57 protein-coding genes, 3 tRNA genes, 1 pseudogene and 1 riboswitch are annotated in these 56,872 nt (G+C 26.9%); of the genes and pseudogenes, 31 read left to right on the top strand and 30 right to left on the bottom strand.

Translation table 11 applies throughout. The features are described 5' to 3' along the window. Positions 1–194: 194 nt before the first annotated feature. Entirely contained in the window at positions 195–419 is a 225-nt protein-coding gene (locus EPJ72_RS02405) for a hypothetical protein (protein WP_147730666.1), read from the bottom strand. A 116-nt stretch (positions 420–535) separates the two neighbouring features. On the opposite strand from EPJ72_RS02405, the gene EPJ72_RS02400 reads away from it, so the two are divergent. From EPJ72_RS02400 to EPJ72_RS02365, 8 genes are all read left to right on the top strand, one after another. Further along, positions 536–1,357, top strand: a complete 822-nt coding sequence (locus tag EPJ72_RS02400) for a SanA/YdcF family protein (protein WP_147730665.1) — start codon at positions 536–538, stop codon at positions 1,355–1,357. Next, the gene (locus tag EPJ72_RS02395; RefSeq protein ID WP_147730664.1) at positions 1,354–2,760 is read left to right on the top strand and encodes a sodium/glutamate symporter; all 1,407 of its coding nucleotides are present in this window, start codon (positions 1,354–1,356) and stop codon (positions 2,758–2,760) included. Before EPJ72_RS02400 ends, EPJ72_RS02395 begins: the two co-directional genes overlap by 4 nt. 105 nt (positions 2,761–2,865) lie before the next feature. Beyond that, complete coding sequence (gene rfaE2, locus EPJ72_RS02390; RefSeq protein WP_147730663.1) at positions 2,866–3,321, top strand: D-glycero-beta-D-manno-heptose 1-phosphate adenylyltransferase; 456 nt, start codon at positions 2,866–2,868, stop codon at positions 3,319–3,321. A gap of 78 nt (positions 3,322–3,399) precedes the next feature. After that, complete coding sequence (murC, locus tag EPJ72_RS02385) at positions 3,400–4,782, top strand: UDP-N-acetylmuramate--L-alanine ligase (protein ID WP_147730662.1); 1,383 nt, start codon at positions 3,400–3,402, stop codon at positions 4,780–4,782. Continuing rightward, the gene (locus tag EPJ72_RS02380) at positions 4,757–5,686 is read left to right on the top strand and encodes a UDP-N-acetylmuramate dehydrogenase (RefSeq protein ID WP_147730661.1); all 930 of its coding nucleotides are present in this window, start codon (positions 4,757–4,759) and stop codon (positions 5,684–5,686) included. The genes murC and EPJ72_RS02380 overlap by 26 nt, the downstream gene beginning before the upstream one ends. Positions 5,687–5,741: 55 nt before the next feature. After that, positions 5,742–6,110: a DMT family protein gene (locus tag EPJ72_RS02375; RefSeq protein ID WP_147730660.1), complete on the top strand. Its 369-nt coding sequence runs from the start codon at positions 5,742–5,744 to the stop codon at positions 6,108–6,110. A gap of 61 nt (positions 6,111–6,171) precedes the next feature. Beyond that, complete coding sequence (locus EPJ72_RS02370; RefSeq protein WP_147730659.1) at positions 6,172–6,915, top strand: basic amino acid ABC transporter substrate-binding protein; 744 nt, start codon at positions 6,172–6,174, stop codon at positions 6,913–6,915. 87 nt (positions 6,916–7,002) lie between these two features. Next, positions 7,003–8,091, top strand: a complete 1,089-nt coding sequence (locus EPJ72_RS02365) for a PP2C family protein-serine/threonine phosphatase (protein WP_242004883.1) — start codon at positions 7,003–7,005, stop codon at positions 8,089–8,091. A gap of 64 nt (positions 8,092–8,155) precedes the next feature. Here the strand turns inward: EPJ72_RS02365 and EPJ72_RS02360 are convergent. Further along, positions 8,156–8,228 (bottom strand) — tRNA-Asn (locus EPJ72_RS02360). Positions 8,229–8,479: 251 nt separating this feature from the next. On the opposite strand from EPJ72_RS02360, the gene EPJ72_RS02355 reads away from it, so the two are divergent. The 3 genes from EPJ72_RS02355 to EPJ72_RS02345 all read left to right on the top strand — a co-directional run bounded on the left by EPJ72_RS02355 (position 8,480) and on the right by EPJ72_RS02345 (position 11,400). Continuing rightward, positions 8,480–8,551, top strand: a tRNA-Cys gene (locus EPJ72_RS02355). 74 nt (positions 8,552–8,625) lie between these two features. Beyond that, positions 8,626–10,461 (top strand): penicillin-binding protein, encoded by a 1,836-nt coding sequence (locus EPJ72_RS02350; RefSeq protein WP_147730667.1) that lies wholly within the window; start codon positions 8,626–8,628, stop codon positions 10,459–10,461. A gap of 36 nt (positions 10,462–10,497) precedes the next feature. Beyond that, positions 10,498–11,400, top strand: coding sequence for a carbohydrate kinase family protein (locus tag EPJ72_RS02345; protein ID WP_147730657.1), 903 nt, complete (start codon positions 10,498–10,500; stop codon positions 11,398–11,400). On the opposite strand, the gene EPJ72_RS02340 is transcribed toward EPJ72_RS02345, so the two are convergent. The 6 genes from EPJ72_RS02340 to EPJ72_RS02315 form a co-directional block, all read right to left on the bottom strand. Next, complete coding sequence (locus EPJ72_RS02340; RefSeq protein ID WP_147730656.1) at positions 11,397–11,900, bottom strand: hypothetical protein; 504 nt, start codon at positions 11,898–11,900, stop codon at positions 11,397–11,399. The two genes, EPJ72_RS02345 and EPJ72_RS02340, sit on opposite strands and share 4 nt — an antisense overlap. Before the next feature lie 5 nt (positions 11,901–11,905). Continuing rightward, entirely contained in the window at positions 11,906–13,069 is a 1,164-nt protein-coding gene (locus tag EPJ72_RS02335; protein ID WP_147730655.1) for a tetratricopeptide repeat protein, read from the bottom strand. A 30-nt stretch (positions 13,070–13,099) separates the two neighbouring features. Beyond that, complete coding sequence (locus tag EPJ72_RS02330) at positions 13,100–13,711, bottom strand: bifunctional nuclease family protein (RefSeq protein ID WP_147730654.1); 612 nt, start codon at positions 13,709–13,711, stop codon at positions 13,100–13,102. A gap of 71 nt (positions 13,712–13,782) precedes the next feature. Next, the gene (locus EPJ72_RS02325) at positions 13,783–14,016 is read right to left on the bottom strand and encodes a hypothetical protein (RefSeq protein ID WP_147730653.1); all 234 of its coding nucleotides are present in this window, start codon (positions 14,014–14,016) and stop codon (positions 13,783–13,785) included. An 18-nt stretch (positions 14,017–14,034) separates the two neighbouring features. Then, a complete protein-coding gene (locus EPJ72_RS02320) occupies positions 14,035–14,802 on the bottom strand; it encodes a biotin--[acetyl-CoA-carboxylase] ligase (RefSeq protein WP_242004881.1) in 768 nt (255 codons plus the stop codon). A gap of 94 nt (positions 14,803–14,896) precedes the next feature. Next, a complete protein-coding gene (locus EPJ72_RS02315; protein ID WP_158636874.1) occupies positions 14,897–15,832 on the bottom strand; it encodes a DDE-type integrase/transposase/recombinase in 936 nt (311 codons plus the stop codon). Positions 15,833–16,003: 171 nt separating this feature from the next. Here EPJ72_RS02315 and EPJ72_RS02310 point away from each other — a divergent pair, with 171 nt between their 5' ends. The 7 genes from EPJ72_RS02310 to EPJ72_RS02280 all read left to right on the top strand — a co-directional run bounded on the left by EPJ72_RS02310 (position 16,004) and on the right by EPJ72_RS02280 (position 21,320). Beyond that, a complete protein-coding gene (locus tag EPJ72_RS02310) occupies positions 16,004–16,483 on the top strand; it encodes a chemotaxis protein CheW (protein WP_147730651.1) in 480 nt (159 codons plus the stop codon). Positions 16,484–16,488: 5 nt separating this feature from the next. Continuing rightward, positions 16,489–16,857 (top strand): 30S ribosome-binding factor RbfA, encoded by a 369-nt coding sequence (rbfA, locus tag EPJ72_RS02305; RefSeq protein WP_147730650.1) that lies wholly within the window; start codon positions 16,489–16,491, stop codon positions 16,855–16,857. Positions 16,858–16,874: 17 nt separating this feature from the next. Beyond that, positions 16,875–17,891, top strand: a complete 1,017-nt coding sequence (locus EPJ72_RS02300; protein WP_147730649.1) for a DHH family phosphoesterase — start codon at positions 16,875–16,877, stop codon at positions 17,889–17,891. Between the two features lie 4 nt (positions 17,892–17,895). After that, positions 17,896–18,387 carry a ribonuclease HI gene (gene rnhA, locus EPJ72_RS02295; protein ID WP_147730648.1) on the top strand — a complete coding sequence of 164 codons (492 nt, stop codon included), beginning with the start codon at positions 17,896–17,898 and terminating at the stop codon, positions 18,385–18,387. Between the two features lie 241 nt (positions 18,388–18,628). Beyond that, entirely contained in the window at positions 18,629–19,636 is a 1,008-nt protein-coding gene (locus EPJ72_RS02290) for a tetratricopeptide repeat protein (protein ID WP_147730647.1), read from the top strand. Positions 19,637–19,645: 9 nt separating this feature from the next. Further along, entirely contained in the window at positions 19,646–20,275 is a 630-nt protein-coding gene (locus tag EPJ72_RS02285; protein ID WP_147730646.1) for a Crp/Fnr family transcriptional regulator, read from the top strand. A gap of 94 nt (positions 20,276–20,369) precedes the next feature. Next, a complete protein-coding gene (locus tag EPJ72_RS02280) occupies positions 20,370–21,320 on the top strand; it encodes a DUF2156 domain-containing protein (protein ID WP_147730645.1) in 951 nt (316 codons plus the stop codon). A gap of 53 nt (positions 21,321–21,373) precedes the next feature. On the opposite strand, the gene EPJ72_RS02275 is transcribed toward EPJ72_RS02280, so the two are convergent. The 6 genes from EPJ72_RS02275 to EPJ72_RS02250 form a co-directional block, all read right to left on the bottom strand. Then, positions 21,374–22,234: a tetratricopeptide repeat protein gene (locus EPJ72_RS02275; protein ID WP_147730644.1), complete on the bottom strand. Its 861-nt coding sequence runs from the start codon at positions 22,232–22,234 to the stop codon at positions 21,374–21,376. A gap of 23 nt (positions 22,235–22,257) precedes the next feature. Then, positions 22,258–23,685: a fibronectin type III domain-containing protein gene (locus EPJ72_RS02270; protein WP_147730643.1), complete on the bottom strand. Its 1,428-nt coding sequence runs from the start codon at positions 23,683–23,685 to the stop codon at positions 22,258–22,260. A 101-nt stretch (positions 23,686–23,786) separates the two neighbouring features. Continuing rightward, a complete protein-coding gene (locus EPJ72_RS02265; RefSeq protein ID WP_147730642.1) occupies positions 23,787–24,470 on the bottom strand; it encodes a metallophosphoesterase in 684 nt (227 codons plus the stop codon). Between the two features lie 418 nt (positions 24,471–24,888). Then, complete coding sequence (locus EPJ72_RS02260) at positions 24,889–25,110, bottom strand: hypothetical protein (protein ID WP_147730641.1); 222 nt, start codon at positions 25,108–25,110, stop codon at positions 24,889–24,891. 12 nt (positions 25,111–25,122) lie between these two features. After that, positions 25,123–25,371 (bottom strand): hypothetical protein, encoded by a 249-nt coding sequence (locus EPJ72_RS02255; RefSeq protein WP_147730640.1) that lies wholly within the window; start codon positions 25,369–25,371, stop codon positions 25,123–25,125. Positions 25,372–25,401: 30 nt separating this feature from the next. Then, the gene (locus EPJ72_RS02250) at positions 25,402–26,307 is read right to left on the bottom strand and encodes an integrase core domain-containing protein (protein ID WP_147730639.1); all 906 of its coding nucleotides are present in this window, start codon (positions 26,305–26,307) and stop codon (positions 25,402–25,404) included. 602 nt (positions 26,308–26,909) lie between these two features. Here EPJ72_RS02250 and EPJ72_RS02245 point away from each other — a divergent pair. The 5 genes from EPJ72_RS02245 to rlmN all read left to right on the top strand — a co-directional run bounded on the left by EPJ72_RS02245 (position 26,910) and on the right by rlmN (position 31,088). Continuing rightward, on the top strand, positions 26,910–28,019 hold the full coding sequence (locus tag EPJ72_RS02245; RefSeq protein ID WP_147730638.1) for a hypothetical protein: 1,110 nt from the start codon (positions 26,910–26,912) through the stop codon (positions 28,017–28,019). A gap of 43 nt (positions 28,020–28,062) precedes the next feature. Then, positions 28,063–28,752, top strand: coding sequence for a hypothetical protein (locus EPJ72_RS02240; protein ID WP_147730637.1), 690 nt, complete (start codon positions 28,063–28,065; stop codon positions 28,750–28,752). Between the two features lie 9 nt (positions 28,753–28,761). Then, complete coding sequence (locus tag EPJ72_RS02235) at positions 28,762–29,685, top strand: pseudouridine-5'-phosphate glycosidase (protein ID WP_147730636.1); 924 nt, start codon at positions 28,762–28,764, stop codon at positions 29,683–29,685. Positions 29,686–29,749: 64 nt separating this feature from the next. After that, positions 29,750–29,995: an FmdB family zinc ribbon protein gene (locus tag EPJ72_RS02230; RefSeq protein WP_147730635.1), complete on the top strand. Its 246-nt coding sequence runs from the start codon at positions 29,750–29,752 to the stop codon at positions 29,993–29,995. Between the two features lie 64 nt (positions 29,996–30,059). After that, positions 30,060–31,088, top strand: a complete 1,029-nt coding sequence (gene rlmN / locus EPJ72_RS02225; protein ID WP_147730634.1) for a 23S rRNA (adenine(2503)-C(2))-methyltransferase RlmN — start codon at positions 30,060–30,062, stop codon at positions 31,086–31,088. A 10-nt stretch (positions 31,089–31,098) separates the two neighbouring features. On the opposite strand, the gene EPJ72_RS02220 is transcribed toward rlmN, so the two are convergent. From EPJ72_RS02220 to EPJ72_RS02195, 6 genes are all read right to left on the bottom strand, one after another. Next, a complete protein-coding gene (locus tag EPJ72_RS02220; RefSeq protein WP_147730633.1) occupies positions 31,099–31,812 on the bottom strand; it encodes a phosphatase in 714 nt (237 codons plus the stop codon). A 13-nt stretch (positions 31,813–31,825) separates the two neighbouring features. Beyond that, the gene (locus EPJ72_RS02215; RefSeq protein WP_147730632.1) at positions 31,826–32,440 is read right to left on the bottom strand and encodes an AAA family ATPase; all 615 of its coding nucleotides are present in this window, start codon (positions 32,438–32,440) and stop codon (positions 31,826–31,828) included. Between the two features lie 453 nt (positions 32,441–32,893). Continuing rightward, a complete protein-coding gene (locus EPJ72_RS02205) occupies positions 32,894–33,178 on the bottom strand; it encodes a hypothetical protein (RefSeq protein ID WP_147730631.1) in 285 nt (94 codons plus the stop codon). Between the two features lie 94 nt (positions 33,179–33,272). Next, positions 33,273–33,413: a hypothetical protein gene (locus EPJ72_RS13295; RefSeq protein WP_242004879.1), complete on the bottom strand. Its 141-nt coding sequence runs from the start codon at positions 33,411–33,413 to the stop codon at positions 33,273–33,275. A 171-nt stretch (positions 33,414–33,584) separates the two neighbouring features. Continuing rightward, the gene (locus EPJ72_RS13290; protein WP_242004878.1) at positions 33,585–33,890 is read right to left on the bottom strand and encodes a hypothetical protein; all 306 of its coding nucleotides are present in this window, start codon (positions 33,888–33,890) and stop codon (positions 33,585–33,587) included. A gap of 253 nt (positions 33,891–34,143) precedes the next feature. After that, a complete protein-coding gene (locus EPJ72_RS02195) occupies positions 34,144–36,204 on the bottom strand; it encodes a tetratricopeptide repeat protein (protein WP_147730630.1) in 2,061 nt (686 codons plus the stop codon). Between the two features lie 121 nt (positions 36,205–36,325). On the opposite strand from EPJ72_RS02195, the gene EPJ72_RS02190 reads away from it, so the two are divergent. Continuing rightward, positions 36,326–36,407 (top strand) — tRNA-Leu (locus tag EPJ72_RS02190). 5 nt (positions 36,408–36,412) lie between these two features. Here the strand turns inward: EPJ72_RS02190 and EPJ72_RS02185 are convergent. The 6 genes from EPJ72_RS02185 to EPJ72_RS02160 form a co-directional block, all read right to left on the bottom strand. Continuing rightward, on the bottom strand, positions 36,413–37,066 hold the full coding sequence (locus EPJ72_RS02185; RefSeq protein ID WP_147730629.1) for a DNA alkylation repair protein: 654 nt from the start codon (positions 37,064–37,066) through the stop codon (positions 36,413–36,415). 12 nt (positions 37,067–37,078) lie between these two features. After that, positions 37,079–38,536: a B12-binding domain-containing radical SAM protein gene (locus EPJ72_RS02180; RefSeq protein WP_147730628.1), complete on the bottom strand. Its 1,458-nt coding sequence runs from the start codon at positions 38,534–38,536 to the stop codon at positions 37,079–37,081. A 294-nt stretch (positions 38,537–38,830) separates the two neighbouring features. Continuing rightward, complete coding sequence (locus EPJ72_RS02175) at positions 38,831–40,534, bottom strand: hypothetical protein (RefSeq protein ID WP_147730627.1); 1,704 nt, start codon at positions 40,532–40,534, stop codon at positions 38,831–38,833. A gap of 301 nt (positions 40,535–40,835) precedes the next feature. After that, on the bottom strand, positions 40,836–41,159 hold the full coding sequence (locus EPJ72_RS02170; RefSeq protein ID WP_147730626.1) for a cupin domain-containing protein: 324 nt from the start codon (positions 41,157–41,159) through the stop codon (positions 40,836–40,838). Between the two features lie 97 nt (positions 41,160–41,256). Then, entirely contained in the window at positions 41,257–42,144 is an 888-nt protein-coding gene (locus EPJ72_RS02165) for a metallophosphoesterase (RefSeq protein ID WP_147730625.1), read from the bottom strand. After that, entirely contained in the window at positions 42,141–43,904 is a 1,764-nt protein-coding gene (locus EPJ72_RS02160) for a lipoprotein ABC transporter permease (protein WP_242004877.1), read from the bottom strand. Before EPJ72_RS02160 ends, EPJ72_RS02165 begins: the two co-directional genes overlap by 4 nt. 259 nt (positions 43,905–44,163) lie before the next feature. Between EPJ72_RS02160 and metK the strand changes: the two genes are divergently transcribed. The 6 genes and pseudogenes from metK (at position 44,164) to EPJ72_RS02130 (ending at position 50,821) form a co-directional block, all read left to right on the top strand. After that, complete coding sequence (gene metK / locus EPJ72_RS02155; protein WP_147730623.1) at positions 44,164–45,351, top strand: methionine adenosyltransferase; 1,188 nt, start codon at positions 44,164–44,166, stop codon at positions 45,349–45,351. 262 nt (positions 45,352–45,613) lie between these two features. After that, positions 45,614–46,153 (top strand): rubrerythrin family protein, encoded by a 540-nt coding sequence (locus tag EPJ72_RS02150; RefSeq protein ID WP_147730622.1) that lies wholly within the window; start codon positions 45,614–45,616, stop codon positions 46,151–46,153. Positions 46,154–46,159: 6 nt separating this feature from the next. Continuing rightward, positions 46,160–46,266, top strand: a riboswitch (TPP riboswitch). Between the two features lie 118 nt (positions 46,267–46,384). Then, on the top strand, positions 46,385–47,737 hold the full coding sequence (locus EPJ72_RS02145; RefSeq protein ID WP_147730621.1) for a YjiH family protein: 1,353 nt from the start codon (positions 46,385–46,387) through the stop codon (positions 47,735–47,737). 137 nt (positions 47,738–47,874) lie between these two features. Then, complete coding sequence (gene thiM, locus EPJ72_RS02140) at positions 47,875–48,669, top strand: hydroxyethylthiazole kinase (protein WP_147730620.1); 795 nt, start codon at positions 47,875–47,877, stop codon at positions 48,667–48,669. A 268-nt stretch (positions 48,670–48,937) separates the two neighbouring features. Beyond that, positions 48,938–50,200, top strand: a pseudogene (locus EPJ72_RS02135) (hypothetical protein). Between the two features lie 24 nt (positions 50,201–50,224). Next, positions 50,225–50,821: an OmpA family protein gene (locus EPJ72_RS02130; RefSeq protein WP_147730619.1), complete on the top strand. Its 597-nt coding sequence runs from the start codon at positions 50,225–50,227 to the stop codon at positions 50,819–50,821. A gap of 56 nt (positions 50,822–50,877) precedes the next feature. Here the strand turns inward: EPJ72_RS02130 and clpB are convergent, their stop codons facing one another. Beyond that, positions 50,878–53,457, bottom strand: coding sequence for an ATP-dependent chaperone ClpB (clpB, locus tag EPJ72_RS02125; protein WP_147730618.1), 2,580 nt, complete (start codon positions 53,455–53,457; stop codon positions 50,878–50,880). Positions 53,458–53,835: 378 nt separating this feature from the next. On the opposite strand from clpB, the gene EPJ72_RS02120 reads away from it, so the two are divergent. Continuing rightward, on the top strand, positions 53,836–54,693 hold the full coding sequence (locus EPJ72_RS02120) for an aldo/keto reductase (RefSeq protein WP_147730617.1): 858 nt from the start codon (positions 53,836–53,838) through the stop codon (positions 54,691–54,693). A 77-nt stretch (positions 54,694–54,770) separates the two neighbouring features. Here the strand turns inward: EPJ72_RS02120 and EPJ72_RS02115 are convergent, their stop codons facing one another. The 3 genes from EPJ72_RS02115 to EPJ72_RS02105 form a co-directional block, all read right to left on the bottom strand. Next, positions 54,771–55,586 (bottom strand): 5'-methylthioadenosine/S-adenosylhomocysteine nucleosidase, encoded by an 816-nt coding sequence (locus EPJ72_RS02115; protein WP_147730616.1) that lies wholly within the window; start codon positions 55,584–55,586, stop codon positions 54,771–54,773. A gap of 114 nt (positions 55,587–55,700) precedes the next feature. Beyond that, the gene (locus EPJ72_RS13285; RefSeq protein WP_242004884.1) at positions 55,701–55,910 is read right to left on the bottom strand and encodes an integrase core domain-containing protein; all 210 of its coding nucleotides are present in this window, start codon (positions 55,908–55,910) and stop codon (positions 55,701–55,703) included. A gap of 203 nt (positions 55,911–56,113) precedes the next feature. Then, the gene (locus EPJ72_RS02105) at positions 56,114–56,632 is read right to left on the bottom strand and encodes a transposase (RefSeq protein WP_147730615.1); all 519 of its coding nucleotides are present in this window, start codon (positions 56,630–56,632) and stop codon (positions 56,114–56,116) included. Positions 56,633–56,872 lie beyond the last annotated feature (240 nt).

Here is a 56,872-nt window from a genome sequence, read left to right as displayed (position 1 = left end):
ATTTGGGTATTTCTTCTATCTTTAGAAATCTTTTAATATTTTTAGTTTCTAATGCTTCATCCACTATAAATAATTTAAATTCTGTGCTATAATCTCTTTTCATAGTAGCATCCTTTTTATTTGTTTTCTGTTCAAAATATTATAACAAGGATACTGCTTTTTTTATACTAAAAAATGTCCAATATCTCATACTCCTAAACATTGTCGTATATATATTTTATTGCAAAAATTAAAACAACAATTATAAGAATTTTAATTATAATATTAAGTATTCCATGTATGCCAAAGAAATGGTCGAAGAATGCTGGACCTCCTGGCATAGGCGGCGGTGCATCAAATCCTCTTAAATGATGATATGGTACTCCTCTGCAAGAGAGAAAAAATAATGATATTATAGATAGATATATTGCTTTTAACATAAACAATCCTAATAAGTTTTATTATGTAATATTAGACGAATTATTTATAAGGAAAGTTCCCTATATTTTTTACGATAATATTAAAAAAATAATAATTTGGACTGTGTTGTTTTAATATGGTGTTTAGTAGATTAAAAAATAAATATTTAAAAAAAATAAAATTAATAGCCTATGAGTTTAATTATATTAGTAAAAATTATAATAATATATTTCTAAAAATAATTAATTATATTTTGCTTATTGTTTACTCTTTTTATCAATTTATTTTAGAGTTTGTTATTGCTGCTATTTTTATAGCTTTAATATCATATTTTAGCGTATCTAATTATTCAAAGAAATATATATATAATTCTATAGAGGATATTCCATATAATGATGTTGCTTTGGTGTTGGGAACGAGTAAATATTTGTCTGATGGCAGAATAAATATGTATTTTAAGTTTAGAATGGATGCAGCTTATGAGCTATACACTAACGGCAAAGTAAAGTATATACTTGTTAGCGGCGATAATAGACATAAATCTTACAATGAACCTAAACAGATGCGTTTAGATTTAATAAAGCTTGGAGTAGATAAAAGGCATATATTTTTGGATTTTGCTGGCTTTAGAACGAGGGATTCTATATTAAGAGCAAATAGGGTTTTTGATTTGAGTAATTTTACTATAGTGTCTCAGCCGTTTCACAATGAGAGGGCAGTGTTTATTGCTAGAGAAAAAAATATTAATGCAATAGCTTATAGTGCTGATAATGTAAGAAAGCTATATAGAATAAGGCAATTTCCAAGAGAGGTTGGTGCAAGATTACTAATGTTTGCCGATATTATTTTCAATAGACCTCCAAAGTTTTATGGCGACCACATAAAAATAGAAGAGAGAGAAATTATAAAAACTAAAAGCAATAAATTAAATAAAAAATCATATAAGGAAAAAAAATGACTTCTCAATTATTAACTCAATTACTTCAAGCATTAGGGCTTTTGTCTATATTATTATTAATAGGCACTTTTTTAAGGGCAAAGGTGAAACTGTTTCAAGATTTATATTTGCCTGCTTCTGTAATAGGTGGATTTATAGGGTTAATTATATCTCAGGAGATTTTAGGAAGATTTTCAAGTTATTCTATATCGGTTGAATATATTAAGTTTTATTCACTTTTACCCGGTATTTTATCTGTACCAATATTTGCAGCAATTCCTTTGGGTATGTTTTTAAATGAAAACAAAAGTATAAAATCACTTTATCCTGCTAAAGTTTTAATGTTATTTGCTATATTTCAATGTGCGAGTATGGCTCAATCTGCTATAGGTTATGCTACAAATATACTCTTTACAAAAATATCTCCAAATATGCCAATGTATAGAACATTTGGTTATGAACTTTCTGCAGGGTTTGCAGGAGGACATGGGCTTGCAGCTTCCACTGGCAAATTGCTTGAAGGCTTTGGGCTTCCTATAATAATACAAGAAACTGCTCAGGGGGTTGCTTTAACTACAGCTACTATTGGGCTTATTGGCGGCATACTTTTTGGTATAGTTTTTATTAATATTGCTATAAGAAAAAATAAAACCAATATAGTAAAAAAAATATCAAGCGAAGACCCTACAAAGGCGGGATATAATAATGATATATCTAAACAGTCTAGTTTAGGGAGAGAGACTTTTTTCAGCAGTTCTATAGAGACTATCACTTTTCACCTTGCTATTATATTTAGCGTATGTGCTGTTGCTTATATTGTATTAGGATTTATAAAAAAAGTAGGCATACAGGGGCTTAATGTTTTGCCTGTTTGGACTTATGCTATGATAATAATGTTTGCATTAAACTTCACTATAAAAAAACTAAAATTATCTTGGTGTGTAGATTCTAAAGTAAAGGCTAAAATAATGGGTACTTTAAGCGACTTTGCCATAATATCTGCTATAACAAGTTTGCCAATAGAGGCAGTTATAACTTATATGGCTCCTATAATTGTTATGTGCGTACTTGGTTTTGTGTTTACATATTTAATAGTATTTTATTTTACTAGTATATTATTTAAAGATGATTATACTTTTGAGAGGGCTATAATCTCTTGGGGTACTTTAACAGGTGTACTTATCACTGGCATGACGCTTCTTAAAATATGCGATCCTGATTATAAAAGTCCTGCTTTAAGTGAGTTCTCTTTAGGTTTTTCATTAATGTCTGTTACTGGGCTTTTAGTTGTGCCTATTTTAAATACAGTTTTAGCTATTGGCTCTACTATGGATAATTTAATCACTGCAATAATCACTTCTGCTTTATATTTGCTGTTCGGCTTTATAGTGTTTTTTGCCTCTAAAAAAAGAGCTAATAATTAAAAAAATATAATTAATTTAAATTATTATTAAATTATGATTGTCATTAATTGGTTTTATGTTATAATTAGTATCAAAATTTCAAAATAGTTTATACTTTATTGATATATGAAAAAAATACTTAATAATTTAGAAGAATTGAAAAATGTATTAGACAAAAGAGATACAAAAATAATAGTATTTACTAATGGTTGTTTTGATATTATTCATAGGGGACATGTAGAATATTTACAAAAAGCAAAAGAGCTTGGCAATATACTTATATTAGGCCTAAACAGTGATGACTCTGTGAGAAGGTTAAAAGGAAGCAAGAGACCAATAAATAATGAAACTGATAGGGCTATAGTATTATCTGCATTAGAATGTATTGATTATGTTTTTATTTTTGATGAAGACACCCCCTTAGAATTGATTAAATTTATAAAACCTGATATTTTAGTAAAAGGCGGAGATTATAAAATAGAAGAGGTTGTTGGCAGAGAATATGCTAAACAAACTGTATTAATAGATTTTGTAAATGGGTATTCTACCACAAATATTATAAAAAAAATTAATATTAATTAATTACAATTTTTATGTAATTTTAACTAAAAATTATTTGTTTTGTTATTTAAAAAATAAAAATTTTATAGGTATGTGCAAATGTTTACAAAAAAGAAAGAAAAGATACATTTTATAGGAATAGGCGGAATAGGAATGAGTGCTATAGCATTGGTTCTTAATTCTATAGATGAGTTTACTATTACAGGAAGCGATTTAGCTAAAACTCCAAAAACTCAATCCCTAGAAGATTGCGGTATAAAAGTTTATTATGGTCATAGAGAAAGCAATGTAGAAGATGATGTTACAGCAGTTGTTAGCTCTTCTGCAATAAGCCCTACTAATGAAGAGATAATATCCGCTAAAAAGAAAAATATTATTGTAATACCTAGAGGAGAAATGCTTGCTGAAATTATGCGTCTAAAGCAAGGTATAGCAATATCAGGCTCTCATGGTAAAACTACCACTACTTCTCTAATAAGTCAAATAATGATAGAAGCAAAATTAAACCCAATATGTATAATAGGCGGAAATCATTTTAATCTTAAAAGCAATGCTTATTGTAATTTAAATAGTGAATATATGGTTTGCGAGGCAGATGAGAGTGACGGAAGTTTTTTAAGACTTTCACCTGTATTTAGCATTGTTACAAATATTGATAATGACCATTTGGATTATTATGGCAATGTTGAAAAATTAAGACTTGCTTTTTTAGATTTTATTAATAAAGTTCCTTTTTATGGCTGTTCTTTTCTTTGTTTTGAAAATGATGTTGTAAGAGATTTGGCTAAAAGTGTAACTAAAAAATATTATTCTTACGGCTTTTCTAATGAATATGATTTTTATGTTGATAAAGATTCTATAAAAATGGAAATGCTTAAAACATATTTTAAAGCTTATTATAAAGATAAGTTTTTAGGAGAGTTTGAACTTCCTTTAATAGGTAAACATAATATACTTAATTCTTTAGCCTCAATTGCTGTGGCATATAATTTAAATATAGATACTGATACAATAAAAAAAGCTCTTAAAACCTTTGAAGGTGTAGGCAGAAGATTAAATAAGTTATATGATAAAGAGATAACATTATTTGATGATTATGCCCACCACCCTACTGAGATAAAAGCAACTCTATCTTCTCTTAGGAATGCTTATAAAGATAGACGAATTATAGCTATATTTCAGCCTCATAGATATAGCAGAACTCAGTTGCTTTTAAATGACTTTGAAAATGCTTTTTTAGATGCTGATAATTTAATAATTACCGATATATATGCTGCAGGAGAAAGTCCTATTGCTGGAATTAGCGGTGAAACTATATGCAAAACAGTAAAAAATAATAATATAAAATATATAAAAAATATAGAAGATATATTGCCAGAATTAGAAAAAATAAAACAAGACGGAGATATAATAATTACTTTGGGGGCTGGCAATATAGTAAAGGTTAGTAATGATTATGCAAAAAAATTATCAGAATCTTGAAAATTTTTTAGAAAAAAATAAGGTTACATACAAAAAAAACCGTCCGTTTAAAGAATGTACTAGTTTCAGTGTTGGGGGAATAGTAGATTTATATGTTACTGTAAAAAATATAGATGAGCTTTTATCTTTACTTGTGTTTTTAAATAAAAATAATATAAAATATTTTGTGATAAAAGATAAAAATAAATTCCTTGTATCTGATGATGGATATGATGGTGTTATTATATCTATGGAAGGAAGTTTTGAAGATTTTGAATTCTTAGATGATTGTGTATTAAAAGCTAATAGTTCTGCTATTTTAGAGCGACTTTCACATGAGGCTCGTATTAGAAATTTATCTGGATTAGAGTTTGTTGCTATGGTAAATAGTAGAATAGAGTCTGCTATTTATGGAGAGCTTGAATCTTTTGGTATATCATTTATGAATATTGTAGAAACTTTAACTGTGCTTTATCAAGATTTAATGATTATAAAAGATATATCTAAAAATGAATATTTATCTTCAAGCAGAGAGATTAAGGATAATATGATTATTTTATCTGCTACTTTAAAATTAGAAAAAGACTCTCCTGAAAGTATAGATAATAGAATAGATTGGTTTAGATATATAAGAGGTTCTGTTGCCCCAATGGAGGCTAATATTGGTCCTGTATTTGAAGATTTTGATAATATAAAAGCTTATGAGATGGTTGAGAGAGTTGGCGGGCTTGAAATGAAGGCTGGTACTATGAGATGGCATAAAAGATTTCCTAATTATATAGTTAATGAATGTGTTTACATAGATAATTGCTCTACCAATATGTCTAAAGTTTCTGATGTCTTATCATTAATAGATGATACAAAAAAGAAAATAGAGCAGCATTATGCTTTGAATCCTAAAATCAATATTAAACTTTTAAGTTAATAAATAAATATTTCTTTTTTAATAAATCATAATAAAAACAGGAGATTAAAAAATTATGAAAGGTGTAACTACTATAGCACTTCTTATTTTATCAAATACATTTATGACTATAGCTTGGTATGGACATTTAAAATTTAGCGAAATGAAGGGTTTTGCTAAATTATCTCTTCCTTTTGTTATATTAATTAGTTGGGGGATTGCTTTATTTGAATACTGCTTTCAAGTGCCTGCTAACAGAATTGGTTTTGAAGGAAATGGAGGGCCTTTCTCTCTTATGCAATTAAAAGTTATGCAGGAAGTTATTACTTTAACTATATTTACAATATTTACAGTTGTATTTTTTAAAACAGAAACTTTGAGAATTAATCATTTTATTGGTTTTTTATGTTTAATATTGGCTGTATTTTTTATATTTAAAAAATAGCACTTGACTTTTTTAACTATATATAGTATTATTGTTCAAAGTAATAATTGGAGTTCTTACAATGAAAAAAATATTCTTTTTGTTTTTATGTTTTACTTTATTAATTCTTTCTTGCAATAATAATACTGACAATAAAGAGGTATCAAACGAAGATGTTTTGATTGTTGGGATTGATGCTGATTTTCCTCCTTTTGGTTATTTTGAAGGAAATGAGATAAAGGGATTTGATTATGATATAATAAATGAAGTAGCTAAAGTTTCTGGGCTTAATATTGAGGTTACAGCTATGAAATTTGATGGGCTTTTACCTGCTTTACAAACTAAAAAAATAGATGCCATTATTGCTGGAATGACTGTTACAGAGGAGAGAAAAAAGTTTGTTAATTTTTCTACAACTTATTATGTATCTAGTCAGGTTATGTTAGTTAATGAGAAAAATGATAGTATTACTAATTTTGATAATTTAATTGGAAAGAATGTTGGTGTTGTTATTGGTACTACGGGTGATACTATTATGACAGAAACTGAGGGAGTTAATACTCAGAAATTTGATACTGGAGCTGGGGCTGTACTTGCTTTGGCAGAAAATAAGATTGACGCTATTGTGTTTGATAAAGAGACTTGCAAAAATTTTGCTAAGTATAATGATGGTATTAAATTAATAGAAAGTGATGCTGTTGAAGAAGATTATGCCATTGCTGTGAGAAAAGAAGATACTTTAATTTTGGATAAGATTAACGAAGGCTTATCTGTAATTATGACTAATGGAACATATGAAAAACTTATAGATAAGAATTTTAAATAAAAAAATTATTAATTTTATTAACTAATCTAATTTTGTATAATTTGCAAATAATTACTTTTTGTTTTATAATAATAAAAAGCTATTATTATGAAACAAAAAGTTTTAATTTTATTGAAAATAGCATTGGTAGCATTTTTTTTGCTGTTTCTTATATTAAATATTACCTCAATAGTCTATTATAACACAAAAATTGTATTTATTGTATTACTTGTACTATTCTTATTGTTTTCTATTTCTTTTTTTATAGTCTATTTTTTTGTACAAAACTCTACATCTAATTATAAAGAAATACTCGAAACTAATGATAACGGAATAACACATAGATTTTCTAATATAAATAGTGCTATATTAAATGATTATCAAAATGCTATAAAAAAACTAAAAGAAAAAAACATGTATGTATTAGGAAGATATGATGTATTAGATAATATAAGAAAAAAATATAAAAAAGATATGAAGAATGCCAAAAAAATACAGCGTTCCATGCTTCCTAAAAAAATGCCAAAAAATGAATACCTATCTTCTTATTCATTTTACAATCCTGTAGAAATAATAGGAGGAGATTTTTTTGATTATGTTTATTTAAATAATGATGCTAGTGAGATACTTTTTATTATATCTGATGTTAGCGGACATGGTATAGATGCTGCTATAATAACAGCTGTAATAAAAACTGCTTTTAGAGATTTATCTAAAAATTTCATAAGTGTTAAATCTTTGCTGCATGATATAAATGATACTTTAATTAATATGATGCCAAGCGGATATTATTCCACGATGATAGTTGCAAAAATAGATTTAAAAAATAGAGTTTTAACTTATTCCAATGCCTCTCATACTCCTTTACTTGCCGTACGCAATAATGGTATTAAAGAATATAGAAATGGTGGAACAATAATAGGTTTATTTCCTAGTGCATATTTCCATGAAGAGGATATTGAACTTAATAATGGGGATATATTTTTATTTTTTACAGATGGTATTATTGAGGCTTCTAAATCTAAAAATAAATATGATGTATATGGTATAGATAGATTAAAAGATATGTTTAGAGGTAATAGTAATTATAGTGCTGAAACAATAATAGAAAATATCAAGAGGGATTTTTATGAGTATTTAGATTATAGAAGTCCTGACGATGATTGTTCTATGGTTATTTTCAAAGTAAATTATTAAATTATATTTTATGTATTGATTTTTGCAATAAAAAAGCCCCATAAAAATATAGGGCTAAATAATGCTCCGAGAACAGGGTTCGAACCTGCGACCCGGTGATTAACAGTCACCTGCTCTACCGACTGAGCTATCTCGGAATATTTTTTATTCTTAATTGTTTGATTATAATAGCATATTTAATAAAAAATGTCAATAGCTAAAATAAAAAAATATATTACTATAAATTATATACTTAACTATTTAATAAGCTATTAAATAATTAAAATATATAAAAATAGAAAATATTATCTAAAAACTATACACATATATTTATTTATGAAAAAAGATTTTTATATCATCTATTGACTTTTTAATTTATTTATTATATACTATGCTCATCAAAATATATGGCGGTGTAGCCAAGTGGTAAGGCAGGAGTCTGCAAAACTCTTATTCATCGGTTCGAATCCGTTCGCCGCCTCATTTTTCTAATTTTTTGTTAACATAATGAAAAAGATACATGTTTTTGCAATATTCTTCTTAGTTATCGTAATTATGCTCACTCAAAAACTTTATGTGCTAACTATCAAAGAAAGACAGTCCACTCAAGAAGCTAATGATTCTCATGAACCAAGAGGCACTATTTATGATTCTAAAATGAGACCTCTTACAATCAATATACCAGCATACACTGTATATATAGATACTCAGTCTGTAGCAGAACTAGATGGAAAAGAAGGCATTGATGTAAATGAAGGATATGATGAAATATTAAAATTACTCGGTATTACAAAAGAAAGATTTGCAGAACTATTAAAAGACAAAAGAAGAACTATAAGATTAGCAAGAAATGTTAGCTTAGATGTTTATAATAGAATAAAAGAAGTAAAAAATAAATATAATATTAAAAGTATTTATGGAAATGAAAGCTATAAGAGATTTTATCCATATGCTGATATATTTGCTCATGCTATAGGCTATATGAACAAATCTGAAACTGAAGGCTATGCTGGACTAGAAGCTACTTATCAAAATGTTTTATCTTCTGTAAATGGACAATCAAAGGATTTAGTTTTAACTCTTGACAGAGATATACAAACTATAGTAAGAAATGAGGTATTAAAAACTGTAGCAGAGAAATCTCCTCAATCTGTTACTTTTATAGTGTCTGATGTAAATACTGGGGCTATTATAGCAAATTATTCTTATCCATCTTTTGACCCAAATAATCCTTTTATATATGTTAATAATGAAAGATTAGACAGAAGTATAATGAGTACTATTTATCCGGGCTCTACAATGAAAATATTTGTAGAACTTGCCGCTTTAGAAGAGGGGGTTGCTAATACTGATGAAATTTTTTATTGTAATGGTTATTATGATTACAGTAAACAAACTCGTATACACTGCGATTATCCGCATGGTAAAATAGCTTTTAATGATATATTAAAATACAGCTGCAATTATGCTGTTGTTACAGTGGCTGAGAGAGTAGATAAAAAATTCTTATATGAATATTTAAAAAGATTTGGATTCGGTGATGCTACAGATGTAATGGGAAAATACAAAAATGAATGGACTGGTATATATCATGATTTACAGGATTGGCATAGATTTTCACGCGGTTATTTAGCAATAGGTTATGATTTAAGCGTAACACCTATGCAAATAGCTTCTTCATATTTACCGCTTTTAAATGGCGGATATAAAGTTCAAATGCATGTTGTAGACTCTGTTTATGATGGGGAAAAAAGATTAGTATTAACAAATAACTTAAAAAAAGAAAGAATAATAGAAGAGCAATATTCACAAATAGCAAGACTTTTACTTAGAAAAGGGGTTGAATCAGGCTCTACAGGAAGCAGAGCTAATTTACTTAATATAGATGTTGTTGGTAAAACAGGTACTGCTATCACTGAAGTATATAGAGCAGGTTCTACAGATAGAGCTGAAAAATATTATCAATCTATATTTATAGGCGGATTTCCTTTGGAAGACCCTAAAGTTTCTATATTGGTTTTATTAGATGACCCCAAAGGTTCTGGAGGGCTTGCTGCGGGAAGAGTTGCAGCTCCGCTTTTTGCTCAGGTTGCTAATCAGATAATTCCATATTTGGGACTCGTTGATGGAGAGATACATACTATAAATACTAATGAATTTTTATCTTTAGTACCAAAAGATAATATTATTTATACTAATAACATTATGCCTAATATATATGGTCTTTCATTAAGAGATGCTTTAAACAATATATCTTATATAGTTTCTAATAATAATGCCAAAATAGTTGTTCAAGGAGAAGGATATATTTATGATTATAGCCCTCAAGCTGGAACTATAATATCTAATGAAGAGATAATAAGGCTTAATCTTAAAGCTCCTAATAAATAGTTTTTATAAATAACCTTTTTAAGGAGATAAAATAAAATGTTTAATATACTTACATTTGGCGAACTTTTATATGATGTTTATAATGATGTATCTGTAATAGGAGGGGCACCTTTTAATTATTCTATTCAACTATCCAGACTTTTAAGTAATGATGATAAATTAAAGTTTATAACTTCATTAGGAAATGATAAATTAACTAATGATGCTATTGATTTTATAAAAAAAGAAAATATTGATTATTCTTTAATACAAATAAATAATAATTATGAAACTGGAAAAGCAACTGTATTTCTTAATGAAAAAAAAGTACCTGATTATATAATTCATGAGAATGCTGCTTGGGATAACATAGAATATAATGAAAAGATAGAAAATGCATTAAAAGAAAAATATGATTTATTTTATTTTAATATTTTATCTCAAAGAAATGAATGTTCATATAATACTATAAAAAAAATATATAATAATATTGATTCTAAATATAAAATATGTGATGTAACTTTTAGAAAAAATTATTATACTAAAGAAAAAATAAAAGGGGCATTAGAATTTATTAATATATTAAAAATAAATGATGATGAGCTTTATACTATAAAAAATATATTTTACCCATCTTTAGAAAATGATAATGAAAAATTATTAAAAGTTATAAGCAAAGATTTTAATATTAAATATATATTTTTAACCCTTGGTGCTAAGGGAGCTTCTGTGCTTTATAATAATGAATATATATTTAAACCTTCAAATAAAGTAAAAGTAGTTGATACTGTTGGAGCTGGCGATTCATTTGCAGCTGCTTTAAGCTATGCTATTTTAAGTAATTTAGATATAATAAAAGTGCTTGATTTTGCATCAGCTGTATCTGAAGAGATGATACAGGTAAAAGGCGGTACTGCAAAATATAACACTATAGAGGTAAAAAAATTATTTAATCTTTAATCTTTGCCTGTATAATATTTATATTTTGTTTTGCTTAAAAATCTTATATACTTAAAATTGCCAGTGTAGATTTCTTCTTTAAAGATATACTCTCTTATATCATCATAAAATGTTTGTAAATCAGATTGCATTAATTTATCTATATAGGTAGATTTATTTTTTGACATATAATCATAGAGTCTTTTATGGAGAAGCATATATATATAGTTTTCAGGGGGAGTATTTGATTTTATTATTCCGCTATAAACCATATTATTAGAATCGTTTTCTAAAAACTTTTGTGCTGTATAAATATTATTGCTATATATTAATTTACCTTCAGGTGAAAACAAATAAGAAGCATCTATATAAAAAATATATTCTTTATTGTCTGATGAAAGCAAATTATCAAACTTTCTTATTATTCTAAAAGTTTTGTTTAGATTATAATTTTTTAAATCTTGCACGTAAAGAAAATTTATATTAAAAAAAAGTAATAAAACAATAATTAATAATCTCATAATCATTATTTAGGTATAGACCTAAGAAGCCTTGTAAAATCAGCATCTTTAGGAAATATTTTCAAAGCTTCCTCTATTATTGTATTAGCATTATTATATCTTTTGCTATTATATTCTGTAACAGCATAATTATAATATGACACTTTAAGATTCCTTTTTAAAACTGTAGTATTTTCTCCTAAATCTTCTATACCTTGTTTATATATATTTATGGCAGAAGAGAAATCTTTTTGATTTAAATAACTTGCACCAATAGTATTATAATAATGCTCTGTATTTTTTTTAGTCATACTATTATTAGGGTTAAAGTCATATGCTTCTTTAAGATAAGTGTATGCCTTCTCATAATTGCGTTTTTTTAATGCCTCCAATGCTGCTCTATTAAAAGCATTAACTAAATTATCATTATACATTTCAGTATATGGAGATAAATAATAAGCCTTTTTAGCCATAGTTAATTGCTTATCTAAGTCATTTTCTATTTTTCTTAGAGAAATTGAATTGGGATATAATGTAGCTATTAAAGTGAGAATATCTGCTTCATTTATATTATTATAATTTTGTTTAGGCACAAATGTAACTATAGTAGAAGTTCCTGTATTTCTTATCTCTTTAGTGCCGGGATTAAAACCTCTAGCTAAAGTAGTTTCCACATCAATAGGACCTTTTTCTGTATAAACTGTACAAAATGCATGACTTGAAGTTAATACGCCTTTAACCTCATAGCCAAACTCACTATAAAGAAGATAATAAAGTATAGAAGAACTTAAACAATTATATTCACCCTTAGAAATCATATCCTGAAATAAAGTAGAAGTTTCAAAATATTTCTTTAATATACCTTTATCATATATCCACAGTAAAAGCCTATTTCCAAAATCATAAGCCCCCTCATCTGCATACTGAGAAAGCTCATCTTTTGCCATTTTTCTAATATCATCTAATTTAGTTCTATAAAATTGAAACTCATCTTCATCAGTAATTCCAGATGCTATAATAAAACCGTCATAATATAATTCCATATCATTTGTATCACCATTATCTATTTTTGTAAAGAAATCTTTTTCTAATGGAGTTAATTCAGTTTCATCAAATTTTATTTTATCCGAAGGTTTAGAATATACTATTAGAGAAATAATAAATAAAAATATTATTATATATTTTTTCATTTTTATAAACCTTATTAGCTAATAAATAAATTAATTAAGTTTGTCTAATTCATCTCTATATCTAGCAGCATCTTCATATCTTTCTTCTTTTATAGCTTGATCTAATAATCTTTGTATCTCTTCTCTAGTTTTTATATTATTATTATTATTATTATTTACTGCATTATTATTATCTAACTGAGAAACCTCTTCCTCATTATTATCAAATCTCTGATATACAAAAGGAACAGCAGGAGACTCCTCTCCATTTTCAAGTATAATACCAGCTTTTTCTATAACATGCTCTTCTACATAAATAGGACACTTAAACTCCAAAGCTAATGCTATAGCATCAGAAGGTCTAGAATCTATAAAAACATTATTCTTATCATATTCAATAACAAGTTTAGCAAAATAAGTATCCATATGTATATTATCTATAACTATATTAAGCAATTTAATATTACAAGTATTAAATATTTTATTAATAAGATTATGAGTTAGAGGTCTTTCTTTTTTATAACCTATAAGGCTAGTCATTATAGATTGAGCTTCTAATGTAGCTATAGATATAGGAATAACTTTTTCAGTATTTTCTGGCTTTAACATTACAACAAAATATTTATCTGTTATAGCCAAATTAAGTATTTTTGCTTCAATCACTTTTAAAACCTCTCATTTTATAATATTAATATATATGTTTGATTTGTCAAGGACATTTTTTTATATACTATTTACTTGCTTTTTAATAAAAATTCTTTAGATATAAAAATAGTAAACAAAATAAGTATCAACGCACTAATAGCCGCACTTATATAAGGCGTAATAGTAAATAATAAAGATATAATAGCAGTAGTTACAATAGCAAGTATTATTATTATTATCTCAAATAATATAAACAATATAATATTCTTTTTATTTATTTTCTTTTTTTCTTCTGGTTTTTTATACGGTATAGGTTTTCTCATAATTTAAACTTCCATTTTTTAATAATTAGTATCTATATCTAAAGAAGCCCTTGATATCCAAGTTTCTTCTTTTTTATTAACTTCAACAATTAAGTATCCTTCTTCAGTAATATCTTTAACTAAAGCACTAATTTCTTCACCATCTTTTTTTGCCTTTATAACTCTGCCTATCATATTACTGTATTCTCTGAAATATTCTGATAATTTTTTTTCGCTTGTATATACTTCCTCAAAGCATGTAATAAACTCTTTATAAAATTCAGATAATTCTATTTTTAAATTAGTTTCCATATAAAGAGAAGTTGCCTTATGCTCTATATCTGATGGAAAGTCCTCTTTTGTATGGTATAAATTAACACCCGTTCCAATTATGCAGGCATTTCTATTTTCTATAAGAGTAAGCTGAATAAGCGTTCCTGATATTTTTCTGTTTTTTACTAAAACATCATTAGGCCATTTTACATGAGCATTTACATTATATTTTTCTCTTAGGCATTTACTTAAAGCAATGCCTGGAAGAAAACTTAATGCTTCTTTCTTAAATGGAGTATATACTAATATACTAAACCATAGGCCTAAATCATTATTAGATATCCACTGATTACCATGTGTGCCTTTACCCGCAATTTGTTTTAAAGCAATGTATACACTACCCTCTTCTAACTTAATACCATTATTTAAATCTTCTATCATCTTTGTATTTGTACTTTCTAAAGATTCAAATATTTTTAAGTTTCTTCCATATACTTTGTTTTTTAAATTTTCTAAAAATATGTTAACTTCCATGTTTTTATTATACATTTAAAAATGAATATATCAATATCTTTTAATATTTTTTGTTATTTAGAAAAAACATTAAACAATTAAACAAAATAAATTGTCATGGAGCCATAGATATTGTACTTTTACTTGCTATAATATTTTTGATTCTTTCTTTGATTGTAATATAACCTAACGAAGAAATCAATCTTTGATTGTTATAAAAATGTGTATATTCTTTTAATTTTTCTCTCAATAATTCTACAGTTATATTTTTATTTAATCGTGAATAAAATTCTCTTTCGTCTATACCGTGTACTCTTTCTACTACGCCGTTATATCTTGGTGTTGCTATAGGAATATATCTCCTCTCTAATTTATTTTTTAAGCAGTATTCATCAAAAATATTTATTTTAGGAGTATTAATACAGCGATAAGTATATTCTATACCATTATCGGTTTGTATAGCTTGTATCTTAAAAGGTGAAGTTTTTAAGACATATTTTAAGAAAGATAAAGCACTAGAAGGTGTTTTATCTTCATAGATCTGCCTCCAACTATAACGAGTAGCTAAATCTACAGCAGTGAATTGATAAACTCTTTTTCTACCTAATTTGATATATTTAGTGTCTATTTGAACTATTTTGCCCTCTTTTTGTATTTTAGAGACAAATTTACGCTTATCATATCGCTTCTTTTTCTTTTTTGTTTTATATCTCCAAAGATTATTTCTTTTTAGTACATTCTCTATAGCTGTAACACCTATCTTAATGCCTTCACGATTTAAATATGCTTTAATATAATGCTTACCTCGATATTCTTTAGTATAGAGTTTAATAATTAAATTAATAGCTTTTTGGTTATTAAAGATATTTGGGGAAGTTTTTGGTCTAGTGCTAAAATTGGCGACAGTTCCAGTGTCTTTATATTTTTTAAGCCAAGCATAAAAAGTAGATTTGGGTATTTCTTCTATCTTTAAAAATCTTTTAATATTTTTAGTTTCTAATGCTTCATCCACTATAAATAATTTAAATTCTGTGCTATAATCTTTTTTCATAGTAGTATCCTTTATTTATTTTCTATATCAAAATATTATAACAAGGATACTGCTTTTTTTATACTAAAAAATGTCCAATATCTCACACTCCTAAACATTAAACAAAATAAATATACTTGACTTATAATATTTATATATTATAATTTTAGAGTACATTTTTAAGGAGTTAATATGAGTAGCACTACATCAAATCAAATACTTGTATTTAAAATAAATAATGAATTATATGGTATGGATATTCTAAAAGTTCAAGAGATTTTAAGCTTTATGCCTCCTACTCCAATACCTAACTCTCCTGAATATTTTAAAGGAATTATTAATTTAAGAGGTACTATAATATTAGTAATAGATTTAAGATCCAGATTTCATTTTGATAAGCCAATGGATCCAGAAAATTGTGTAATAGTTGTAGTTGCTATAGGAAATAAAAAATATGGACTTGTAGTTGATTCCGTATCTGATGTACTTACTATTAACAATGAAAATATACAGTCTGAGATAGATATACACTCTGGCATAGACAGCAGATATATTAACGGTTTAGTAAAAGCCAATGAACAAATGATTATATTAGTGGATATAGATAAAGTATTTTTGGAAAATGAACTTGATAATTTAACAAATAAAGTAAATAATTCAATAGTGCAGTAAAATATATGTCATCACATAGAATACTTAGAGTTAATGAAAATATAAAACAAATACTATCTACCATTCTTTTAAGAGAGATAGAAGACCCTCGCATAAAAAACAATTTGGTTACTATAACTCGTATTGATACAGCTAAAGATTTGAAAGAGGCTAAAGTATATTTTGTATGTTTAGACTCAAGCAAACAAAATGAGGTATTAAGTGGGCTTAATAGTGCTAAGGGAGTTATATTCTCTTATTTAAGAAAACAGCTTACTATAAGATATGTTCCTAATCTTACTTTCTATTATGATAAAACATTAATGGAAACTAATAAAGTATTAAGCGACATAAGAAACTTAGACATAAAAGAAGATAGTCAAGAAGAAGAATAAAAAATATCGGAGTAAAAATGCCTATCAAATCCAAGACAGATAGAAAAAAAATAACAACAACAAAGAAAGATATATTAAAAAGAATATCAAATGCTAAAAACATAACAATTACAGGACATAGAAATCCTGATGGGGACTGTATATGTTCTGGACTTGCTTTATCACTGCTTATAAAAAAAGTATTTAAAAAGAAATCTTATGTTGTTAATACAGATAAGATGCCTAAAGAATTAAAAAATGTACTCAATATAGATAAAGTTATTTTTGAAGTTAATGAAAATAATTTGCCTAAAAAAGATGTGCTTATAATACTTGATTCTGGAGATATAGAAAGAATTGGTTGGATTGCTGATATTACTAGCGAATATAATGGAGTAATATTTATAGACCATCATAAAGTAAGAAACATTAATGGCGTTACTATGTTTTATGATGATATTAAAGCTGCTGCTACTTGCGAGATAATATTTGACATATTTTCATCATATCTTAAAAACATGGATTCTACTATAGCTACCCTACTTTACTGCGGTCTTTCAACAGATACAGGCGGGTTTGTTTTCAGCAACACTACAGAGAGAACTTTGCTTTTTGCTTCAAAGATGATGTCTAAAAAAGTTAATATAGAAAATTTAGGTAATGTTGTAAGAAAGAGATATTCAAAAACAGATGTAGAAGCATTAGTTTATATGTATAATGAGATGGTGATAGATGAAGATAAAAAGATTGGCTATTTATGCTTAAAAGAAGAGATTAACGGTCATAACTTAAAAGATATTAGCGTAAGTGCATCTGATACTCTCATACAAATGCAAGATGTGTTAATAGGTTTTATAGTACATGAAAGCGATTATAATTTTAGGGTAAGTATAAGAAGCAGATGTAAAAAGGATATAAGAGAGATAGCAGAGTCATTTGGAGGCGGAGGACACCCTAAAGCTTCAGGATTTACAGTATCAAAAGAAAAATATAAAACTAAAGAAGAATTAGTAAAAGCTATAAAAGAAAAGATAGTTTTATTATTAGAATCTTAAATTTATGCAAAAAGACAATATAATAATATACACAGACGGCGGCTGCAGAGGAAACCCAGGTATAGGAGCTTGGGGAGCTATATTACTTAGTGAGAAACATAATTTAAGGCTAGAAATAGGCGAAAGCGAAGAGCATACAACTAATAATAAAATGGAGATGCAGGCAGCAATTAAAGCTCTTGAAAGACTTAAACATTCTCATAATATAAAATTATATAGCGATAGTGCCTATTTAGTTAATGGAATGAATAGCTGGATTTATTCTTGGCAAAAAAATAATTGGATTAAAAGTGATAAAAAGCCTGTTGAAAATAAAGACTATTGGCTAAAATTAATAGACCTATCAAAAAAACATAGTATTGAGTTTATAAAAGTAAAAGGACACTCATCAAACAAAGAAAATAATCGTGCTGATGAGATAGTAAATATATTAATGGACGAACATATAAAAAACGGCAGTATATCTGAGTTTTACAGCAAAACAGATATAAACTAAAGATTTTAAGTTTATCAAAAATATTACTAATATATATAAAAAATAAAATATTTGCATTTTTTGCAACTTTGACGAAGTCCGCAGAGCGAAGGCGGGAAAAAGTTGAATAAAATAAAAACTTATAAAATATAGCTATTTATATATAACTAAAAATGCTAAAAAATAACTTGAAAAAAGGTTTATTAGTGATAAAATTAAATTTAGTAATAAGAAATATCCAAAATATTTTAAGGAAACAATAATGCAAACAAGAGTATATAAAGCAGGATCTATAGTATATTTTGCTGGAGATAATTCTGATAGAGTTTATATTCTAAAGCAGGGTCAAGCCCATAGTATATTTTTATCAGAAGAGACAGGGCATGAAACTAGAGAATTAATCAACATAGGTGAGTTTTTTGGCGTAAAAAGTATACTAGGTACTTATCCTCAAGAAGATACTGTTCAATGTTTAACAGATTGCGTTATTATTATTTTAACATATAGCGAATTTGAAAGTTTAGTTTCAAAAAATAAACCAATAATCATAAAAATGCTTAAAGTATTTTCAAATCAACTAAGAAGAATAAACAGAAAAGTTGGTATATTAGTAGAAAATACAATAGATGAAGAAGGTCCTTCACCATTAGAGGGGCTATATAATATTGGTGAGTTTTATTTCAAAGCTAAAAAATATAAAAACGCACTATATGCTTATAAAAGATATATACAATCTGCTGATGAGGATTCTGTATTTTATCATACTGTAGAGCAAAGAATAAAAGAATGCAAAAGTTTATTAAATATAACAGATGATAGTAATATAGCTCCATTAGAAGACAGCACAACAGAAGAACCAAAAATAATAAGCAAGCCAAGCACATCTATAGAAAACACTTCTATTAACAATAAAGATTATGACAGGGCTTTAGAGTTTTATGAGAGAGGCGATTATGTGAACGCTATAAAATCATTTAATGCTCTTTTAAAAAATGAAGATAAAGATGTGGCTGAAAACTCAATATTTTATATGGGGAAAGCTTATTATTATATTAATAAATATGATAATGCTTCTAAGGTTTTATTATCAGCAATAAAAACATATCCAAAATCAAAAAATGTAAAAGAGGCAATATTATATTTAGGTAAAAGCTTTGCTAATATTGGTGATAAAGATAAGGCAAAAGCATATTATCAAAAAGTTATGTCTATACCTCCGATGGATAGTTTATCACAAGAGGCTAATGACAGCATACAAAAACTTAATTAAGGATAAAAAATGGATAATATATATTCACATACAAAAAAATATGAAGCTGATGATATAATATTTTTGGAATATGAAACAGGTAATAAATTTTATATGGTTCAAAGTGGCTCTGTAAAAATAACCAAAGTAATAAAAGACGTAGAAAAATTATTAGATATAGTTTATCCTGGAGATTTCTTTGGAGAGATGGCTATACTTGAAGGTACAACAAGAAGTGCTTCTGCTATAGCAAATGAACCTACTACATTACTTGAATTAACAAAAGAAAACTTCCAAACAATATTAGGCAACAATACAGCTATGGCATTAAAATTATCTAAAATGCTTGCTAAGAGAATATTTGATGCCAAAAGAAGATTATTAATACTTCAATTACCAGAAACAGATTTGAGAGTTTATGATTGTTTATTATTATTAGCTGAACTTCAAAATATTCCAAGAGATCATTATTATGACCCTCAAGAATTAAATGCCACTATAGCTGATATAGCAAATTGGTGCGGTATAAATATTAATGATGTACAGAAAGTATTAAATAATTTAATTAAATCAGGTAAAATTGATGTGTATGCTAACACAATAAAGGTAAGAAATTTAAAAGAAATACAAAGACAAATAGATTTAAAAAGAAAAAAATAATTATTCTTTTATACTGATCAATAAATTGGTAAAAGATTTTTAGTATACAATAATTCTTATTTACTCTTGTATTATTTATAAAGGAAATACAGTTATGCTTGAATTTGAACCTATAAGTTTAGATAAACAAAAATTATATAATAAATATTTTTCTATCACTCCAGAACAGTCTGCAGATTATACTTTTATGAACCTCTTTGGTCTTAAAGATATATATATGCTAGAATGGGCTTTTACAGAAAAATTAGTATGGATTAGACAACGCTCGCCTTATACAATATATTGGGCTCCTGTTGGAGATTGGTTTAATGCTAAATTTTGTAATGATATGAGCCCTTGTGAAATATCAAAGGAATCGATAATTAGAATACCTAAAGAATTAGCTTTATTTTGGGAAAAGTACACTAAAATAAGCGTAAAAGAAGTGAGAGATGAATGGGAATATTTGTATGATGTTGATGAGCTAATTAATTTAAGCGGCAAAAAATTTCATAATAAAAAGAACTTATATAATCAATTTATAAAAAATGATTTTGAATATAAAAATATAGATATAGAAAATGAAGAGATGATTAAAGATATATTTGAGTTTGAAAAGAATTGGGAAATAAATGAAATGCAAAACAATAATAATAACGAAGATATAAAAACAGAATGTGAAGCTTTTGATAAAAATAAATTATTAACACATGAAGTTCGTGCTGAGGCAGATATTATGATGATAAATACACTTATAAATAATTGGAAAGAAATTGACGGAATCACTGGCGGAGCTATATATATAAATAAAAAAATTGTAGCATACACAATAGCAGATTTTACTATGAGAGATACTATAGTGGTGCATTCTGAGAGAGGGGACAGAAATTATAAAGGAAGCTATCAGGCTATAAACAGACTATTTTTAGAAAACAATAAAAGAGAAGGATATAAGTTTGTAAATAGAGAACAAGATGTTGGTGATTTGGGACTTAGAAAGGCTAAATTATCTTATAACCCCGTTAAGTTTGTAGAGAAATATTCTGGTTTTTGCACTGGAAAATAATTAAAAAAATAAGCCCTATAGATTAATATCTACAGGGCTTTCATATATATAAATCAAACACATACTTTGTCTAAATAAATTTCTTTAGCTTTAGAATAAAACTCTGAAGCTTTGTCATAATTACCATTAATAAATTCAATGTTTCCTAAATGAAAATAATCACTTGATTTTGGAGAATGTTTTATATTTTCTAAGTATTCTTTTTTACTTTTTTCTATATTAGGATAATTATCTTCTAATTTTTTGTTTCTTAAATTTTTTAAAGCTATAGTTTCAGGGCTGTCAGCAGGATACATCTCTAAAGCCTGTAAATACATGTTTTCAGCTCTCTTATAATCTTTTAATTCATGCAAACAAACTCCATAATAATGATAATCATTATAATCAGCTAAATTATTATCAACTAAAACCTCATAAAATTTTATAGCTTCCTTATATTTTTTATTAGCAAAGAAATAATTAGCCAAAAACACTAAAGCTATTCTATCTCTGTTGTCTATTTTTAATATATATTTAGCTGTATCTACTCCTTTATCTTCTTCTTTCAAAACATTACATAAAGATAAAAACTCATAATAAGGTACAAGGTCATCTCCATTATATAAAGCAACACCCTTTTTATAATGTTCAAAAGCCTCTTGCAATTTGCATTCTTTCTTGGAAATAGAGCCTAATATAAAATAAGCCTCAGCTGCCATCCAATATTCTAAGAAAGTATTTAGAAAAACTTTAGCATGTTCATAATCACCATTATTAAATAAAGCAATAGCTATCTTTAAATAAGATTTCATATCTTCGCCATTACTTAATCTAATACTTCTTTTCAATGCCTCTACTGCTTCAGTATTAACTCCTTTCTTCAACAATTCTTCGGCAAGATTACTCAACTTTGTAGCTTTAGTATTGATAGACACAGTATTTCTCCTTAAATTATATATTAGTGAAAAGGTCTAGCATAAACTTCACTAGAAAATTCACTTTCTATATCTCCTCCTTCACCACCTATAGTTGTTACCCTAAAGTAGTAAAGTTTCCCATATTCTAAATTATTAATAACATACTCAGTTTGATTGCCATTAACTATAATAGGCTCATAATCATTATATATTCCAGATTTAGTGCCGTAATATATTTTATATCCGCTTACTTTTTCATGACTTCCTTCCCAATCCAAAACTATAGAATTATTAGCAACAATAGCATTTAAATTAGTAGGTGCCTGAGGAGCTATTCCATCATGATAAATTATCTCAACCTTGTTTAATGAAGGACTATATTCCATAGATGAATCACTCTCTAATAATGCCTTAACTTGAACATATTTAGTCTTAGGACTAGATATTATATTATTAGTTGAATCCAAAAGAGTCCATTCTATATTACTGTCTTCTTCAGAAAAATAATTATTAGAAGTTCTATAATAAACATAAACTCCTGTAGCATTAGTAGTTTTTGCTATATAATTTATTTCATCTATAAAAATATTATCGCTGTTAAATTGCATTACTTTGCTCAATACTTCTCCGCTTGGCAAATATTTCTCTAAATTAAAATCTCTTTTATAATCAGGGCTAAAATAAAATCTATCCATGCCGCCAATGAAACCTTGTCCTAAATATAGAGGAGAAACACTAATATTACTTATATCTAATACATATGGAGAGCCCATTCTATCTCCTGTGCTAGTTAAATAAATGACCTGATCCTCAAGTCCGTCTATATATTTTACCAACTTTCCTGTTTTAGAATCAAAACTAATGCTATGATGTCTCCATTCATTTTCTTTTAAATAATCACCTTCAGCTAAAGTAACATTAGTATATTTACCCTTATACATAAATAAATTATTAAACTGCCAAACTAAACGGCCGTCTATTATATTAGCTCTGATACCGGCATATTTAGTAGTGTCTCCATCTTGATATATGGATGTTTTAGATAATACCTGCGAGTTCATTCGCATCTTATAAGGATTTAAATAAAACTCTATTGTAAAACTGTTTACTAATAAATTGTCAAAAAATGAATAACCTTTATTTTCTATTTTAACAAAAGATTTTACGTTTGAAAACAAGATTCCAACAGCAGCATTTGCTCCTTCCATAAACTTTATATCTCTGCTGTAAGTTACTCCAGAGTAATTTACTTTATTCATTATATCTTTTGCAAACAAACTTGATATATCTCTTTTATAAGATAAATTTCCTGTATTATTCAAACTAAAACTATTAGTGATATTATTAAGACTGCTTGAATATATATTGTTAGTATCTGCAAATATATTATAAATGCTTTGGGCAGCATTAATATTTAAACTTAATGTAAAAGCCATCAAAATAGCTATATATCGCATATTTAAACCCATATTAAAATATTACTACATAACTATTCGGATATAATTAATTTTACATTATTAAAAAAATATAATAAGAAATATAGAATTAATAAAAAATATATATTTTTATATTAAACATCTAATACAATTAAATGACTATCATCAGTATCAAAATGATCGCACATATAAATCTTATGATTATTTCTTTCTATAACGCTATTTACTCTTACCCTATTATGCCCCACAACCTGATTATAATCAAAACAGCCATCTTCTTTTAAATCATGAATATCTGCCCATAATATACCAGCAAACATATTCATTCCTCCCCTTCTATAAGAGGCTATGTTACAATCTTCTTTACAATTTAAATAAACCATATTAATAATTTTAGTTATATCATTAAAATCATCAATATTATATTTTTTCTTTATATAATTAATCCACCCATTTGTAATTCCAGCATGGCTAAATACATAATCTTTTAATACATAAACTACATTAAATATATCTTTATTATCATTAAAAATTTTATTAAGTTCAGCAGCATAACTTTTTCTATATCTGCTTGCTGTAGGATATCCAACTATATACTGAAAATCATGATTTCCTATAAGAAGTTCAACTTTAGAATTATTATTTCTTTTAAACTCTATAACATCCTTTAAATTATCAGAAATCTCTTTGTCTGTAAAAGTAACCCAGCTATCATCGCTATAATCCCCCAAAAAAACTATCTTATCAAAATTATTATCCTTTAACAAATGTTTCCAGCAAGGCTTACCATGTAAATCCCCAATAACAGCAACTTTCATATTATATTTTTTATACCTCCCAAAAAAATAATAATATTTAAAGTATAATTACATAATAATGAAAAATCAAGTATATTTTATTTTGCTATTTATTTATGAATAAAATTTTTATTGACTTCTCATAAAAACTTTGTTAAACTATATTTATAAAGCTAGAATGAATGGCAGAAAATCGTACTCGGCTGCCGTGATATTTAGTTTTTACTAAATTGATACGATGGAGGGAATGTGAGTCATCCCTACTAACTCTTATTATTCATTATTTTATCATTTTTTTTGTTTTTCTTCTTCGCTTAAATATTCGTTATTATTTTATTCTTCCTTAAAATTATTATCAGAGTCTATTTTTACTTCACTATTAAAATTATTGTAATTAAATATTTCATCTTCATATTTTCGTCTGCTTTTATTTCCGTTATTAAAACTCTTCCCACCCCATCTGCCAAAATAATATCGTTATTTTATCATTTATTACATCCTCTTCGTATTCTTCAATAGTTAGATTAGGTTCTTTTATTTTTCGTTCTTCATAGGTAAACATATATGGTAAATTCATATTGTATTTTTCGTATAATTCGTCAATATTGACTTTACCAGCTTTTATATCTTCTTTTAATTGTTGTTTTTCTTGTTCTGTCATTTTTTAATTTACCTACCATTTTGGATTGTTTAATTTTATCATTAAAGTTCTTTTAAAATCGTTCGCTTCTTCATCATTAAAGTTATATTTATCTTTTATCCAATACTTAATAATTTCCGAAAGGTCACCTTCAATTCCAATTTTATTAGCGGTTTTCTCTATAGCGTTTGTAAACTTACTATTTTCTTTGCCTTGCATATTATTTACAATATCTTTAAATATATCACTATTTTTATTATTTTTCAAGTAAAGATAATGCATCAAATTGCACAGGTGCCAAACATATTGCAGTTAGGAATTCCTTAATTTCTTAAAGTATAACATAGGAGTATCATAATTTAAAGCAGAATGTATTCGTTTATAATTCCAAAAATAATTATATTTTTGTATGTTTTTATTTGCTTTCTGTAAAGTTAATTCTTGTGTACAAAAGTCATAGAATTCTTTTTGGTCTCGGTTGTGTGTACTCTCTACTACACCATTATACCAAGGTGAGGCTACTGGGCTGTAAACCCTTTTAATATAGTTCTTCTTACAAAATAAATCTAAAGGGTGTTCTGTGTCAAATGAATGTTTACGGTAAGTAAATTCTGTACCATTATCGCTTTGAATACAATGTATTCTAAAAGGAAAATAATCTATAAGTCGTTTCATAAAATCAATGGTACTGTATGGACTTTTTTCATCGTATAAATATCTAAAGCTCATTCTCGTTGCTATATCTACAGCAGTAAACTGATAATAACGTATTTCACCAAAAAAAGCATATTTGACATCTATTTGTACCTTTTCTCCTGCTTCTTTAATATAAATAGCATGCTTTCCTTTATGTTTTCTCTTAATTTTTTTCTTTTTGCTCCTATACAAATTATTTTCTTTTAGGACAGTTTCTATAGCTGTTGTTCCTACTTTAATGTCTTCTAACTCTAATTGTTTTTTTATTTTTAATTTACCATAACCATATAATTTTCTTATTTCAATTATTCTTTTAATAATCTTTTTATTTTTCAATTTATTTTTATTAGTTTTAGGTGCAGTAGATTTAGGTTTTATAATAGAATAAGTTTCTAATTGGCTTTTCCAATAATAATATGTTCTAATACTAATCTTATATTTTAAAGCTAATACTTCTTTATTCTTAACTTTATTGATTTTTATAACTATCTTTTTTCTTTGATTTGAAGTATATTCTTTCATAGGTATTCCTTTAAATTTAAACTATATATATTATAAGGAATACCTGCTTTTTTTAAACTAAAAAACGTGCAATATCTGTGGCTCCTAAACAGATAATGCATCAAATTGCTTGTGAAATAATATTTACTATGTAGTATCCATTTTGTTTTTTTACCAATATCTAAATCTTCAGGAGGCTCTCGATAATTATCTCCGTCTACTATAAATGTTCCGCTTTCCGCCAAAGCCTCCTCTAGTAAATTACTCGGACGAAAATACATTTTTTTATTTCTTAAATTATCATTTATTATAGTATGTATAGTCTCGTGAGCTATTATCTTTTGTATATTGTTTTCTTCTGCTTTTTTTATAATGCTTGTATTTAAGAAAATAGAATTATCTTTTTCGTTTGATATTTCAACGGTTACTAAGTCATTATGCTTGTCATCTGTTCTTGATATAAAATTATGATATGTTAGTTTTTCAGGATTTGCTTTTAATATAGTTTCTGGCTTATATAAAGAATTGCCTATTATTGCTAAAAAATAACAACGTTAAAATATATAATTTGTTGACACCGTATAATATAAGATTTATAATCACTAATCAATTAGGAAATAGTAATGAAAAAAATAAATATATTAAAAAATAATAAAAAAGATATTATAATAGCTATTAGTTTTATTCTAATAATTTCTATTATTTACATACTGCCATTTGTTACAATAGATATTTATAAACTTACAGATAATTTATCAAATTTAGAAATGTTTTTTAATAATGAATTCGTGTTTCTATTAAAAATACTATTTTCTTTGTTAATACCTCTTAGTTTTTTTATACTTAATATTTTATTTTCAATCAATAAAATATGCTTAAAATCTACAATTATAACAGCAATCATAATATTTATAATATCAATTTATTTATATAATTTACCGTATGAGCTATTAATAAAAATGAGTATATCAAAAGAATATATAAAATTATTGATTCATATATTTTCTGCTAATATGCTTATTATTTTTGCATTAGCCCTTTCATATATTAAATATGATATAAAACAATTATCTCATTTATACGACTTCTATACTATGATAGCTGAAATTATTATATGGGCATTTTTATTATATTTTGTATTATTTATCATTTTAGCATTAATATTTGCACTAATGAAATTAAATAATCAATTAGATATAAAAAGCATTACTATATTTTTAGTACAAAATAATATGTTTAACTTAAAAATATTATACACTATATTTATTATCTTAAACTCTTCTATAATATATTTAGCTTATCTTTTATATAATAAAATGCAAAACACAAAACTATCAATAACTATATCAAGAACTATAAGCATATTTATATCAATTAGCTCTCTATCATTAATAATATTAAACTTAAAAAACAACATATTATCATCTCATAAATTATTTTTTTATTTATATCTTTTATTTTTAATTATATTTATAAAAATAATTTTCTTGTTTAGAGCAGATAAAAAATTAGATAAATATAAATATATTTCTTATATTATATCAAACATATTTATTATTATATTTTCTTTATTTTTAATAATAAATGATGTTTCTAATATAAAGTTTTTTATTGCAATCATACTACTTAATGCCATATACAATATAATTTTATCTATAATAAAAAAGAGAGGTTTTATATTTTATTATAATTTTGTTTATATAATTTTATTTGCTATTTTATTATTTACTTGACTTTTTGAATAGTTTTATTAAACTATTTAACTGGGAGTGAGACATGAAAAAATTTCTTCTATTTACATTATTAATCAGTTCAATATTCTACTATAATCTTAGTGCTGTTAGTGTAAGTTTAGGTTTTCTAGGTCAATTTGGCATGAGCGGTGCTATTGCTGATTCAGCTTCAAAGCTTCCATCAAGTTTTAGAGATTTTGATATGGGTTATTCATTTTTAGTTGGAATGAGAAATGATATAACTCACAATACAGGCATATCAATACTTCTAGATATTGGATATTATCATGACTCTTATGCTTTAAAATATGATATAAATGGAAATAGAGCAACTGAAAATTATCAATTTGATAGTTTTATGATAGGAGGAGTATTTAAGTTTCATTTCTTTTTTATGTCTTTATCAGGCGGAGGCGGAGTAAAAATTCCTATTGGGGGTACTTATCGTTTGGAGGATAGTTCTTTAGAATATGCACATAATAGAAGATATTATCTTGATAGAGGTGATATAAGCGATATTTTTGAAAATGCTTTAATACCATATGTTAAATTTTCTTTGGATTTCCATATATTAAATTATCTTCTTATAGGAGTATATGTTAATTATGATTTCGCTCTAAACTTCAATAATAATGGTTATTTAAGCGATATTAGAATTGCAAATAAATCTATAAGCTCATTAGATTTAGGATTGCAATTTGGATATTTTTTCAATGTTTTGGGAAACAGGTAGGATTTTAATATGAATAAATTAAATGATTTTTTAGATATTAGTGAAGAAGTAAAAAATGCTTTAGATGAAAAAAAGGCTGTGGTGGCATTAGAAAGCACAATAATATCACATGGTATGCCTTATCCTGAAAATATAGAAAGTGCTTTAAATTGTGAAAAAATAATTAGAGAAAATAATGCCACACCTGCCACTATTGCTATAATAAAAGGCAAAATAAAAATAGGTTTAAATAAAGATGAACTTGAATATATGGGAAGTGCTAAAGATATTATCAAAACAAGCAGAAGAGATTTACCTGCAATACTTGCTTTAAAAAAAGACGGTGCTACAACTGTAACTACAACTATGATAGCTTCCTCTCTCGCAGGAATTAAAGTATTTGCTACAGGAGGAATTGGAGGAGTTCATAGATATGCACAAGATACTTTTGATATATCTGCAGATTTACAAGAACTTGCTAAAACAAATGTCGCTGTTATATGTGCTGGGGCTAAATCAATATTAGATTTGGGGCTTACTTTAGAATATCTTGAAACTTTTGGGGTGCCTGTACTTGGCTATAAAACTTCTAAATTCCCTAATTTTTACACAAGAGACAGCGGTTTTAATGTAGATTATAAAATAGACTCAATAGAAGATATAGCAAATATTCTTCACACCAAATGGTCTTTAGGTTTAGATGGCGGAGTTGTTGTATGCAATCCTATACCAGAAGAATACGAAATGGATAAAAGCTATATAGACAAAGTAATAGAAGACACTGTTAAAGAAGCAAAAAATAAAAATATATCTGGTAAAAAAGTCACTCCTTTTATATTGGCTAAGCTTCATAGTGTAACAGAAAATAAGAGTCTTAAAGCTAACAAAGAATTAGTTTATAATAATTGTCGTGTAGCTGCGAATATTGCTTATAGTTATTCTAAACTCAATTAAACACTTGACAGATTTTTATTTTGATATATATTTTTTTATTAAATTAATTTGGAGATTAAAAATTATGCCTACTTATGAATATAAATGTAAAAAATGCGGACATGAGTTTGAAGAGTTTCAGTCTATGACTGCTGAACCTAAAGCTAAATGCCCTGTATGTAAAGGAAGTGCTAAAAGAATAATTTCTTTAAATGTTGGAGTAATATTCAAAGGCTCTGGATTTTATGTTAATGATTATAAAGGAAAAAATAGCACATCATCTTCTTCAAGCAGTTCAAATAAACCTAAAATAAGTTGCTGCGGAGTTTGATTAATAAGTTTATAGGTTATAAGCTAAAAATATAAAAAAATACATAATAAAAAAATTAAGTTATATGCCAAAAAAAATATCTATAATGAATGTATCAGAAGAGGATTTATCTAAATTCTGTATTGAAAATAGTTTTCCTAAGTTTCATGCATCTCAAATACTAAATTTGATATATAAAAAATATGCCATCTCTTTTGATGAGATGAGTAATATTCCAAAAGATTTAAGGGCATTATTAGATGAAAATTATTTTATACATAACTCTAAAATAGAATCCATCACAGAAGATGAGTATGGTACAAGAAAATTATTAATATCATTATATGACAAGAAAAAAATAGAATCTGTAATACTCGGCAAAAATGAGAGAATAACTTTTTGTTTATCATCACAGGTTGGCTGCGGATATGGATGTGCGTTTTGCGCTACTGGAAGCATGGGGCTTTCTAGAAATCTCACTGCTGATGAAATACTTGCTGAGTTTATACTAATGCGTGCTGTTACAAAAAAGGTTAATTCTATAGTGTTTATGGGTATGGGTGAACCTTTAGCTAATACAAAAAATTTATTCAAAGCAATAGATACTATTAACTCCTATAAAGGATTTAATTTAGGCATAAGGCATATCACAATATCAACATCTGGAGAAGTTGCGGGGATAAAACAATTAATAGAGAGAGATTTAGATTGTAGATTAGCTGTTTCTTTGCACTCACTTAAAAATGAAGTCAGAGATAAAATAATGCCTATAAATAAAAGATACCCTATAGAAAACCTTATAAACATACTTAAAAGATACAGCAAAAATGGAAAAAGAATGATTACTTTTGAGTGGGTTTTAATAAAAGATGTTAATGATTCTGTTAATGATGCTTATAGATTAGTAAACTTAAAAAAAGAGTTTCCTTTCAAAGTGAATATTATACCCATGAACCCTGTAGAACATGCTCCAGAGTTGCAAAGACCAAATAAAGATATTATATTGAGATTTAAATCCATATTAAAAGATAATGGAATAGAAGTTGTTGAGAGATTCAAACAAGGTCAAGAAATTTTAGCAGGGTGTGGACAGCTTGCTATAAAAAATCAATAATATTATAAACTTAATTTCTGTTTCTATTACTTAGATAATTCATAAGTCTATCAAAATCTGCATTCAAAACCAAATCTTCTGGAAAATTAATACTTTTAAGCATATTCAAGGAAGCTTCATGATTGCCTACATTATATTTTGAATGAGAATCTGAAGTAACTACAATATTTAAATTATATTTTTTACATAATAATGCCACTTCTCTGCAATTTTTATCACTACCCTTTCTTACTTTAAAAGAAGAAGAATTAATTTCTATAAGTTTATTATATTCCTTACAAAGTTTAATTATCTTTTCCATATCAAATGCAAATTTAGGATTTCCAATATGTCCAAGACAATCAATATAACTATTTTTCATTAAACCAATATATCCATTAGTATGAGATTCTATATTTGAAGGAGTAATACAATCTTCATGATAAGAAGCTATGACAAAATCTAAACATTCAAGAACATTTTTTTTTAAATCAATATTTCCATCATAATCTATAATATTAGCTTCAGCCCCTCTAAGCACTCTAATACCATTAACATATTCAGGTATATTATGCATAGACCTAAAATGTACAGATTTGGCTCCATCGCTGGATTTAGGGCCATGATCAGTAATAGCAACAGCCGAAAATTCTTTTTCTTTAGCAGCATTTATAATTTCATCTACTGTACTAAAGGCATGCTGGCTTACTATTGTATGTGTATGCAAATCCGCTATTATTTTCATTTATTGCAAATCCTCATATACTTTTAGCCATATCTACTATAATATCTTCTACTCTTTGAAGTCCTATATAATCGCTATTAAAACAAGCATGATAATTTCTTGCATCCCCCCATACTCTTCCTGTATAATAGTTATAATGTTTAGCTCTTAATTTATCTCTATCTTTAAGAATCTTCTCTACACTGCTGCTGTCTAATTTATATTCATTAACAGCTCTATTTATTTTACTTTGCATATCTGAATGTATAAAAATATTAATACAATTATCAAATTTCTCTAAAACATAATCAGCACATCTTCCAACTATTACACAAGAATGCTTGCTTGCAATTTCTTTAATAACATTGCTTTGAGCAAAAAACATAGTATCCTGTAAAGATTCCCCATTACCAAATAGCATATTACCAGCATAAGAGCCAGATATAGCAAAATTAAAAAGAGAAGGAGAAGTTAATTTTTGTTCATTTTCTTTTATATAATCAGGAGAAAATCCTGTTTTATCAGAAGCTATCTCTATAATTGCCTTATCATAAAAAGCAATACCTAACTTTTTAGCAACATTCTCTCCTATAAATCTTCCCCCGCTTCCAAACTCTCTGCTAATAGTAATAATAATTTTTTTATCCATAACGATTTCCTCCAATATTTTTTAATCTCTTGACAAATCAGCTCCCATTTCCCTCATTTTTAATAATATATAATCTGTAGTTTTTCTTTTGCATAATAGATTCTCTAAACAAAATAATATTATTATTTTTTGCCATCTTCAACCCAATCTAGCATCCATCTTCCATAACCTCATCTATAAAAACCAAAGAAAAATACTCTTTTATCTTTAAGAACAGATTTTATATCATTATACATGGGCAAAAACTCACTACCCTCTAAAGTTTCATCCACACATAGCAGCTTAAAGCTATTATAGAATATTCCCCAGTTTTATTTCTATTAAAATTACATGCCTTAAACATATATCCGCTTGGTACTTTTGAAGTTCTATACCCTCTTTAAGAGCATTTGCCATAAGCCTAGTATTAATTGTTTTACTCTAAACAAATACAGCTATTTTTTATTCTTAAATTTATTTTTTTAAATTTTCTTTTGCCTCTTCTATAGATTTTGATGCTTCTTCCAATGATTTACTTAGAGTATCTTCAGCATTCTTTTTCACATCTTCTATAGTTTCTCCTGCCTTATCTAAACCATCATCTATCGCATCATTAGCAGTATTTAATCCCTCATCTATTTTTTCATCAACATTCTCAAGCAGCTTATCAACTTGTTTTTCTATATTCTTTTTATCTTTTTCACAAGAAACAAAAAATGCAAATAATATAATAGATAATATAAAAAATATTCGCTTCATAAAAAGTCCTTATATAAGATATTTTAATTATATTAATAATATACTATTTGTCAAGATAATAAGACTATAAACTTTTTAGCTAAAAATAAATTTATTATGGTATTACGGCAGCTGTATCATCTTCCCAAACTTTTGCATAACTTGTTTTTCTTTTAAAAGTTATTTTTATAGGATTATTTGTAATAGCTTCAGCTAATTCTTTTGGAGTAATTTGAAAATTAGTTTTTAATGACAAAGAAAACTCTACATCTAGCCATACATTAGGAGTACCGTCATCACTAGGAGATAAAGCTGTTTTTATATCACCTTTTACCTCACAGCCTATATTCGTTGCTAAAGTATATATTTTCTTTTGAAAAGTATTCGTAAATTCTTTTATTTTTATTGGATAATTTGGTTCTTTTATTCATTTTGATTTTAACTGCATAGTTAATTGAGGATATTTACTTCCTTCTGGCAATTCTTGTATAGACTCATATATAAAATCAGTAGACACTTCCTTAACATCATCAGGCGTATTTGGAACCTCAAAAGATAAAGCAGGTATTTGGCTATTTATATAATCTAAAGTTATAACAATTATAGCATTATTAGTAACAAAATTTGTCATAGAGTTTGTAATATAGATATAATTAGTTTCTGGAGCAGTTATAATATTATCTGGAGCAAGTATATTAGGACGTTCTTTTTGACATGATGAAATAATAATCAAAAATAAAAACAAAAATATTTTTTTTATAGGAGTGATCTCATCGTATTAATTTTACAAACTTCTTATTATTCATTAATAAATTATAAAATCTATATTCAAATAGTATGTAAACATTTATTTAAAAAGCAATAATAAAATATATACAAAATTATTTATTTAACAAAAATTAAATATAAAACAATAATTACATATGAAATTAATAAAAAATTAAATTATCTTAATAATACTATACAAATTAGATATTATAACACTATCAAGATATAGGTGCATTTGATACATATACATTAATTCTATATTTATTTTTTACTGTCTCTGAATTATATATATTAGTAGCTTTTGCTAATCTATCATTATATTTCTCAACCAAAAAATCAGCATCCTTAACCTTTGGAGCAAGTATTACCTCTTTTAATGCCTTATTGTCAAATAAATATAAATAGTTTTTGTAAGAGCGTTTCATCTTATCATCTATATGCAAAGGATTACTTCCATATTCAATCAGTTGTATAATACGCATCTCCTGCTCTTCTACAAATGAAGAATCTTTTATTAAATATTGTATATTCATAAGAAGCAGACAAGAATATTCCAACTCTTCACTATTAAAAGATTTTATAACATCAAATATATTATTAAAAATATAACCTATCTTATTTCTTAACTTATCATAAAAATCATTTCCTTCATTCCAAAGAGCATGATAATTTTTGTTTAAATCTATTATAATATTATTATAATCAGATTCAGAAGGATTAAATATTATTTCATTTTTTCTATAATTATAATAAAGCACATAATATAATGGCAAAGTATTTTCTTCATATGACTCCATATAAGAATTATTCTCTTTATTATAAGAAAAAGAAAAAAGTATACTAGAGTTTATATTATTAAAAGAAGTATCAAAAAAAGATTTATTAAACACTAAACAGCAGCCTGTTCCTTCTTTATTATCATTTTTACCATATAGCCTATACATAGTAAGAGAGTCTTTACATCTGCTAAAAGAAGTTTGCAGTGCTATAAAATTATTAACTTTAGAATGCTTTACATTTAAACTATTATCGCTAAGAAGCTTCATTAAAATTTTACCCTCCTTAGGATCATTGGCATTTTTTACGCTTGTCATTCTAAACTTATTTTTTTTAAGATAACTATTATAATTTTTTAAATTAGCTTCTTCTGTTTTATCGTATCTTCTATCAAAAGCCATCTCATCAAATACTTCTATGCTAGTATAATGAGATATCTCTTCTATCTTATCATAATCTTTTACTGATATTAAATATAAAAGTATATATTGTAGTATCCACAATCTTTTTAATTTATTTTTATCAGAAATATCTTTTGTAACAAAATAAAAATATTCCTCTTTCTCTTTTGTCCAAAAACTCTCTTGATTTAAGATTATATTTATTAGTTTATCTATATCTATAAAATATATAAACTTTGATATAATATTAAAAATATTAACAGATTTATAATTGTCTATGCTTATCAAAATATCTAAAGCTTTATCATATTCTTTTAAACATATTAAAGAGTTAGCCTTAGAAAAATAAACTCTCTCACAAATAGAATCATCATCAATATAATTATATTCTATCATATCAATATCATTTATGTCTGATTTCTTAGTATTTTTTATCTCTTTTGATTTTAAAATATATATAGCTTTGTCAAAATACTCTATTGCTTCTTTATATTTATTTACTCTATTTAAACAATTTCCTTTATTTAAATAAACTATCTCTAAATATTGATTACTTTCTATTGCCTTATCATACATTTTGAAAGCATTATCTATTTCGCCAAGCCTCTCTAGCATAATAGCCACATTTAAATAAGCATATTCATAACCTAATTTTCCTGCTATATTAAAATAATCTAAGGCATCTTGATAACGCTCCAATTTTGAATATATTATTCCTATATTAAAATAAGATATTTCAGATTTGTCATTTATCTCTATAGCCATATTAAAAGAAGATAAAGCATCATCATAAGCATTTAACTTAGCAAGTATTATGCCCTTATTAATAAAAGCCTTTTCATATAAAGGATTTACACCTATAGCCTTATCATAAAACTCTATAGACTTTTCGTATTGATTTAAATAATATAATGTTAATGCTTTTTTGTAGTAGACTCTTGCAAAATATATCTCTTTATAATTGTTATCTAAATCTTCGCTATAAGTATAAAAATATTCTATAATCTTATCGTATAGCCTAAGTGCAGAAGAATATTTAGTTAAGCCAAAATATAACCTCGCCTGAATAAACCAACTATCTATTTTATCTTTTACAGTCATAATATAAATCCTTTATTTTATATTAATACATTTTTTATTATTAGCAATAAATAATTTATAATAAAAAAAATAAAATTTGACAAAAAGTTATGTTATTATATAATAGATATTAATTTTATTCGCTCGGGTGGTGGAATAGGTAGACACAACAGCTTGAGGTGCTGTCGGGTAACACCGTGCTGGTTCAAGTCCAGTCTCGAGCAAAATTTTATAAATATTTACTTGCTTCTTTTATACTCAAATTAGACATATTATCTTTATGCTTATCAATGAAATCTATAACCCATTTGGGATTAGTTTTGCTATAATCTCTAAGTGCCCAGCCTATAGCCTTGTTTATAAAGAACTCTTTTTGATTTAGATTATTAATTATTATATCTTCAAGTAAATTAGTATTTGTATTATTTTTTCTTAGAAGCTGATGACATATAGCAATTCTTCTAAGCCAAAAATTATCATCTAAAGACCATTCTAATAATATTGAATTGACGCTCTCATCTCTCAAAGCAATGTCGCCAATTATTCTATGAAAGCCGTCAACACTGTCCCACCATGATTTTGTTAATATATATTCTTTTAATTTTTCAATATGAGTTTTATTTAAATATTTTTTCTTAAGACTCAAATAATCAATAGCACAATATTGAAACTCTCTATATTTACTCTTAAAACATTTATCTGTAAAACAAAAATCAATATTCTCTGTTTTTCTATATTCTTTAAAAATATTGTTTTCTATATTTTTTCTGCTTTTAGAATCTACACCCAAAAACTCAAATTTATTTTTCATGTATGCAGACATCTCTTTAGCTTTTTTGCTATTTTGTAATTTTGTTAATTGTTCAAATATATAATCTAGCATAATTAAATATATTTACTCAAAATCTTTTAAATGCCCTTTTGAAACTTTTTTAAATGCTCTTAAATAATATTTTATATCGTCTAAATCTCTAATAGATAATACTTTATGCATTAAAAACTGAGGAGTAAAACTCAAATTATAAAGCTTTTGTATCCAGCATTTTATTTTCTCTTCGCCGACATCGGTTTTCATTATAGCCTTACGCATATCATAATCTTCCCAGTTTTCTGTGGTAAGCCAATTTTCTCTTTTGCATTGATTAAATAATTCTGTACCCGGATACGGAATTATAATTGTTGCCTGCATCGTTTTAGCATAACCTTTTAGAAGAAGTTTTTTAGTAAGTTCATAAGTTTTTTCAATATCTTCTTCAGTTTCCCAAGGATATCCAAGCATTACAGTTATATGAGGTGAAAGTCCTGCATCGGATGCCGCTTTACAAGAAGGAAGTATCTCTTCAACTTTATTGCCTTTTACAAGTCTGTCCAATGTGTTTTGACTTGCTGATTCCAAACCAAACAACAAGAACCTAAAACCTGCCTTTTTCATAAGCCTATATTCTTCTTCATTGCAAGCCCCAAAACGCATATTACAATCAATATTAACTTTTTTATTAAGCTTTTTGTCTATCATAAGATTACAAAAATCATTAAGCCATTTCTTTACAGGAAAGCAGCCAGTATCGTCCATTATCTCTTTTATATTATATTTGTTGTATAAAAACTCTACTTCATTAACTACATTCTCTGCAGTCCTCGCACGGAAGTTTGTATATATGCCAGTCCAAGAACAGAAAGTACATCTATGATGCCAGCAATCACGTCCAGCCATTATATAAGTGCCCGGAATGCATTTAAAATTTCCATTGTCATAAGCATATCTTTTCCACTCAGTTAAATCTCTGTCTATAAACGGCAGACTTTTTAAATCATGTCTTAATTCAAAAAAGCCTGTATTTTTTATATTGTTGTTTTCTCTGTAGTATATGCCTTTTTCTAATTGAGTTTTTCCGTTTAAATATTCTATTAAGTTTAAAAGCAAAAAGTCATAATCGCCTCCTGTAAGCAAATAATCAACCTTACAGTTATTCATAGTTTCATCAGGCATAGCAGTAATATGATCTCCTGCAATAACTACTATCATATTTTTGTATCTTGCTTTTAAATCATCAACTATTTTCCAAGCTTTATATATAACAGGAGTCTTCACTTCAAAAAATAATAAATCAGGTGTATTAGAATCTAAATACTCATACCATTCTTTGGTAGTCATATTCCTTGCAATAGCGTCAATAAAATCTACATTATAGCCTGCATTTTTTATCATAGTTGCAGCAGTGGCAGGCACAACAGGATAAATATATGTAGGGCTCTTGAACCATTGAAATTGTCTGTTTTGTGAAAGTAATGCCACTCCCCTATCGCTTTCAAATGGAGGATAGCCTATATATATTCTGTTTATTTTATTCATATAATAACCTTTTGAAAATCTTAAACTATTAACATAATTATAAATTATTACTTTATTAAAAGCAAATTGTAAACTATTTCAATTAATCTTTTTGCTGCGGGAAAAAAGAACAATAATTTTTTATATTTTTTATTTGCGGGGACTAGCCCCCGCACCCCCACTTCTTTTATTGGTATAAAAGAAGCAAAAGAACTGCATTTTTATAAAGTATAGTCAAAAATATATGGTATTATTTTATATATATTTATTATATATAAAACTGAAATATTTGCACTTTAGCTATTGGCAATCCATTTAATATTTAAACTCCACAGTATAATGCGTAATAGCATTGTCTGGCATAATGTACTCTCTGTTACTTTTCATAAGCTCAATCATATCAGCCCTAGCATCAAGCTCCATTCCTCTAAGTACATTTTTTACATATCCGCCTAGTCCAAAATTGACATTAGGATCATAATAAGTTCCATCTCTCAATTCTTTTGCTGTTTTTTTCAAATAATTTATTACAATAGAATATTCTTTAATAGTATTTATTTGACTATAGTCCACAAGCTGCACTGCTTTATTATTAATATTAAGCATTACTTTCTCGCCTCCGCTCTGCCATACCATTAATTTATCTGTATAATCTATAGGAGTTATTACTGTCCAATCTTCATCTTTATTAGGCTCTTTATCTTTGGTTAAAAACTGATTAAGCCCAGCTGTTTTTATATGTTCTTCTGTGATAGTAAAATATTCCTGACCGCTATTATAAGCCGCTTTTATCTCTTCATAAGGAGGTATAGGAACATAATAAGTTTTCTTATTTATTATATAAGTTTCATAAGAATTGTCTGATTTATAATATCTATCAAGCTTTATCCAATTAGGCTCTTCAGGTGTTTTTATTCTATTTTGTATATAAGGTAAATCCCCTCCTAATGAATAAGATATTTCATTTGCCTTGTTATAAGCTGAAGAATTGGGTTCTTTCTGCCAATTTACTCCATCGGTAGTTGACCATATAGTATTATCATTTTCAAATTTTTCATATTTATTCACCCATTTATTAATGGAAGGATCATTTTCATAATATCCCCTTTCTCCTTTTGTAACATATATTTTATTTTTATCATAGCGAATATTAAGAAGGCTTCTTTGTCCCCAAGGAGTATTTCTTTTTTCCCAATTAGCCCCAATTGAAGTATCTTTATTTTTATATACTCTATAATATACATCTTTACTTACTGTAAATGGTCCTAAACTTGTATTTCGGCATCCAGTTGGATTTTGCTCACAAAAATCTTCTGATAAACTTATTAAATATATATAATCTTTAAACTCTACAGTTTGAAAACTAACTCCAAATCTTCCTTGAAAGCTCGCATTAGGGTCTGTACTTACTAAAGGAAAAGTTTTATAAACATTATCATTAGAACCTTCTGTTTTCCAATTTATTAAATCTGATGATGTTTTTATCTCATTATTAAAAGTTATTCCTGTGCGAAATGTATGAGTTATTTCTTTACCTTTACAATTTGTAGTAGTAAAATAGCTTGAAAAATATGAATACCTTCCGTAATAATCATCTTCATATAAAACTCTGTTTTCTTCTATTACATTCATTCTTAATAAATAACGATAGCCCTTACTGTTTTTATCATAAACTACTATGTTTCCATCATCATCTATTTGTAAAATTATATTCTTAGCCGTTTGAGTTAATGTTTTATTTTCAGGTATATACTCATACATATAGTCAACCAATATATACCATTTGCCTTTATATCTAAACTTTCTTCTAAAGCCTCCAAATACTTCGCCGTCTTTAGCAGGTACAGGGTTTACATCAATATGGCCGGGTATTGTGTCTTCGGGCAATCTAAAATCTGTTTCAGGCGGTATATAAGTAGGACCTAATATATTAAATTTACTGCAGGATATAATTAACACTATTACAACAATTAATAAAGCAGATATTAAGCATAGTTTTTTATTAAATTTCTTCTTCATAATAAAAATATAAACCTCAAATATATTTTTAACAATCTTAATAAAACAAATAAAACATACCGCTATTCTATATTACAAATACAATTTTTCAAGCTAATTTTATAATTTTGTTTTAAGATTATGAGTTTCTGTGATGTTTTAGTATAAAAACCATATAATTATTATAATACTATCTCTTACTTACTTTGAGAATTAAAAATATTCTGATAGAATTATTTATAAAATTTCTATGTTTATAAAAAAGCATAAGGCCACAAAAACCTTATGCTTTATATAAAAGATTATTTATTAAAAAATACCATTATGGCTTCACTTGTATAACAACCACCTTAAAAGCTTCTATTGCCTTTAATGAATGTTTGGCATTAGCAGGTATTAAAATAGATTCTCCTTCAGACAACACATAAGCATCATTTTCTATAGTCATTTCAAACTTACCGTCTATAGTGATAACCAATACATCTCCTGTACTGCTATGAGTTGGTATAGCTTTGTCTTTGTCTACAGAAAGTATTTTTATTGCTAAATTATCTCTGTCTACTAAGGTTAATGCAGAGTTAATCTCTACAGTGTCTTTTAATGATAATACTTTTTTATAATCTATATTATTAATAAAATTTGGCATCGCAATATCCTTTTAATTTTTTTTGAATTATCCAATATTTCTTTATAAAAGTCTATTGCCATAGCAACAAATTTTATAGCAGCAAAGAATAAAAAAATTATCTTTTTCTTTTTAATGTAATAATAACTACTTCAGGATAAGCAAAGAGTCTAAAAGGAAGCAGCACTACCCCAACCCCAGATGTAACATACACTTTTGTATTATATGCCTTCATATTGCCATATATGCTAATTAGAGGATATTCTCTATTTTTGTTTATAAACTCTATTAACTTGATAGGCACAAAACTTATTTGAAATCCATGAGTATGCCCAGCAAGAAAAAAATCTATTAGCTTATTGTATCCGCCTTCTCTTGCAATTTTTAATGGGAAAAGAGGTTCATGAGATAACAGTATATGAAAATCATTAGTTTCTACACCCTTAGTTGCACTATCAAAATCTACTTTATCTGTTAAAAAATCTCCAACTCCCCCTATAGAAATATAATCTCCTGCTTCGTTCGTAATAAATACCACATTATTGTCTATAGTTTTAAATCCGTTTCTTATTAAACAATTAGATACATCAGTAGTACTCTCCCAATTATCATGATTGCCCATAACGGAATATTTGCCAAACTTGGCATTTAAATCTTTTATTCCTTCATCGAGCTTTTGAACATTATTAGAATTATAATAATGAAACCATCTTGGGGCACTGTAAATATAATCGCCTGCAAATAATATTAAATCAGGATTATTTTTTCTTATAATATCAGACATTTTTTTTACATGAGAAGTTGGTATATAAAGCCCAGCATGCATATCTGCCGCAAATGCTACTTTTGTACCTTCAAAACTATAAGGTAAATCATCAAACTCTAATTCAATATATCTTACCCTCAAAGACCTTGAAAAATAAAACATATATAAACAAAGAATTAATATTATAAATAGCAAAATTATTATAACTTTTCTCTTTTTCTTAAATATATTTCTTATCATATATCACTGCCTAATAGGTTTGATGAAATTATAGTTAAAGCAAAAGATAAAATAAAAATTATTACTAAAAATATTATAAAATCAAATACTATATCATAAAGCACTAAAATTAATATTAATGACAAGATAATAGAAATTATAAATGATATAGCATACTTTTTAATGGACTCATTTTTATTAATATTGTTAATATTACTTGCTTTAGAAAAAACAGACAATAGAAAAGAATTAAACAAAGAAACAGATATAAAAAATAATCCCATAAATATAAAGCCAAATATTTTTATATTATCATTTTCATATCCTTCTATATAAAGCTCATCTAAATTATTATCTTTTAATTTTTCATTTAAATATGTATATATATTATCTTCTGATTGTATTATTATTCTTTCATTGTATGGAGATTTATCGCCACCTCTAAGATGCAAAAAATCATACATAGTTTTTAAATTAGCATATATGTTATAATTTTCTATATCATATATTCCAACAACCTTAAAATACATAGTATCTAAAATACCGCGTGAGTTTTTTGCTATAAGAGAAACACTATCTCCAACTTTAAGATTTAAATATCTTGCTAAATACTTACCAATAACAATTTCTTTGTTTTCTCCTTTGAATATCTCTCCAGACATAATGTTATACTTAATATTTAAATTATCATAAGCATAAACTTTAGATTGAATGCTTCCTGTTCTAATAACAACACCCACAGGAAATGATATAACCCTCGAAACATCATTATTAATAATATTTATATCTCCAATAGAACCATTCAATAAAAAAGTGTTATCAGAAGTATTTTTTTTAGCAATATTATAAACATTATTGTTTGAAGATGGTGTTTTTTTGGCTGTTTCCAATAAATAATCATAAGAAACTACAAAAGCAAAAATATATACTATAACAAAACCAAAGAGAATTAATTTAGAAAATTTTAAACTTTCTAAAAACATCTTTTTTATTGAAAATACTTTTAATTTTGCAGACAATACAGAAACAACATTTACTAATAATACTATTAAATATATATTATCAAAATAAAAGTTAGTATTTAATATATATTTCATTATTATAAAATAAGCAGCTAAAGAAAGCACAAATCCAATAATAGAAAATATTACGCTATAAATCAAATTATCATTATTTATAAATATAAAACTAAAGAACAAAATAAAGAAATAAGCTAAAATAAAATATAAATTATTATAATTATTGTTTTCTTTTTCATTATTTAAAGAGTAATATCCAAAATCATCCCCAAAAATTTGCTTAACTATATTATCATCTAAAGTATTATTTTTTAGATATATCTCACTAGCACAATCATTAAGCCTTACAAAATTATTTAAATTATCAATATCAACTAAAGCATAATTATATTTTAAAGCATCTGATATACTTAAAACCTCATATTCTTCAGCATTATAATGACCATCTTTAGTAATTAATTTTAATATAACGCTGTCCCCAATTTCTACATTTAAATTCTTCGAAGTTTTTTTACTTATTATAACACCATTATTTTTTATATTTTCAAGAGCATTAATATTAAAAATATTATTATTTTCTACGCCGTTTAATATAATCTCTTCTTCACCCAAATAGGAAATAATAAGTGCTTTATATTTTAATACTGCAGATACATCTCTCTCATCAAACTTTTTTGAAAGATTCTCTTTTTTTTCCCTATAATTATCAATAAAATATTCAGGCGGAGCTTCATCTCTCACAGGCATATAATTAGTATTCATAATGCTTATATAATTTGAATACGTTTTTTTATTACTAAAATTAAAATATAATATTAAAGAAGCAATAAATGAAATAAATATACAAAATATAACTTTCTTTTTCATAAATAACACTCAATAAAAATGTATAAAAAATTATATACTATTAAACGTTTTTGTAAATATTTAATGCTTATAGTTAGAATTATCCAAAAAAGTTATTGACTATTATATGAACATAATATAAAATAAAATGATTATTTTAATAAGAGGTAAAACTATGGCTGAAATAAAAAATTATCATTTCTCTTCTGAGTCGGTAACAGAAGGCCATCCTGATAAGATTTGCGATGCTGTAAGCGATGCAGTCTTAGACGAATGTTTAAAACAAGATCCTAATTCTAGAGTTGCATGTGAAACTTTAGCAAAAACAGGAATGCTCATCATTGCCGGAGAAATCACTACAAAAGCTAAATTGGATTATCAAAAAATCGCTAGAGATACCGTAAGGCGAATAGGATACACAAGCAGCGATATGGGGTTTGATGCTGATACTTGTGCGGTTATGGAGTCTATTGCAGAACAGTCTCCTGATATAGATATGGGTGTTAGTGCGGGTAAAGGATTATTTAATTCTGAATCTTCAAATGTTTCTGAAGGTGCAGGCGACCAAGGTATAATGTTTGGTTATGCTATAAATGAAACAGAAACTTTTATGCCTTTAAGCATACATTTAGCTCATAGATTAGCAGAACGTTTAACAAAGGTTAGAAAAGACAAAATTGTTGACTATTTAAGACCAGACGGAAAAAGTCAGGTTACAATAGAGTATAAAGACGGTAAAGCCGCTAGAATAGAAGCTGTTGTTATTTCTACTCAGCATGCTGCAGGTATTGAGCATAAACAAATAGAAGAAGACATAAAAAAACATGTAATAAGTGAAATATGTCCTAAAAATATGCTTGATGAAAACACAAAATATTATATTAACCCAACAGGTTCATTCGTAGTTGGCGGACCTATGGGCGACTGCGGATTAACAGGAAGAAAAATTATAGTAGACAGCTACGGCGGACATGGGGCACATGGCGGCGGAGCTTTTTCTGGTAAAGACCCTACAAAAGTAGATAGAAGTGCTTGCTATATGGCTCGTTATGTTGCTAAAAATATTGTTGCTTCTGGTATTGCTGACAGAGCTTTAGTTCAATTTGCTTATGCTATTGGTGTTCCTGATCCTTTATCTGTATATGTTAATACTTTTGGTACTTGTAAAGTTCATGATGAAGTATTGGCTGCTATTATTTCTAAACAAATTGATTTAACTCCAGCAGGTATAATAAAAACATTAGATTTAAGAAGACCAATATACGAAAAAACTACTGCTTATGGACATTTTGGAAGAGAGCTACCAGAGTTCACTTGGGAAAAAACTGATATAAAACATTTATTTGCTAACCCAACAAAATAATTTTTTTATTTAATAATTTTTTGACATTCAAGGCTTGTTAATATTTAAATATTAATAAGCCTTTTATTATTTTTATAGTAAAGTTTATATTCTAAATTTAGAAAATTAATCATAAAATAAATACACTATAATATAAAATAAACATATTATAATTAGAATTTACTTGATATTTTTTACTATTAAATGTAATATACTTATAAATAAATATTTTTTTATGAACACATTAAAAAATATTAGATACTATTTTGAAGGAGTTATTTATATGGCTGTAAAATCTCTTGAAGAAGTTCTATTTTCTATTTTTCAAGGTGAATCTAATGCTGCTAATAAATATTCTCAATTTTCTAAGGCATCTAAAAATCCAGCTGTTCAAAAAGTATTTTCTACTACAGCATTAGCAGAAAGAATACATGCTGAAAAAATGAGAAAGTTAGCATTAAGAAGTTCCTTAGATATGACAAAATTTATTCCTCAATTGCTTGATGTTGAAATTTCAGATGATAAAAGTAACTTGGAAGTAGCTATTAAAGGCGAAGTATACGAATCTACTATTTTATATCCTCAATTAGCTGAAGTTATGATGGAACAGCAAAATAAATTAGTAAGCACTACTGTTACTTCACTTGGTAAAGTAGAAGTAGAACATGCTAAATTATTTGAGTTAATTAAAGATAAATTTTTGAATACAAATACTGAAATTGTTTTATATTTATGTCCTAACTGCGGAAATATTTATATTGATAAAATTCCAGAAACTTGTGAAACTTGCGGAGGTTCATCTAGGATGTTTCAAAAATATTAATAGAGATATTATATTTAGGGGAGCTTGAAAAGGCTGAGAGTAAGTTTATTAATAACTTAGACCCTTATAACCTGTTGGATAATGCCAGTGTAGGGAAATAATTTTGTATTAAAAAATGCGAGATCAGTTTTCTTAAATTGGTCTCGTTTTTTTATTTTATAATTTTTATGCACTCATTATTTTCATTAAGGTTTCTATAAAAAATTATTAATTTATATAAAGGAAATTTTTATGAATAATGTTTCAAATTCACAAACTATTGTACAAAACAATGATTTATCTAATGCTAAATACAAAAGAGCATCGTATTTAAAATTTATTATTTTCAGTGTTGTAGGTGTTTTTATGTTTTTTATAAGCATAAATATTAATGGTGTAAAATCAATACCTATAGACCATTTAGTTAGTTTTATAAGAAATATTCCATTTGTTGAACCTTATTACGGTATAATAATTACAATGTTTGGCGGAATATATCCGTTTATAAATAAGTCTTGGAATAAAAATAAAACAGAAATAGTATTTTCAATTATTAAGCTTTTGGCAATACCTTTTATTATAATGGCTTATTTCAAATTAGGTCCTGCCGACTTTCATAAACCTAATATGCTTCCTTTCTCATACAGGCTATTAACACAAGTTGCAATTCTTATACCAATAGGTGCTTTATGTTTATCATTTCTTATTGATTATGGTCTTATGGCTTTTGTTGGAATATTTATGCGTTATATAATGCGTCCTATTTGGAAGACTCCGGGCATGTCATCAATAGATGCTTTAGCTTCTTTTATAGGAAGTTATTCTGTAGGGCTTCTTATCACTAATAAAGTTTATAAAGAAGGATTTTATTCTACTAAAGAAGCATGCATAATAGCTACAGGATTTTCTACTGTATCAACTACATTTATGGTTGTGGTGGCTAAGACTTTGGGTATTATAGATAAATGGAATATATATTTTTGGGGAACTTTAGCTATTACATTTATAGTTACAGCAATTACAGTAAGACTTTATCCTTTGAGAAATAAATCTAACAGAGGATATTTAAATAGAGATGTAATTGAAGAGCCTAAATTTACAGGCGGAAACATTTTTAAAAAAGCATTATATGAAGGCGTAAAAGCGGCTGACAAACAAGATAATTTTTTAAACGGCATATTAAAAAATCTTAAAGAAGGCTTATTAATATCAATATCTGTAATGCCTAATTTTATGGCTATAACATTTATAGGTTTGCTAATAGTTAATTATACACCTTTATTTGATTTTATTAGTTATATATTTTTACCGTTTACAAAATTATTAGGATTAGGAGATGAGGCTTATACAGTTGCTAAAGCTTGCTCTATAACAATAGTGGAAATGTTTTCTTCTTCAAGCATTATTATGGATTCGAGTCAATTAGCTAAAAGTGTAATAGCTATAGTATGTGTTTCAGAAATACTTTATTTTGCAGCTCCTATTCCTTGCATGCTTGCTACTGACATTCCAATAAGAATAAGAGATATTATAGTTATATGGATAGAGAGAATAATATTTTCTTTGATATTGGCAGTGCCTTTTGCATATTTATTTTTGATATGATTATTTTAGTTATATTGATTTTTTTGAATTTGTAAAAGTATTATTTGTGTGGGATAGTCCCCACAAATAATATAGATTTTTGTAAATTTCAAAATTATTATTAAAAATATTTATTATAAAAATATAAGGAGTATAAAATGAATACATTACAAAACGAAATAATTAAAGCAATCACAGATATGAAAGCCAAATGCCCATTAGTGCATAACATTACTAATTATGTTGTTATGCAAATTACAGCTAATGCATTACTTGCGGTGGGGGCTTCTCCTGTGATGACATTTGAAAAAGAAGAGTTTGAGGATATGCTTTCTATTGCTTCATCGCTTGTTATTAATATTGGAACTTTAACAAAAACTTCTATTGAGGCTATGCATAGTGCATGCGAAATAGCTAATAAAAAAAATGTGCCTTTTGTGCTTGACCCTGTGGGAGCGGGAGCTACAAAATTAAGAACTAAAACGGCTATTGATTTGATTAAAAATTATAGCCCTAAAATTGTGAGGGGAAATGCTTCTGAAATAATGGTTCTTGCTGGGGAGAGCATAAAAACTAAAGGGGTTGACAGCAGTGCTAATGTTAATATGGCATTAGAATCAGGAAAATATTTAGCTAAAGAATATAACACCGTTGTAAGCATAAGCGGTGAAACTGATATTATCACAGACGGAGATAAAGTTTTGTATATAAACGGAGGTTCTCATTTAATGCCTTTAAATACTGGTATGGGCTGTGCATCTACTGCAATTACAGCTGCTATGCTTGCGGTGTCTGAGCCTTTAATTGCTGCAGCTTCAGCCATGTGTATAATGGCTTCAGCTGGTGAAAAGGCTTCAAAAAAATCTGATGCTCCTGCTAGTTTTGCTGTTGCATTCATTGATGAGCTTTATAATCTTGATATAGATGATGCTTCAAAAAGGGTTAGGGTATAATTTTTTAGCAAAAAAACATTAATTATTTCATTTTTTCTAAGTAAAATGATTTGAAAAATAATATTAATATTATATACTATTACTACTATGTAATTTTTATTTTGAGTTTCGTTATGAGAATAGAAGTAGCAGCTATTGTGTGTTTAATGTTAGTATTAATAATGTCTTGCAAAAAAATAAATTTATTAAGTTTGACTTATATACCGTTGCTTGATTATGGTAGTGAATTTAAATTAAACAATCAATATGAAACAGCATGGATTTAGCAATGTATCTACATATAAAAAGATTATTATTTATATTTCTATTAGCTGTTTTTAATTCTTTTAATTTATTCTCGCAAGTTTTCCCGCCTATAATCCCAACTATTGATTATGGAACTTTTATTAATGCCTATGTAGAATCAACTGGCAGATATAATAATATTCCTAAAGAAACTGTAAATATTTTAATTGAAAGCGAACAGATGAATAAACTTTTTGATGACGGAATAAAAACATTTACATTCGGAGAACTTATGACAATAATCCAAAATCCAGAAAGAGTTCTTGACACTACTACAAATGAATCTGTAATATTATTAGTTGGTACTACATTAGGTTTTTTAGAATTAGCTAATATGCAGCAACAGCAGTTATAAATGCATTAAAAAAGAAAACCGCTTTTAATGCAGCATCTGGAAATAATACAGGTCTTCTAATTCCTATGCATACACCTATAGGAAGTTTTGGTATTAATTTATATAGTGATGTGCCTTTATCTTCTGCAGAAAAAATAGAAAATAATAGAAAAAACGATTATGAATCATTATCTGGATCTTTAAATCTTCTTCCCATTCCTCATATTAATACCTATTTGCAAGTTAATCTTGGACCTTTGCCTTTGGCTCTCACTATTAGGGGCGGAATATCTTTAGGGTTTAAGGATATTTATGGCATAGTTGTAAATGATGTTGAAATAGAATCTTTAGGCTATAATATAGGGGCTTCTTTAAAGGCTTATCTTTTTAGAACTAAATATTTTTTCGGCGATTTAAGAATGGATTTTAATTATGATGAAGGCAATTTAAAAATGTCTGCTAACAATAGAAATGTATATGTTCCTCTTTATTTAGGTTATAATGGCGGAACTGATACTGGAGTTGTATTTAATGGAAATGCATTTTTAGAATCTAAATGGAAAACTTTTGCCTTAAGTCCAAAAATAGTATTTGGTTTTAAGATGAAAGATAAAGTTCCTGTCATACAATATTTAGATGCTTATTTTTCTTGTTGGGGCTGATATTATATTTGGAAGCTTAAACTCAAGAGTGGGCGTTAATGGCATAGGAAGTTATGCTAATATTGTTGGACATGAAATAACGGTTAATGATTTATATATGCCTAATTCAGAAGATAAAATGTATTACAGGCTTTATGACATGAGAGTGGGTTTTCATTTTGATATATTTTATCAGGCTTTTGCTATAGAGTATGGTATATTTACAAAACAGCTTGCTATTTCATTTATACCGCTTAATATAAGGTTTTAAAAAGTTTAAGGGGTTAATAATTTAATGAATTATAAAATATTTTTGTTTGTTTTAATTCCTTTTGTTTTAATAGCCTGCTTCATACCAGAGAGAAGAATATATTTTCCTTGGGATAAACCTAAAAATATTGAAAGCGAATGCAATTATAATTTTGTTTTAAGCACCAATATAAGTATTATTCAAACTGAAAGAGGATATTTACTCAACACGGATAAAGAAATATATTATAAAGTTGGAGCAAAGAAGGCTTATAATATAGAAGATTATACATATGTAATGAATGAAATGATTAGCTTTATGAGCAATAATAGAAATGCTATATTAATAGTGGAAGGGCATGCTGATGAGATAAGCAAAGAAAAATTAGATTTAAATATTAAACTTTCTCTTCAAAGGGCAAGCGTTATAAGAGATGTTATAGTTTCTTTTGGTATTTCTCATCAAAGAGTAAAGATTTACCCATATAGTTATTTTGCACCTAAGTACAGCACTAATACTTTTAAAAATAGAAGAGTTGATTTTGTAGCATTAAAATGTGAGAATCAATTAAGCAATTATAATTATTATTACAGCAATTATTATAGTAATTATTATATTAATAATACAAATTTTAAAAAATAAAAAAAGGCCTAGCATATATTTATATACTAAGCCCTTAATATTGCTTTTATTTAATATTATTTTTCAAAAACCAAACCATCTCCTGATTTTTTCACCTTTATAGTATCTCCTTCTAAATATTTTCCTGCTAACATTTCTTTAGCTAATGGGTTTTCTATATAATTCTGTATAGCTCTCTTTAATGGTCTTGCTCCAAACTGAGGGTCATAACCAATATCAGCAATATAATCTATAGCCTCATTACTTACATCTAAAGTTATTCTTCTGTCTTTAAGTCTGTTTGCAACTCTTACTATTTGATTTCTTACTATCTCAGCAATATATTTTTTGTCAAGTCTAGTAAATGTTATTATCTCATCTATTCTGTTTAAGAACTCTGGTCTAAATGACATTTTTAGTAACTCTTGAATTTTTTCTTTTATGTCATTAGTATCATTAGCTTCAAGAATTAAATCAGAGCCTAAATTACTTGTCATTATGATAATAGCATTTTTAAAATCTACTATTCTTCCTTGTCCGTCAGTAAGTCTTCCGTCATCTAACACCTGAAGTAAAACATTAAATACATCAGGGTGAGCTTTTTCTATCTCGTCAAATAGTATAACAGAATAAGGTCTTCTTCTTACTGCTTCTGTTAATTGTCCGCCTTCATCATAACCCACATACCCCGGAGGAGCTCCTATAAGTCTAGTAACAGAAAACTTCTCCATATACTCACTCATATCGATTCTTGTTAAAGCTTTTTCATCACTAAACAAGAAATCAGCAAGAGTCTTAGCAAGTTCAGTTTTACCAACTCCAGTAGGTCCTATAAATAAAAAACTTCCAAGAGGTTTGTTTTCATCAGAAAGCCCTGCTCTGTTTCTTCTAATAGCATCAGCAACTGAAGTAATAGCTTCATCCTGTCCTACAACTCTTTTATGTAGCACTTCTTCAAGCTGTAAGTATTTTTGTTTTTCGCTTGTAAGCATTTTACTTACAGGTATTCCAGTCCATACAGATATTACTCTAGCTATATCATCTTCAGAAATCTCTTCTCTTAAAAGTCTTTTCTTATCAGAGTTTTTAGCTTCTTCCATAGCTTTTGCTGCTTCTTCTAATTTTTTCTGTAATTCTGGTATTTTACCATATTTTATCTCAGCAGCTTTTGCTAAATTACCTTCTCTTGTATATTGAGTCTCTTTTATATTTAAAGCCTCAAGTTCTTCTTTTAATTTTCTAGTTTCTTCAATTCTTCCTTTTTCATTATCCCATTGAAGTTTCATAGTGTTGCGTTCTTCAGAAAGTTCAGATAATTCTTTTTCTAACTTTTCTAATCTCTCTTTAGATGCTGCATCATTTTCGTTTGAAAGAGCTTGTTTTTCTATATTAAGCTGTAATATTTTTCTTTCAATTTTATCAAGTTCTGTAGGCTGACTGTCTATTTCTATTTTTAATTGGCTTGCAGCTTCATCTACCAAGTCAATAGCTTTGTCTGGTAAAAATCTATTAGTTATGTATCTGTTAGATAAAACAGCAGCAGCAACTAATGCATCGTCTTTTATTCTTACACCATGATGAACTTCGTATTTATCTTTTAAACCTCTTAATATTGAAATAGTATCTTCAACACTAGGCTCTTTACAATAAACCTGTTGGAATCTTCTCTCAAGTGCCTTATCTTTTTCAATATATTTTCTATATTCATCTAAAGTAGTCGCACCTATTGCTCTTAATTCTCCGCGTGCTAATGCAGGTTTTAAAAGGTTAGAAGCGTCCATTGCTCCCTCTGTAGCCCCCGCTCCCACAAGTGTGTGAAGCTCATCTATAAATAATATTATGTTGCCTTCAGATTTTTCTATCTCTGTAATAACAGCTTTTAATCTCTCTTCAAACTCTCCTCTAAATTTTGCACCAGCAACTAATGCACCTAAATCTAAAGCTAATAGCCTTTTATCTTTAAGCCCCTCAGGTACATCTTGAGAAACTATTCTTCTTGCAAGTCCTTCAACAATAGCAGTTTTACCAACACCCGGCTCACCTATAAGTACAGGGTTGTTTTTTGTTCTTCTTGACAACACCTGCATAACGCGTCTTATCTCTTCATCGCGTCCTATAACAGGGTCAATTTTTTCTGCTTCTGCTAATGCTGTTAAATCACGGCAATATTTATCAAGTGCCTGCATTTTTGCTTCTGGGTCTTGGCTATTAACACTTTGTCCGTTTCTTAATGCTTTTAATGCAGTTAAAACTTCTTTTTTACTTATGCCGCTTTTCCTAAGCATGTCGCCTGCTTTATTGTCAGCTTCAACAAGTGCTAAGAATATATGCTCTGTTGATACATATTGGTCTTTTAAAGCATTAGCCTCTTTTTCTGCTTTTGCTAAAACTTTACCAGCATTAGTAGAGAGATGTAACTGCACATTTTCACCTGTAACCTTTACATTTTCATCAACTAATCTTTGAGTTTTATCTATTAATGTATTTATAGGAACGCCTATTCTTTCAACTAATGGCTGAATAAGTCCGTCTTCTTGTTTTAATAATGCAAGAAGTAAATGCTCGCTTTTTATTTCGTTATGGTCTTCACCATTAGCTATATTAGCAGCTTCATTTACTGCCTCTTGAGCTTTTATTGTATATTTATTATAATCCATATTCTAATTAATTGACGGCTCTTAAACCGCCTAACTCCTTTATAAATTAATTGTTTTTATTAAATAATTTTCTTTCAGCATTTAATTACTGTACGCTTATATATATGCAAGAAACGTGCCATATATATACCTTATAATCTATTTTACTATATGAAAAATATCATATTTTTATTTATTTTTTTATTTAATCTTTATAATATGTGTAATTATATACATCTTATAATAGTTATATGTATTAATATTATACTAATAATAAACACCATGTATTATAATTATACATAATCATTATATATCCCCTTCTTGACTTTCATATTTTCTTTTTATATAATAAAATAATAAAATAATTAAATAATTAAATAATTATAAAGGCGTGTAAAAATGAATAATTTCTCTTCTTTAAACGATTCTTTTGTATTAAGCAATGGTTATAAAATTCCTTGTATAGGTTTTGGTACTTGGCAGACTCCAGATGGTGAAACTGCTGTAAACTCTGTAAAAGAGGCTATAAAGTTAGGCTACAAACATATTGATACAGCTGCTATATATAAAAACGAAAAAAGTGTAGGCAAGGCTATAAAAGAAAGCGGTATAAATAGAAAAGAATTATTTATTACAAGCAAAGTTTGGAATAAAGATAGAGGATATAATACCACCTTAAAAGCGTTTGAAAAAACTCTTAATGATTTACAGCTTGATTATCTTGACCTTTATTTAATACACTGGCCTGCATCAGAGCATCAATTTAGAGATTGGGATAATATTAATTTAGAGACTTGGAAAGCTATGACTGAACTTTATAAAAAAGGAAAAATAAAATCAATAGGTATTTCTAATTTTATGCCTCATCATTTGAAATCTTTAATGCAAACAGAAATTAAACCTATGGTTAATCAAATAGAGTTTCATGTTGGTTTTATGCAAGAAGAAACAGTCAAATATTGCAGAGATAATAATATACTTGTTGAAGCTTGGAGTCCTCTTGGTACTGGCAAAATGCTTGATAATGCTTTATTAAAAGAAATTGCTGGTAAATATAAAAAATCTGTTGCAGAGCTTTGCATAAGATGGTGTTTACAAAATAATGCACTTCCGCTTCCAAAATCAATTACCCCATCAAGAATAAAAGAAAATAGTGAAGTTTTTGATTTTAATATTAGTGATGAAGATATGGATACTATAAACAATATAGAATATTTTGGAGGTTCAGGACTTCATCCAGACAAAATAGATTTTTAAATTTGTATATTAAATAATTAAGAAAATAACAATTCAAACATATTTATAAGCGATGATTGAATTGTTATTTATTTTTATTATAATGCTTTAATAAAATCTATAGTGAAATTATTACCCCAAATAGCAGTTTCTGGATTAAAATTTTCATTGTGTAAATCAGTATTTGATAATATTCTTATTCCTATAAAAGGTATATTAAAAGCTCTTGCCACTTGTGCTGCAGCTACGGTTTCCATCTCTTCAGCGGAAGTGTTGTATTTGTTATGAAGCATATTTATTCTTTCTAATTCTCTATTCCACTGGTCAGCAGTTCCTATAGTTCCTTCAATCACTTTGCCGTTTGTGTAATTTATAGTTTTTGCTATATTAACTAAATCGCTGTCACTATAAAATGCCATATTTGTTATAGAATTATTATTCTTATCTCTAAGCCTTTGAACATCATCTAAAAATATCCAATTATTTTGATCGCTGTTTTCTGACTTTTTTGTTCTAAAAGCCCCTATATTAATTATATTAGTACCCAAAACAATATCGCCAGAATGCAAATTAATGTCATGACCTCCAGATGTGCCTTGATTAATAATAATAGTAGGTTTATATTTTTCTATACCTATAGCTGTGGCAGCAGAAGCATTAACAAGTCCGATTTCTGTTCTAGATACTATTACTTTATTTAATACATTTTTTCCTTCTAAAGTTCCAACAAAAAAAGTCCAAGAACCATATCTTTCTTCTTTTACGTCTTTTAAACTTGCTATCATAGTATCAACTTCTATATCCATAGCCCCTTGAACTAATACTATATTTTTATAATTTTCATTACTGTTTGAATTACTATTACAAGATAATAATAATATCAAACTAAAAAACATAATTAATATTTTTTTCATTTGTGTACCCTTTGTGTATCCTTAATTTTTGATAAGTAAGCATTATAATAATATTTGTTATAAAGTCAATAATTATATTAATTTTTACATGCACGGGTGCCAAACATATTGCAGTTAGGAATTCCTTAATTTATTAAAGTATAGCATAGGTGTATCATAATTTAAAGCAGAATGTATTCGTTTATAATTGAAAAAATGATTATATTTTTGTATGTTTTTATTTGCTTTCTGTAAAGTTAATTCTTTAGTACAAAAATCATAAAATTCTTTTTGGTCTAGCCTATGTGTACTTTCTACTACACCATTGTATCTTGGTGTTGCTATAGGAATATATCTCCTCTCTAATTTATTTTTTTAAGCAGTATTCATCAAAAATATTTATTTTAGAGGTATTAATACAGCGATAAGTATATTCCATACCATTGTCCGTTTGTATAGCCTGTATCTTAAAAGGTGAAGTTTTCAATACATATTTTAAGAAAGATAAAGCACTATAAGGTGTTTTATCTTCATAGATTTCTCTCCAACTATAACGAGCAGCTAAATCTACAGCTGTGAATTGATAAACTCTTTTTCTGCCTAATTTGATATATTTTACCGAAGGTACGCAAGGCGGTATCTATTTGAACTATTTTGCCCTCTTTTTGTATTTTAGAGACAAATTTTCGTTTATCATATCGCTTCTTTTTCTTTTTTATTTTGTATCTCCAAAGATTATTTCTTTTTAGTACATTCTCTATAGCTGTAACACCTATATTAATGCCTTCACGATTTAAATATGCTTTAATATAATGCTTACCTCGATATTCTTTAGTATAGAGTTCAATAATTAAATTAATAGCTTCTTGATTATTAAAGATATTTGGAGAAGTTTTCGGTCTAGTGCTAAAATTAGCGACAGTTCCAGTGTCTTTATATTTCTTAAGCCAAGTATAAAAAGTAGATTTATTTATTCCTTCTATCTTTAAAAATCTTTTAATATTTTTAGTTTTTAATGCTTCATCCACTATAAATAATTTAAATTCTGTGCTATAATCTCTCTTCATAGTAGCATCCTTTTTATTTGTTTTATGTTCAAAATATTATAACAAGGATACTGCTTTTTTTATACTAAAAAATGTCCAATATCTCATACTCCTAAACATTTATTATATTATTTTTGTTTAGGAGCCACAGATATTGCACGTTTTTTTAGTTTAAAAAAGTAGGTATTCCTTATAATTTAATTAATTAAAATAAAACAAAAGGAATACCTATGAAAGAATATACTTCAAATCAAAGAAAAT

Source organism: Brachyspira pilosicoli, from assembly GCF_008016535.1.
Lineage (GTDB): Bacteria > Spirochaetota > Brachyspiria > Brachyspirales > Brachyspiraceae > Brachyspira > Brachyspira pilosicoli_A.
The sequence above is the reverse complement of the archived record's forward strand: the minus strand, read 5'-3'. Positions and strand labels throughout refer to the sequence as shown.

What these genes read in the sequence shown, in the direction of transcription:
- EPJ72_RS02405 (WP_147730666.1), bottom strand. Translation starts at nt 419, where the DNA reads ATGTTAAAAGCAATATATCTATCTATAATATCATTATTTTTTCTCTCT.
- EPJ72_RS02400 (WP_147730665.1), top strand. Translation starts at nt 536, where the DNA reads ATGGTGTTTAGTAGATTAAAAAATAAATATTTAAAAAAAATAAAATTA.
- EPJ72_RS02395 (WP_147730664.1), top strand. Translation starts at nt 1,354, where the DNA reads ATGACTTCTCAATTATTAACTCAATTACTTCAAGCATTAGGGCTTTTG.
- rfaE2 (WP_147730663.1), top strand. Translation starts at nt 2,866, where the DNA reads ATGAAAAAAATACTTAATAATTTAGAAGAATTGAAAAATGTATTAGAC.
- murC (WP_147730662.1), top strand. Translation starts at nt 3,400, where the DNA reads ATGTTTACAAAAAAGAAAGAAAAGATACATTTTATAGGAATAGGCGGA.
- EPJ72_RS02380 (WP_147730661.1), top strand. Translation starts at nt 4,757, where the DNA reads ATGCAAAAAAATTATCAGAATCTTGAAAATTTTTTAGAAAAAAATAAG.
- EPJ72_RS02375 (WP_147730660.1), top strand. Translation starts at nt 5,742, where the DNA reads ATGAAAGGTGTAACTACTATAGCACTTCTTATTTTATCAAATACATTT.
- EPJ72_RS02370 (WP_147730659.1), top strand. Translation starts at nt 6,172, where the DNA reads ATGAAAAAAATATTCTTTTTGTTTTTATGTTTTACTTTATTAATTCTT.
- EPJ72_RS02365 (WP_242004883.1), top strand. Translation starts at nt 7,003, where the DNA reads ATGAAACAAAAAGTTTTAATTTTATTGAAAATAGCATTGGTAGCATTT.
- EPJ72_RS02350 (WP_147730667.1), top strand. Translation starts at nt 8,626, where the DNA reads ATGCTCACTCAAAAACTTTATGTGCTAACTATCAAAGAAAGACAGTCC.
- EPJ72_RS02345 (WP_147730657.1), top strand. Translation starts at nt 10,498, where the DNA reads ATGTTTAATATACTTACATTTGGCGAACTTTTATATGATGTTTATAAT.
- EPJ72_RS02340 (WP_147730656.1), bottom strand. Translation starts at nt 11,900, where the DNA reads ATGAGATTATTAATTATTGTTTTATTACTTTTTTTTAATATAAATTTT.
- EPJ72_RS02335 (WP_147730655.1), bottom strand. Translation starts at nt 13,069, where the DNA reads ATGAAAAAATATATAATAATATTTTTATTTATTATTTCTCTAATAGTA.
- EPJ72_RS02325 (WP_147730653.1), bottom strand. Translation starts at nt 14,016, where the DNA reads ATGAGAAAACCTATACCGTATAAAAAACCAGAAGAAAAAAAGAAAATA.
- EPJ72_RS02320 (WP_242004881.1), bottom strand. Translation starts at nt 14,802, where the DNA reads ATGGAAGTTAACATATTTTTAGAAAATTTAAAAAACAAAGTATATGGA.
- EPJ72_RS02315 (WP_158636874.1), bottom strand. Translation starts at nt 15,832, where the DNA reads ATGAAAAAAGATTATAGCACAGAATTTAAATTATTTATAGTGGATGAA.
- EPJ72_RS02310 (WP_147730651.1), top strand. Translation starts at nt 16,004, where the DNA reads ATGAGTAGCACTACATCAAATCAAATACTTGTATTTAAAATAAATAAT.
- rbfA (WP_147730650.1), top strand. Translation starts at nt 16,489, where the DNA reads ATGTCATCACATAGAATACTTAGAGTTAATGAAAATATAAAACAAATA.
- EPJ72_RS02300 (WP_147730649.1), top strand. Translation starts at nt 16,875, where the DNA reads ATGCCTATCAAATCCAAGACAGATAGAAAAAAAATAACAACAACAAAG.
- rnhA (WP_147730648.1), top strand. Translation starts at nt 17,896, where the DNA reads ATGCAAAAAGACAATATAATAATATACACAGACGGCGGCTGCAGAGGA.
- EPJ72_RS02290 (WP_147730647.1), top strand. Translation starts at nt 18,629, where the DNA reads ATGCAAACAAGAGTATATAAAGCAGGATCTATAGTATATTTTGCTGGA.
- EPJ72_RS02285 (WP_147730646.1), top strand. Translation starts at nt 19,646, where the DNA reads ATGGATAATATATATTCACATACAAAAAAATATGAAGCTGATGATATA.
- EPJ72_RS02280 (WP_147730645.1), top strand. Translation starts at nt 20,370, where the DNA reads ATGCTTGAATTTGAACCTATAAGTTTAGATAAACAAAAATTATATAAT.
- EPJ72_RS02270 (WP_147730643.1), bottom strand. Translation starts at nt 23,685, where the DNA reads ATGGGTTTAAATATGCGATATATAGCTATTTTGATGGCTTTTACATTA.
- EPJ72_RS02265 (WP_147730642.1), bottom strand. Translation starts at nt 24,470, where the DNA reads ATGAAAGTTGCTGTTATTGGGGATTTACATGGTAAGCCTTGCTGGAAA.
- EPJ72_RS02260 (WP_147730641.1), bottom strand. Translation starts at nt 25,110, where the DNA reads ATGACAGAACAAGAAAAACAACAATTAAAAGAAGATATAAAAGCTGGT.
- EPJ72_RS02255 (WP_147730640.1), bottom strand. Translation starts at nt 25,371, where the DNA reads ATGCATTATCTTTACTTGAAAAATAATAAAAATAGTGATATATTTAAA.
- EPJ72_RS02250 (WP_147730639.1), bottom strand. Translation starts at nt 26,307, where the DNA reads ATGAAAGAATATACTTCAAATCAAAGAAAAAAGATAGTTATAAAAATC.
- EPJ72_RS02245 (WP_147730638.1), top strand. Translation starts at nt 26,910, where the DNA reads ATGAAAAAAATAAATATATTAAAAAATAATAAAAAAGATATTATAATA.
- EPJ72_RS02240 (WP_147730637.1), top strand. Translation starts at nt 28,063, where the DNA reads ATGAAAAAATTTCTTCTATTTACATTATTAATCAGTTCAATATTCTAC.
- EPJ72_RS02235 (WP_147730636.1), top strand. Translation starts at nt 28,762, where the DNA reads ATGAATAAATTAAATGATTTTTTAGATATTAGTGAAGAAGTAAAAAAT.
- EPJ72_RS02230 (WP_147730635.1), top strand. Translation starts at nt 29,750, where the DNA reads ATGCCTACTTATGAATATAAATGTAAAAAATGCGGACATGAGTTTGAA.
- rlmN (WP_147730634.1), top strand. Translation starts at nt 30,060, where the DNA reads ATGCCAAAAAAAATATCTATAATGAATGTATCAGAAGAGGATTTATCT.
- EPJ72_RS02220 (WP_147730633.1), bottom strand. Translation starts at nt 31,812, where the DNA reads ATGAAAATAATAGCGGATTTGCATACACATACAATAGTAAGCCAGCAT.
- EPJ72_RS02215 (WP_147730632.1), bottom strand. Translation starts at nt 32,440, where the DNA reads ATGGATAAAAAAATTATTATTACTATTAGCAGAGAGTTTGGAAGCGGG.
- EPJ72_RS02205 (WP_147730631.1), bottom strand. Translation starts at nt 33,178, where the DNA reads ATGAAGCGAATATTTTTTATATTATCTATTATATTATTTGCATTTTTT.
- EPJ72_RS02195 (WP_147730630.1), bottom strand. Translation starts at nt 36,204, where the DNA reads ATGACTGTAAAAGATAAAATAGATAGTTGGTTTATTCAGGCGAGGTTA.
- EPJ72_RS02185 (WP_147730629.1), bottom strand. Translation starts at nt 37,066, where the DNA reads ATGCTAGATTATATATTTGAACAATTAACAAAATTACAAAATAGCAAA.
- EPJ72_RS02180 (WP_147730628.1), bottom strand. Translation starts at nt 38,536, where the DNA reads ATGAATAAAATAAACAGAATATATATAGGCTATCCTCCATTTGAAAGC.
- EPJ72_RS02175 (WP_147730627.1), bottom strand. Translation starts at nt 40,534, where the DNA reads ATGAAGAAGAAATTTAATAAAAAACTATGCTTAATATCTGCTTTATTA.
- EPJ72_RS02170 (WP_147730626.1), bottom strand. Translation starts at nt 41,159, where the DNA reads ATGCCAAATTTTATTAATAATATAGATTATAAAAAAGTATTATCATTA.
- EPJ72_RS02165 (WP_147730625.1), bottom strand. Translation starts at nt 42,144, where the DNA reads ATGATAAGAAATATATTTAAGAAAAAGAGAAAAGTTATAATAATTTTG.
- EPJ72_RS02160 (WP_242004877.1), bottom strand. Translation starts at nt 43,904, where the DNA reads ATGAATACTAATTATATGCCTGTGAGAGATGAAGCTCCGCCTGAATAT.
- metK (WP_147730623.1), top strand. Translation starts at nt 44,164, where the DNA reads ATGGCTGAAATAAAAAATTATCATTTCTCTTCTGAGTCGGTAACAGAA.
- EPJ72_RS02150 (WP_147730622.1), top strand. Translation starts at nt 45,614, where the DNA reads ATGGCTGTAAAATCTCTTGAAGAAGTTCTATTTTCTATTTTTCAAGGT.
- EPJ72_RS02145 (WP_147730621.1), top strand. Translation starts at nt 46,385, where the DNA reads ATGAATAATGTTTCAAATTCACAAACTATTGTACAAAACAATGATTTA.
- thiM (WP_147730620.1), top strand. Translation starts at nt 47,875, where the DNA reads ATGAATACATTACAAAACGAAATAATTAAAGCAATCACAGATATGAAA.
- EPJ72_RS02130 (WP_147730619.1), top strand. Translation starts at nt 50,225, where the DNA reads ATGAATTATAAAATATTTTTGTTTGTTTTAATTCCTTTTGTTTTAATA.
- clpB (WP_147730618.1), bottom strand. Translation starts at nt 53,457, where the DNA reads ATGGATTATAATAAATATACAATAAAAGCTCAAGAGGCAGTAAATGAA.
- EPJ72_RS02120 (WP_147730617.1), top strand. Translation starts at nt 53,836, where the DNA reads ATGAATAATTTCTCTTCTTTAAACGATTCTTTTGTATTAAGCAATGGT.
- EPJ72_RS02115 (WP_147730616.1), bottom strand. Translation starts at nt 55,586, where the DNA reads ATGAAAAAAATATTAATTATGTTTTTTAGTTTGATATTATTATTATCT.
- EPJ72_RS02105 (WP_147730615.1), bottom strand. Translation starts at nt 56,632, where the DNA reads ATGAAGAGAGATTATAGCACAGAATTTAAATTATTTATAGTGGATGAA.